The sequence below is a fragment of the Microscilla marina ATCC 23134 genome, from assembly GCF_000169175.1.
GTDB classification, from domain to species: domain Bacteria; phylum Bacteroidota; class Bacteroidia; order Cytophagales; family Microscillaceae; genus Microscilla; species Microscilla marina.
In genome coordinates this window covers 57,672-115,342 of the sequence record NZ_AAWS01000022.1, presented here as the reverse complement: position 1 = coordinate 115,342, position 57,671 = coordinate 57,672, and the positions used below count along the sequence as shown (strand labels likewise).

Genomic DNA, 57,671 nt, shown 5'->3' with positions numbered 1-57,671 from the left:
ATCTCGGCAAAGTCGCTGATAGGCTGCAAGATTTGCGAATCGGTCGTGGGAGAATATTCTTTTTCTTCTTGTGTTGGTTTATCCAGGTCTTTTGATAGCTCCTTCAGAAAGCTTTGCAACTCTTGGTTTTGGCTTGATGACGACGAAGTAGCAGTAGTTTTTGGGGCAGGTCTTCGTGGAGTAGGTTTGGGCTTGTTGCCTACGTTTTTCTTCTTTTTACCTGCATTGTTTGATTTATAAATCAGGTAAATGATTGCAATGACAATGTATGCAAATATTTGAAAGTTGTCCATAATAACAAATATAACAAAATTCAGTAAAAACCATCATATCGGATCAAAAACCTGCGCTAAACCTCTGCACTGGAACACCAAGTATGAGCTGTTAATTTACTTAAAATGTAGCAGTGGTGATTTACTTAGGTGTGATGATTGCAGGATGTTTTGCGGTTATTGCCTTGAATCTACTTTAAAAGCATGGCACGATTTTCACTAGTAGCCATGTTTAAGGTAGTTATACGAATTTTAATCGTGACACCCCCTCATTTACAAGGAGTTGATTAATCTATGATGGTACAACAAAAGCAGTGTTCTTTTATGCATACCCTCATCATATACGAACCTGAACCAGCACAATGCCTGACTTTTACCAAGTTTTGCTGGCAATTGTCAATGGTTATTAAGCTAAAGAAGTTGATTAAATGTCAAACATTTTAAGAAATATATTTTTATTGATATGGTTGGTTTTATGCACAATACCTGTAGCGCATGGGCAAGAAGATGACATTGTGCAGGTAACCTCATTTGATGAAACAACAGACGACTCGAGAGATTCTGTGGTTTTTCGTCAAAAATATGTGATCGGAATCAAAGAAGCTCCTCCCTTTGCCATTAAAAACCCTGATGGCTCCTGGACTGGCATTAGTGTAAACCTCTGGGAATCTATTTCGGCAAAACTCAAGATTAGTTTTAGATGGGAAGAACGCGGTATGTCAGGTTTGTTAAAAGGGGTACAAGACGGTTCGTTAGATGCTGCCATTGCTGCCATTAGTATTACCCGTGAGCGAGAAGAGCTGGTAGATTTTACGCATCCTTATTATGTTACAAGTTTAGGGATAGCAGTACGCCCCAAAGAAGGGAGTATTAAACTGCTCATCTCTCGTATTTTATCTCCTCGCTTTATCAGCACCATAGGAGCACTTATTGCCTTGTTTCTTATTTTTGGTGGGCTTATCTGGCTTTTCGAGCGTAAAAAAAACCCTGGGTTCGATGAATCTTTTAAAAAGGGGATCGGCTCCGGATTTTGGTGGGCTGCTGTTACTATGACTACAGTAGGCTACGGCGACAAAACGCCTATTACAGCTGGCGGAAGGTTTATTGCCATTATCTGGATGTTTTTCACCATTTTGTCGGTGTCTAGTTTGATCGCAGCCACCTCATCGGTGCTCAACTCAGACCCTCCCGAACACAAGGTGGAGAATGTACGTGACCTGGCAAAAATTAAAGTGGGTACGGTAAAAAAATCGAGCAGTTTACAGTATTTGCGTAGAAACCGGGTATTGCCCAAAATATACGCCACCCCACTTGAGGGTATGCAGGCAGTAAAAAACAAAGAAATAGATGCCATGTTGTACGATGAACCTTTGATGCGATACCTTATCAAACAAGGGCGAGTAAACAACCTCAAGCTCTTACCTTATAAATTTAAGTATCAATACTATAGTGTGTGCCTCCCTTCGGGCAGCGACCTTCGCGAGGGCATTAACCTTATATTGCTGGAAAAAACCACTGAACCCCACTGGAAAGACCTCTTGTTTAATTATTTGGGTAGGACAGAGTAGTTTGCACTTAAATTACTCTGGTTAGGTACTTTCCACTCCGCACCAAAATTTTCTGATAAATCGACAAAGTGCTAGGCAAGTTTGCCTTCTTTAAATTTCTTTCGTCGGGAAAAAAGCCAGTTATTTAACGATAAACGCTCTTTACCTGTGGGTATCATAAAATGGTCATGTGTTCTTTTGTATACACATAGCTCCTCATAAGACTTCATCCATACATCTTCTAAAAATGACCAAATAAAACCTGCCTTCTCTAAGTAATGGAACTGAATAATTTGATCTGGAGACAAAGCGAACTTTGACCATTTTGAATGCCTTGAATTACTTTATTACTTCACTAAACCTTATCTCCAACTCAATACTTGACTAAGCACCAAGAGCAACCACGATAAGCTCTGTTCATAGCCCCAAGTGGACCTGCCAACCGGCATTTTCAGGTTCATGGCTACATCAGTTGAACGAGGTCTCTACTTTGTTTTTTGTTAAAAAACCATCGAATAGTCTTAGTCAGATATTAAAAATCGAGGGAGTTTTATGAATTTAAAAACATACAAGCACATTTTTTTTGTAGGATTTGCATTGCCCATTCCCGTTTGTAAATTGTGAACAAATCCAACAATATTTGTGTGTTGTATGGGTAGAAAAGAAACCTAAGGTGGGTAAACACTTCCTTAATAACAAACTATCTGTAAAACACCATCCTTTCGATAAAGCCAGTTACCCAAAACAACGCATGGCTTTACCTAAATTGAACAATTAAAAATGAAAAAAAGAACCGATTGGCATATAATGACCGCCACAGAAGCAGTCAAAATGCTAAAAACCAACAGCAAAATCGGCCTTACCCAACAAGAAGCAGATAAAAGGCTACAAAGCCACGGCCCCAATGTGCTTACCCAAAAAAAAGGCGAAAGTTTATTAAAGATTTTTCTCAAAGAGTTTCATCAGCCCCTGGTATATATTCTGATCATTGCAGGAATCGGTGTAGGAATTTTGCAAGAATGGGTAGAGATGATCGTGATTTTTCTGGTGGTCATTATCAATTCAGTCATAGGCTTTGTCGAAGAGGTAAAAGCACTCAGGGCAATTCAATCTTTGTCAAAAGAGCTCAACGCTGAAAACACAGTCATTAGAAACCAGGAAAAGAAGATGGTTTCAGTAACAGATTTGGTACCAGGAGATATCGTTACCCTGCAATCTGGTGACCGGGTTCCTGCCGACTTACGTCTGATTCTGACCAAAGATTTACAAATAGATGAGTCTGCGCTCACGGGAGAATCTATCCCTTCAGATAAACAAGCCAATTCATTAGAAAAAAACGTGGTATTGGCCGACCGTACCAACATGGCGTATGCATCTACTTTGGTAACACATGGAGTAGCTACTGGTGTAGTGGTGAATACCAGCGACCAAACCGAAATTGGGAAGATTAATCAAATGATTGCCTCAGCAGATATATTGGCTACTCCCCTTACCCGAAAAATTGCCGGATTTAGTCGCTTTGTGCTTTCTATCATTTTAATTTTAGCTGGGCTTACCATCACAGCGGGCATTTTGAGAGGCAACGAATTGAGTGACGTGTTGCTGGAAGGGGTAGCGTTGGCGGTAGGTGCTATTCCAGAGGGCTTGCCTGCGGTAGTTACCATTACCCTCGCCATTGGTGTATCGCGCATGTCAAAAAGAAAAGTAATTATTAGAAAACTACCTGCGGTAGAAACCCTGGGCAGCACTACTGTGATTTGTTCTGACAAAACCGGCACACTTACTCAAAACGAAATGACAGTACAACGGGTGCTGGCAGGCGGCAAAACTTTTGGGGTAAGCGGAGAGGGGTACCGTCCTTTGGGTGAGTTTACCCTAGAAGCACCACCAACTCCGGAAAACAAACAACTCCCTATCTCTAAACCGCTTGAACAAGACGCCTCCTTTGCGTTGAATGAACTTCTTAAGGCGGGACTGCTTTGCAACGATTCACGGTTGTTACAACAAGACGAGTTATGGAAAATTGAAGGGGACCCTACCGAAGGTGCTTTGCTTACTTCTGCCCTCAAAGCAGGCCTTGACACAGATAAACAAAACAAACTGACCCCTCGTGTAGATGTCATTCCTTTTGAATCGGAATACCAATACATGGCTACTTTGCACCAAAAAGATGATGTACATGTAATGTATGTAAAAGGGTCTATCGAAAAAGTGCTGGCTGCCTGTAGCAATGCCTTGGACTGGAATCACGAAATTCACCCAATTGACCACCAGGAAATCCAACATAAAGTACAGGAGTTTGGTGAAAAAGGAATGAGAATATTGGCATTTGCCCGCAAAGAGTTTCCCAAGTCTACCAGCGACATAAAACACGGTGATGTACAAGAAGGGCTCACTTTTTTGGGTTTGCAAGCAATGGCTGATCCTCCCCGCCCCAACGCCATCAACGCAGTAGCTGCCTGTAAGTCGGCAGGCATTGAGGTAAAAATGATTACAGGAGATCATGTAGTCACTGCGGCAGCTATAGCCAAAAAATTAGGTTTACACGACGATAAAGCTGCCAACCAAGAGATTACGGGTGCAGTCATGAATGAATTGAGCGAAGAAGAATTTGTTCAGGCAGCCAAAGAAAAATCAGTATTTGCAAGGGTAAGCCCAGCTCAAAAGCTCGCTTTGGTAAAGGCACTGCAGCAAGAAGGGCACATAGTGGCCATGACTGGAGATGGGGTAAACGATGCTCCTGCCTTAAGGCAAGCCGATATTGGGGTAGCTATGGGCATTACAGGTACCGAAGTAGTAAAAGAAACTGCTGACATTATATTAACAGACGATAACTTTTCAAGCATCAAGGCTGCTGTAGAAGAAGGAAGAAGAGTATTGGATAATTTAGTCAAGTTTATTATCTGGACTTTGCCCACCAATATCACCGAAGGAGTAGTTATTTTGATTGCGTCTCTGCTGGGGTTGGCTTTGCCCATTACTCCTTTACAAATTTTGTGGATTAATATGACAACAGCGATTTTTTTAGGCTCTATGCTGGCTTTTGAGCCCCTGGAACCCGACGTGATGCAAAGACCTCCCCGCAACCCCAAAACACCTTTGATTACATCGCCTCTTATTTGGAGAATTTGCTGGGTAAGTGGTTTGTTAGTGGCAGGGGTATATGCAGTCTATCATCAGGCCATCAGAGCTGGTGCGCCTGCGCAGGAGGCGCAAACCATTTGTGTCAATATCATTGTTTTTGGCGAACTGTTTTATTTATTCAATACCCGCTCCCTTGAATTCTCTCAGTTCAAAATAGGCTTTTTCTCCAACCTCTGGCTTGTATTGGGCGTAATTATCATGACTAGTTTACAGCTTCTGCTGGTATACTCCCCTTTTATGAACAAGATATTTAATACCGCCCCTATGAGCCCAAAATCCTGGGTAGTAGTCTTGGCAATCAGCTCGTTGTTGTATGGCTTGGTAGAGTGTGAGAAAACCATCAAAAGATGGAAAAAACACGGCACTTTTACTTCTAATGTACACTTGCTTCGCAAACCAAAACAATGAGCCGCTTCAATCGACATTGGGTAGTTTACCCCAAGCGTAATAAAAAAGCCCATTTGCAAGGCAGGGTATAATAACTACCCTGCCTTTTCAAATGGGCTTTATACATTCTGTAATCCACTAAAATCAACAAAGCTTAATAATCTTCTTCTTCGTCTTCTTCATCAAAAGAAAAACTAGAGGGATTAAACATGCTACTGAGCAAGTCTTTGAACTGTAAGCCACGGCTGAGGGTATTTTTGCTCAGCATAGAATACTCTGCCAACCCGTGTAGGGCAAACTCCATCAAAAACAATTTAAGTTCGTAAGTTTCGCGGGCGTGGTACTCTTCTACCAAATCTTCCAGTCCGGCTACCTTTAGCAAAGTATCTTTATAATCGGCATGGCTCAGGTCATTCAACAAATCTATGGTATTGCCGTTGCCAAACCAATCAGTCACTGGTTTGTAAGGGTTTTTATCTTTTTGTTTTTTCATCTTTTCCGGATCAGGGAAAAAAGTCAAAAACATGGCTCTTACCGTTTTACCAATCAGGTTTTGCGCTACAATCAAAGGTCCCTCCTGCTCTCCTTCATACACCAGCTCTACCTTGCCGGTAATTGCCGGAATCACTCCCCATAAATCGCTCAGGCGCGCCTGAGTATGCGTTTCGCCATTGGTAAGTGCCCTTAACTCTGCCGCACTTACCAGGTTTTCGTAAGCCGAGATAGTCAAACGGGCTGACACTCCACTTTTAATATCTACATACTCGTTTTGACGCGCTTCTATGGCCAATTGCTCTATCATGTTCTGGAGCACATCATTTACTTCTACCGTTTCTTGCTGAGCTGGGGCAAGCTTTGCCTCTTGTTGAGTAATCTTACGCCCTATTTCTATAGAGTTAGGGTAGTGTGTAATAATTTGGCTGTCGATCCGGTCTTTGAGCGGAGTAACAATGCTGCCCCGATTGGTGTAATCTTCGGGGTTTGCGGTAAAAATAAACTGAATATCAAGCGGCAAACGCACATTAAACCCTCTAATCTGAATATCGCCTTCCTGCAATATATTAAAAAGTGCTACTTGAATACGTGCCTGAAGATCGGGTAGCTCGTTGATCACAAAAATGCAACGATGCGAGCGGGGTATCAAACCATAGTGAATGACGCGCTCGTCGGAGTAAGGTAGTTTGAGGCTGGCTGCTTTAATAGGGTCAACATCACCAATAAGGTCGGCTACCGACACATCAGGAGTAGCTAGTTTTTCGGTATAACGCTGACCACGGTGTAACCACGACACAGGGGTACCATCGCCGTGCTCGGCAATCAGGTCACGGGCATTTTTTGACAATGGTTGCATTGGGTCATCGTTTAGCTCAGACCCCGCCACTACTGGAACATACTCGTCCAACAGGTTTACCATCATACGTGCCATGCGGGTTTTGGCTTGCCCACGCAACCCTAACAAGTTGATGTGGTGTCGAGAGAGAATGGCACGCTCCATATCAGGTATCACAGTTTCTTCATACCCCCAAATTCCATTGAATACAGGCTCTTTTTGCTGAAGTTTTTGCACAAGATTGTAGCGAAGTTCCTCTTTGATAGATATAGGTTCATAGCCAGCTTTTTTTAGCTCGCCCAGTGTCAGTATAGAAATTGTATCTTTTTGGGTAAATTTTTTACGGCTCATTCAGATTGTTTTTTTTAAAGGAATTGATTCTGTTGTAATAGACAAAACAGTGGTTTGACTTAGTAAATGTATATTTTGTATGTGTAACTTGTTTTTCAACCGCTACATAGTTGTAATTTAATTAAATTAAATTATAAATTAAAAGCTTTTTACAAGCGCTGTAGTTACAGCATGATAATTAGCTTTGAATATTTGCTTGAAATTAATCATCTTTCATTTGCTGTACGTTTACACTTTTTTTTTCTAAGGAATGGACAAAAAATAACTTTTCCTTCTGGAGATGGTCTTTCTTCCTGATATTTCGTTACTTTTTTCGTCATAGCTAAGGCTATGCCTGCAAAAAGTGCCTCAGCTCAGAAAGAAATTCCTACCACCAGATAGGTAACTTATTTTTCAACCATTCCTAAAAGGTTAATTCACTATGACACAAAACTTAAAACTTTGGCTTGTTTGGACTATTATAACCTGTTCGACTATTTTTTTGTTAAAAGATTTTGCTTTAAAAAAAGATCTGCCAAAAATTATCACAAAAAAAACACCTTCCAGGCTTGACCTGCCTACAATAGGGGCGGTCAATGATATCAAGGAAAACCTGAAAGGGCGCTATGCGTATGAACTTGCCCGCCTGGCTGACCCACGTACCCAACAAGTGCCTGCCAATATAAGGCATAAAGAGCTCAGGTTTGCCCAAAGTATATCACAAAATACAGTCAGGCAACGTACCACCGAGCAACAATGGGTACAACGAGGACCTTTTAACATAGGAGGGCGTACCCGTGCCCTTGCAATAGATGTGAGCAACGAAAGCGTAATTATAGCCGGAGGAACATCAGGGGGAATGTGGCGCAGTGAAAACAGCGGAGCAAGTTGGCGCAAAACCAATGGCGAAACAGAGGTGCAAAGTGTCACTGCGATAGTACAAGATACCCGTGCTGGCAAAACCAATACCTGGTATTATGGTACGGGCGAACTCAGGGGCAACACAGCCGCCGGAGGAGGAGGTGCCTTGTACAGAGGCAACGGTATTTTTAAGTCCACCGATGGAGGCAATAGCTGGAACCCACTTGCCGCTACCACCAACCTCACCCCACAGGTATACGACAATGCCTTTGAATATGTATGGAACCTGGGCATCGACACATCTAACACCACCCAGGATGAAGTATACGCGGCGGTTTTTGGTACCATTGCCAAGTCTACCGATGGAGGCAATAGCTGGACCAAAACACTAGGGTATGACACCAACTTTGTGGCAAGGTATACCGATGTGGCTGTATCGCCTAAAGGAGTCGTGTTTGCGGCCTTAAGCAATACTTCTTTGGGAAGCCCGGTAGGTACTGTCAGTGGTTTTTATCGTTCGACAGATGGCTCTAACTGGGTCAACATTACTCCAGTGGGTTTTCCAACTATACACGACCGCACCGTGATGGCTATTTCGCCTACTGACGAAAACACTGTCTATTTTTTGAGCAACACGCCTACTCAAGGGTTCCCTTATAGTTTATGGAAGTATACTTACCTGGCAGGCGATGGCTCGGGGCTGGGTGGGCAATGGACAAATCTGTCGGGCAATGTTCCCCGCTTAGGAGGCAATCAGGGCGATTATAACTCACAAGAATCGTTTAATATGCTCATTGATATTAAACCAGACAACTCCAATATAATGTTTATTGGTGGTACCAACCTTTATCGTTCAACAAACGGGTTTACTACACCCGCTGCCAGCTGGATAGGTGGCTATGACCCAAGTGGAGGATTTGGTTTTTATCCTGGGCACCATCCCGACGTACACAAGGTGGTATTTTACCCCTCTAACCCTAACAAAATGCTATCGGCTACCGATGGGGGTGTTTACCTCACCAACAACAACATAGCAAATGCAGTAGAATGGATAAGTTTTAACCAAGGGTACTTTACTACTCAGTTTTATTCGGTAGCCATAGACCCTCAGGCAGAGTACATTGTAGGCGGTATGCAAGACAATGGCAGTTATAATACCAATACAACAGATGTAACCACCCCCTGGACAGCATTGCTGGGGGGCGATGGCTCTTATTGTGCAGTAGGTGCTCAATCGGTGTATGTGTCGGCACAAAATGGGCAAATCTATCGTTTGGCTTATAACAACCAGGGGGAGTATCAGGGTTTTGCCCGAATAGATCCTTCGGCAGGGAGGGGTTATGCATTTATCAACCCTTTCATTATAAGCCCCAACAACCAGTTTGAAATGTATTTGCCAGCAGCTGATACCTTGTGGTACAATGGCAATACTGCTGAGATCACACTAGGCAGTAATGATCCGCCTTCTACCAATTGGCAAAACATAGACCGTTTGCCCAACCCTGATGATTACATCACTGCTTTGAGTTTGTCAGAGGTCAATAAAAACACCCTTTATTATGGTACTGCCACTGGAAAGTTGTATAAAATGACCAACGCCAGCAACAACCAACGACAACGTACCGAGCTTACAGGTAGCAACTTCCCTGCGGGCTACATCAACTGCATAGCCACCAACCCCTTAAACGCCCAAGAATTGATAGTGGTGTTTTCTAATTACAACATTCAAAGCCTGTATCGCAGCATTGATGGTGGTACCAGTTGGGTGGCTATTGGTGGCAACCTGGAAGAAAATACAGATGGTACAGGGAATGGTCCTTCGATAAGGTGGGTCAGTATTTTACCGTTGGCTAACAATATTACCCAATACCTGGCAGGTACAAGTGTGGGGCTATTTGCTACTGACAATATCAACGGAGCCGCTATTACCTGGGAACAGCAAGGTAAAACTACTATAGGTAATGCAGTGGTAAATATGATACAGGCAAGGTTACAAGATGGCCTGGCTGTAGTGGCTACACACGGCAGAGGCATATTTAGTACCCGTTATGCCAATCCTTATGGGGTGGCTTCTACCGATGGCTTTGCCCTGGAACAAAACTTCCCTAATCCTTTCCGAACGCTTACCACTATTGGGTACAGGCTAGACAATGAGTCTAAAGTAACGTTGACTGTGTTTGACCAACAGGGCAAAAAAATCAATGTTTTGGTAGATGCAGTGCAAAGTGCAGGAAATCAAACCGTAGTTTGGAATGGTGAAACGGGTAGAAATCGCCCAGTAGTAAACGGGGTATATTTTTATGAGCTTAAGGTCAATGGTAAGAAGCGCACCAAACGAATGTTTTTGGTTAAGTAGGCACTTGTTGTATTGGCATATTTGAAAAAAAGCCTTCTGTATGAAGGCTTTGAACAACTAAAAGTTAAGCAATAAAAAATATTGGTTATTGATGGGTTCGTTCTTTCAAAAAGGTGCCATCTACCGCAAAGACTACTTCTAATTGGTGGGCAAATGCTACGGCAAACAAAGAGGCTCCTTCTTTTTTGGTAAGTTTGTATGCCTCAGCACTAACCTGGTCGGCATAGTTGGCGGCTATGTAGTCTTGAGCCGGTTGGGGCAAGTCAGTGGCAGCTATGCTTTCTTTGCTCATTTCACATCCTTTTTTGCCTTTCTTACCTTTTTTTTGTGCTGCTTTTTCTTCTAAAAAATTACCCGATGCATCAAAAGTCAGCGCTTTACGCGTATCCAAACGTACCATAATCTTTGTGGTACCATCAGGGGTGGTCATTTGAGCCGCCTTTACCACATTGGCTCCGGCATAGTGAGTGGCGATATAATCACTCATTGTTTGGGGTAAAGCAGTTAGTTCTATACCATTACACTTTCCTCCGTCTTCGCTATAATTGCCAGCATCGTGGCTTTCTACGGTTACTCCATACACCACACTGCCTTCGGTTCCAGTCATTTTGACTGCTTCGGTAATGCGCTGCCCGCCAAAATCCTGATGAGCGGCATTGAGTACCAGTACTGGTAAGTCTGTGGCAGCAATGCTTTCTACTGAGCCAGTAGTAATGCCAGGATTTACGGTTTCTTGTTGTTGGCAAGCAGTAAAAACACACATTGCCATTGTACAAACAATTCCTGTCAATAGTTTTTTCATTCTTTTGATGATTTTATTCAAATACACTGTGCCACTTTATTAGTTTTAAACTCAGGTGGCGGTTTACTTTAAGAAAGCACTTCTTTGGCAAGTTGTACTACCAGGCAAGCAGTATTTTTTATAAAATAAGCACCAACTTAGCTTTTAAAACACTGAAAATCAACAATATTATACTATACACTTTTATCAGTAAGGTAAGCATAGCAAAAACGAAAAGTGTACCAAGGAATGGAAAAAAACTGTAACTTTGTACCTACTCAAAAATTGATAATTTTATGACAAACACCTCTCAAACTCCCCCTTTTCATTTGGCAATACCAGTAGCTGACCTGGCAAAGAGTCGTCAATTTTATGGTGAAGTGTTGGGCTGCAAAGAAGGCAGAAGCGATGAACATTGGGTAGATTTCAACTTTTTTGGACACCAACTGGTCATTCACCAAAAACCAGTAGCTGAGATCAGCCACAAACCCGTAGCCAACCCTGTAGATGGACACGAGGTGCCCATCCCTCACTTTGGGGTGGTGCTTAGTTGGAACGATTGGGAAAAACTTGCTGAAGATTTGAAAACAAAAAATATTGAGTTTGTCATAGAACCTTACATCCGCTTTCAAGGAAAAATAGGCGAGCAGGCCACTATGTTTTTTCTCGATGTAGAAGGCAATGCACTGGAGTTTAAGGCTTTTAAAAATATTTCTCAGCTTTTTGCCAAGTAAATCCTTTGGCCTAAAAGGTACTAAAACTAAAAGTGCGAAGCCCAATAAGAACTTCGCACAAATTGTATATTTTGTTTAACTGCCTTTTACTTTTGAGGACACCAGTGTATGACTCATAATGATTAGCCCAAGTATTGTAACCTGGCTTTGAGGTAACGCTTAATTTCCTGATAATTGGCATAGTAAAAAGAAGGGATTTTTTGCACTTCCTGATCGTGTTTAATCAAATAAATCACGTCAGATACATTGCCATTGGTAAGTTTTGTTTGGGTGATAAAGCCGTCTAATTCGCTGAAGCGATAAGCTTGTTCAGTTTTAAGAAAAACATTATTGAACGAAATCACCTCGTTGTTAATGTCTACTTTGTTGAGGTTTTTGAAGAGATTGTATGCTAAGTAGGTGATAATTAACAAAAAAAAGAAAACATACAGACCTTGTTGAGTGGGAGGAATAGCCAATAGATAAGGAGTAAAAATAATGCCCAGAACGAAAAACAATGCAATTAAACTGGCTATGCCTAATATTCTAAATTTTGACTTCATGGTGGTTTATATAGGATAATGGATATATACTAATCCTTCTACTAACTTTTTAGTACAAAAGTTACATTTGTAAGAATATATTTGGCAGATATTCCCTATATTTTTTTTATTACCTGCGTTTCTTCTACCTAAATCTCCAGTTCAGTCATTGGGTTCCAAAATACTTTAGCCTTAAAATCTTTGATTTTATCGTTTTCTACTACAATTCCTTCAGCTTCGAGACGGGTTTGCATTGTATCGCCGCCAAAGTGATGTTTGCCCGTAAGCATTCCTTCACGGTTTACTACCCTATGTGCTGGTACATCTGTTTCGGTATGAGCGTTGTTCATTGCCCAACCTACCATGCGCGCTTTGCCCTTGGTACCCAAATACTCGGCAATGGCTCCATAACTGGTGGCTCTGCCTTCAGGAATCAGTTTCACTACCTCGTATACGTCTTTAAAAAAATTGGTCTTGTCCATAAAATTCAGTTGGTTAGATATAAATTGCAATTTACTATTTTTACCATAAGTAGCGTATAATGGCCAACAACTACTTTCAATTCAAACAATTTAAGATAGAACAGGGCAATACCGCCATGAAGGTATGTACCGACTCGTGTATTTTTGGGGCATCTGTTCAACCTGCCCCCCATACACAACAAGTGCTCGACATAGGTACTGGTACTGGACTGCTTAGCCTTATGCTTGCCCAACGAACCAGCAACCTTGACATTACAGCGGTAGAAATAGACGAAGCAGCTTATAACCAAGCCAAAGCAAATATTGAGGCTAGTCCCTGGGCTACTCGTATAGAGGTACACCACCAGGCTATTCAGCACTTTGCCCAGAAACATCCTGCACAATATGGACTCATTATGACTAACCCACCGTTTTTTGAAAACCACCTCAAAACCCAAAATTTAAGCCAAAACAGGGCGTTGCATAGTGAGGCTTTATCTTTTAATGATTTGCTGATAGCAATAGACAAGTTACTTGCTCCTGATGGCACACTTGCGGTACTGCTGCCCATGTATCAAATGGAGGTGTTTACTACCAAGGCTGGAGACTATGGCTTGCAGGTGTTTGAACAATTGCAGATACACAATCACCCTCAAAAGCGTAACTTCAGAAGGATTTGCTATTTTAGCCGAAAGGCTCTCCCAAATGAGCCAGTATCTGAAAATGAATTATTTATTCGAAACGAACAGAATGAATACACCCCTGAGTTTGTACAGTTATTAAAAGCTTATTATTTATATTTATAAGGTTCTGGGGACTTGGGGCTAGTGCATTAGAGATTAAATAAGTTGCTTATTAATTTGGATGAATTTTGTTTTCTGAAGAGTCGTTAAAATGGCGGATAGCCATAGCTATCTAACTTTTTTACGAGGAAGTCAGGGGGCAAAAGTCGCCAAATAATATGTAAGTAACTTAGTGCCTGATGCACTAGGTTCCAGGGACTCTCTACTAGCAATTAACAAGTTGATAAATCACTTATTTTTCAGTATTTATAATTTTGTTAGGCAAGAGCATTCAGACAACAGTCGATAGTCATTTGAATACTAACTTCTCTTATACAATTCTTTAAATTAATCAGTTGTATTCAAAATGCGCTCACGAAATTTCCATTTACGAGTTTTATAAACCGTTAAAAAGTAACAGGCTTTAAAATTCGTAACTGCTTGTAATACCGAGTCTGATTGAAAACCCATACAAACTCACTTTTAGTGGTCTTAACACAGCCGACCAAGTGCTTCGCTATCGTTACCCGCTCTCTTGGTCAGCTGCGCTTAAGACCAAGAGGAGGGGACAAGTTTGATGATGGCTTTTAGTTGATAAATCACTTATTTTTCAGTGTTTATAATTTTGTTAGGCAAGAGCATTCAGATAAGAGCCAATGACCAGTTTGAATAAGCACCCGCATTCAAAAGACGCTAAATAAACTTTCATCTACCTATTTTATAAATCATTAAAAATCAATGTGTTACAAATCGTAAAGTTGCTTATAGAGCAGCCTCAAACTTGCAGCTTGTTGCTAAAATCTTGAGGCTGTAGAGGCTTCCATTTACGAATTTTATAAATTGTTAAAAAGCAGTGTGTTGTAAAATTCTTAGCTGCTTGTAGCACAAGGCCCTTTACCAAAAGAAAATCCCTGTTCGGTGTTATGAACAGGGACTCAGTACATGATACGTTTTAAAAGCTTTTGTTAGGCACAAAATAATTATTCGCCAGGACTATAAGGTTGAGCCATCACTTTGCGCAAGTTTTTAGACTGTTGGTGTATTAACCGGTCGCGCAAAGGAGTTTGTTTATGCTCACGAAAAAATTGTCCTTTGGTAATGGGAGACGAGTGTTGCAACAAACGAATGACTTTGAAAATCACAATTTTTTGTCCCATATGAATCACGTTAGAATGTAGCTTGTTCCAAGCTTTGATGTCAACAACGCTTACACCGTACGCCTCGGCTATGCTTGTCAGCGACTGCCCTCTGATCACTACGTGTACATAGGTGCGGGTTTTGGTGGTGACAAACCTGCTACGGTTAAACTTAGGTGTGTTGCGCTCTACAGGAGTAAACTTTCTTTCATTGACTGCTGTACTGTTTTCTATAGTGGCTTTGGTAGGTTTTGGCGGCGAAACTACCAGTTTTTGCCCAGCATACACATCATTGTTGATGTAGTTCCATTTGCGCAGATCACTGACACTTATGTCATAGCGACGAGCTACATCAAATACAGTTTGCCCTTGTGCTACTACATGTATGCCCGACTGGGGCGTATTGGGACTAATAAACAGGTCGTTGCGGCGGGGCTTGATTCCTTCTGGGAAAAACTTGTCTGTGCTGCTGCTGTTATAGTCGTTGTTATTTACCGGAGGAGGCAACGGGTCATATTTTTCTACGGTTTTTTCTACAGTAGTATTATTTGTGTTATTAGTATAATGAGGGCGTTCTACTGCTTGAGGACGAACTTCGGTTATTTGAATGGTGGTAGATGGTTTTACCTTAATTTTGGGCATAGGGTTTTCATCTTCCCGATTACTGACTACTTGTATATTGTTGGTAATCGTTGATTCCTTATTAGGCTCATTTTTTTCCGGTTTTTTCTCTACCACATCTACAATGTTCGGGTATTTCTTCCGGTCATCTTTGATGCTTTGAATCACAATTTTGGGCTGGGGCAAAGGCGGAGTTACAACCATAGGCTTGTTTTTAGCCCGGTTATGAAACTCTGGCTCCAGACGCTTGTCTTGCTTCAACTCCTGTTCTTGAGTATTGGGGGTTGCAGGGGGTGGCTCAATGCTATTGATCACAATTTTACTTGTCACAACAGGCGTTGGCTTTTTATCCAGTGGAATGAGCACATCATAGGCCTTGTCTTTGGGAATGCGTTTTTTCTTTAACCACAGGTTATATTCTTTGAGCAAGTCAACAGATACCTTGAACTTACGCGCCACCTGAGCAAGGGTTTTGCCTGACACCTGGTAAGGCATTAAAGGCAATGGTACACTGGTGTCGAGGAGCATTTTTTCCTCAAATGCTATTTTATAAGCCAAAAACTTTTTGATAAAAGAGTGGGTTCGCTCTTCTATGTAGAGCTCTTGTACCCCTATTATTTCGCGTTGATTGTAGTTTTCTTTGATAAAATCTTTAGTATTATCAAGTCCCATGTGAAGGGTAAGAATGGTATAAATCCAGTTCTTGAAATACAAGTTATTTTTGTGTAGAAAACGGGCAGCTCCACGAGTAGAAGCTACGATATTCAAGCGTTCGTCTACTTTGTCGTTGACTTTGAGCCCTACTTTTTTTGCCAGGTCTTCTTTTAGTAACCAAAATCCGGCGCCTTCGTGCGAGTTAAGCGCATTGGCCATCAAGCTACTTTTCAGCAAAGGCAAATATTTGAAATCAGTCGGAAGATTTTCCTCTTTGAGAATGTCTTCCATCATGGGTGCGTAAGATTTCAAACGGGCAAGGTTTTCACTAAAATTTTGTGAACTCCTCAACAACTTATAAATTCTGGTTTGAATCTGGCGGCGTGCTCCTTTGGTAATAATTAATTTAAGATTCCCTATCTTTAGTTTTTGGGGTACTTCTACTGCTCTGTATGCTCCAAAGGTTGGGGGTATTGCAAGCAACACCCACATAAAAATACAGATGTAAGTTTTGTGGTGTAATAATATTTTTTTCATAAACCGTTAATATTCACAAACACCCGAAGAATATGTGGCTGGAATAAAGTGTTTAGTCATTTTTGTTTTTTGTCATTATCAATAAGTCAAAAATTGTGGTCATAAGCAAATAGGACTACGTAAATATTAATAAAAAGTTACAATACTATTTTTTTCTAAGAACCATCAAACCATCCCTCAAAGGAAAAAGTACGTTTTCTACGCGATCGTCTTCATGTACTTTTTTATTAAAATCAACAATTGCTAATGTATCCTTATCAAGATTGCTACTTTCGTTGAGCACTTTACCGCTCCAAAGCACATTATCGGCGATGATCAAGCCATTTTTACTTACTTTGCCAATTATTTGATCAAAATACTGTGGGTAATTTATTTTGTCAGCATCGATAAAAACCAAGTCAAAAGTAGCTTCAATGGTAGGAATAATGTCCAGGGCATTTCCCGCTCTGTAGTCCACCTGTGAGAGGATTCCTGCTTCATCAAAATAACGTTTTGCCATGTCCTCAAGCTCTTCGTTGATATCAATTGTGTACAATTTCCCCTCAGGAGCCAGGCCTTCGGCAAGGCATATTGCCGAGTATCCTGTGTAAGTACCTATTTCTAATATGCTCTTTGGCCGGATCATTTTAGAAAACATGGATAAAACTCTACCTTGTAAATGCCCGGATAGCATACGGGGTGCCAAAACTTTGGTATAAGTTTCGCGGGAGAGGCGCGCCAACAAATCACTTTCAGGTTGACTGTGGGCTTCGGCATAACTATTAATTTTTTCGTCTATAAAGTCCATATAGGTGTATTTTTTTTTCTAAATCGAAATGAGTGCTTCTTTGTTTTTTTATATACTTGTAGTATCGGTACCCAAGAACTTGCGGCTTGTTTAAAACTTGTCAATCGATGAATACTACCCGGGCAAATACCTGAAAATACTTAAATCGTCTTCGTTTAACATTTCATTGGCCACCTCCATGAGGTCACTTGCGGTAATCTTCCTTATATTTTCAAAAATCACCTCCAGACTTTCTACTTCGCTGCTGTCCAATATACTCTTACCCATCATGAGCATAAAGTTCAAATTATTTTCTTCTGCCATGGCAAGCTGCCCAAATAACTGTTCTTTGGCGCTGTGTAGCTGCATTTTACCCAAAGCCTGTACTTTCAACAACTTTAATTGTTTCATTACCAATGCTATGCTCCGCTCGAAATGTTTGCGCTCGGTAGCAAAATAAATAGCAAACAAGCCCGTGTCAGAAAAAGGGTGGTAGTTAGACTCGACAGAATATACCCAACCGTGTTTTTCGCGCAAGCTCAGGTTAAGGCGAGAGTTCATGCCTGGTCCTCCTAAAATATTGTTGAGCATAAAAAAAGGCAGCTTCTTTGAGTGCGACCGATGATAAGTGGGTCTGCCCAATGCACAATAGGCTTGTTGCGCAGTGTGGGTGAGCTTTATTTGGTGAGGGTGATAACTCTCAAAAGACTGACGACAAGGCTTAGACGATGCGGCTGGAACCTTGTCAAGGTATTTAGACACAATCTTTAACACTTTGCCAAAAGGCAGGTTACCCACCGACGAAAATACAATTCGGCTAGTATCAATATTTTCTTGAATAAACGCTTGAAAGTCTTGTCTGTGAAACGAACCTACACTCTCAGAAGTACCCAAAATATTATACCCCAAAGGGTGATTTCTAAATACGACTGCGTCAAACTCGTCCTGGAGTGCGTCTTCGGGCGAATCGCGGTACATGGCCATTTCTTCCAAAATCACATTGCGTTCCCGCTCTATTTGATTCTCTGGAAAAATAGAATCAAATGTAATGTCTGCCAATAACTCTACTGCCTTTTCGTAGTGTTTGTCTAACAATGATGCATAAAAACAAATTTGCTCTTTGGTAGTGTAAGCGTTCAACTCCCCTCCTACTGCCTCCAAACGGTTAATAATATGGTAGGCTTTGCGTTTATTGGTGCCCTTGAAAGCCATATGCTCCCAAAAATGGGCAATACCTAATTGATGTGGTTTTTCGTCGCGGCTGCCTATATCAAGCACAAAACCACAATGTGCTACCTTGGTATGTCCTACTTCACGATGAACAATTCTGATCCCATTGTCCAGGGTATGTATTTTACACTGCGTATCCATCTTTTCTTTTTTCTTTAGCCTTGCTTAATCGGCTATTTTAATCAACGGTGGCCTGTTCATCGTTGAGTGCTTTTTATTCAATCCAGTTTTTGTGCGTTCTTATAAGCATTTGAAAATGCGAAAACTTATGAGTTTATTGGGCTACCTATGAACCAAATCTATTTCTAAATCCCAATCATCGAGGCAGCTTTTTGTGGTGAACTCAACACAGTTAAATAGGGGCTTCTAGCTAAAATTTTATAATCTACTGAAAATGAATTCACTACAAGTTTATTAGTTGCCTGTGAACCGAACCCCCGATTCATCAGAGCAACTTGCTGTAATGAGCTCAACGGAGTTAAACAGGGCGCAACACCGATATTCATCGGTATCTAAGGACTTGCGACTTGTTGTTGCTTCTCGCTATAGAGGCAGACTATTTCAACACTTCAATTGCAACCTTGGCGGTTTTTATTTTTCTTGACGAAAGCACGTCCGCATGGCCAATGTCTTGACTAAAATCTCTTAGCTTGCCACGTTTGCGCAATAATAAATCATCTCGGTTAAAAATGCTTATATCGTGATCGTACACCGCAAAAGTCAAACGGTCTTTTTCGGTACAATAAAATGGCTTAGAGGTATGGTCACCTTTATACCTCAAACTGTTTTTGTCTCTTTGCGATCTAAATACAGGGTCACGCCCCACAAACACCTTCCAGTAGAGGTCAGGATAACCGCTGCCTATTTTTAATAAGGTAAAGTCAGACTCTCCGGCTTTGCCCTTTTTTTTGTCAAATTCTATATCGGCTACTCTCACCCTTACTTTTTTAAGGGGCGGAGTAGTGCATTTAAATCTACCATCGAACACAAAATCGGGGTTTTTACCCAGCTTGGCTATGCGTACAAACTTAGAGAGTTGTTCATCGGGCTTAAACTTTACAGGCAAAAATGCAATTTTAAATGAAAGGTTATGCCTGCCGGCAGGTAAGCCAAACTCTCTGAAAGCATACTTGTGCTTGAATTTAAAAGCGGTCGCCTCTGAGATATACTTTACTTCACGATTGCCTTCTTTTAAAAATGATTTCAAAAACTTTTCTTTCAATAAATCATTGAACTGTTGCCCAGCTGGTTTGCCTTCGGGCACCACGTACATATCTACAAGGTAACCATCGTATCCTTGTTGACGCAGTTTTTCAAATGATGTAGAATCTTGAAAATCAAAGTTCAAGCGTACCATTACTCCCCAGCTTCCACGGCGGGTATTGTTGGTATCTACTACAAACCGAGTAATATTCATCCCATCAAGTGGCTCGTGTTTCAGGGTGTCAAAAGTCAAGACAGCAAAAGGTTGGTTATCATCATTGTATTTGTCATCATGGCGGTTTTTTTTACCTTTACAAGCAGAAAAGCCCACTCCAATAATTAACAAAAGGTAGTAAAATAACTGTATTTTTTGTTTCATACCTAAGGGATTAGATTACATCACAGCCAAAAATAAAACATCAGCAGTTCAAATAATAATTTAACTCTGTAATTAATTGTAATTACAGGAAGCCAAACTAAGCCCCAAATACAAGTTCGCCCTTAAGAAACTCGTTAAAGCTCAGCTCCACTAGTGCTTTACGCGATTTTTAGCCTTATTATACTGTTACCTTTCAAGTGCTAAATAAACAGGCGCAATTCACCCTTTGTTAAGAGGTTACTAAAAAGTACCTGAACACCTTTAGCTTATTATCACTCAAACCAAATATAATTGTTAAAAAATTATTAACACCCAAATATTACCCACCTAATTTGTAAATTTATAGTACTCCACACCTTTTATCCAAACCCAAACATATGTTGCCATGAAAACACGCGCACTATTGTCATTATTATTACTCATTAACGGCTTTGCTTTTGCCCAAAAACATAAAGCAATACGCGTAAGTATTTATTTTGGTGGAGGAAGCTATTATATAGATGCCAAACAAAAGAGAAACATTGTAAAAGTGATTAAGCAAATCAAAGACTTGAGTAAATACCAAATCAGTATTACCAGTCATACCGATAATATTGGAGGCAAAGAATACAACGAATGGTTGTCGAAAATGCGGAGTAATGCAGTACTCAAGCAATTGATTGAACATCAGATAAAAAAAGGGAAGGTGTTGATTAAAGACTTTGGACAAGACAACCCAATGTATACCAATGATTCGCACAATGGACGGATCAGAAATCGTCGGGTAGACTTACTTTTTTCTCCTTTGAATATGTAATACAATACCACAGGGGCAAGCTTCAAACGACAAGTCGCAAGTACTTAGATACCAATGTATACCGGTGCTCAACAAAGTTAATCAGCAATCAACCTTGACTAAAATCATTCTGGAGTATTGGTAATACCAAGTACAAGAAAATGTTTGGAGCAGCACCAAAAAGGGGTTTAAACACCCACAAAAAAAGCCTTGTTTTCTCTGGTGAAAACAAGGCTAATATCATTTAATCCCTTCAAAATTATTTTCGGGGTTTTAATACCAATACTTTGCGCCTACGCATTTTTTGGATAGAGTCGCGGGAAATCATAGGCGTTTCGCGGAAACGCCCAGAGTTAAACAACTCGGTTTGGTCACTGTAATAAGGACTCATAAAATTGCCCGACTGTCCCGTAGGTAACATGCTCACAGATTTGTCTATGTTGCCAAAGTCTACAATCAAACGCATGGCTGGGCCACTTTTCACTTTCATTGCTTTGGCGGTGTGGTCAAGTTTAAAGGCTTGGTTGTTGATGACCTCTAACCCTCCCATGACAGCATAAGGCCCTACATCAAACATTCTGTTTAAAGGAAACCCACCCTTACCCAAAGGATGTTTGTGCTCTAGAGTATGCATTTTTTTCCAATGCCATTTGTCCACCTTTTTACCTAATTGCTGCTCCAACTCATTCATTGTTTGCACAAATGCTTCTCTAAAAATATCTGCCCTAGTTTCTTTGCTGGTCAATGTGGTGGCATTGTCCCACCAAAGCGAATTTTTATTTTGCATCAGGTAAGGAATCGTTCGCCTCATTACAAACAAACCCATAAAAGTATTAAAGTTAGTAGTCCCCATTTCGTCCTTCAGTGTTTTGTACAACACGTGCGACAACATTTTATAATAAATAGTAGGGGCTACACTCTCTAAGGTATGTTCGCCTTTCCAGCCTTTCAATTGGGCAATTGCTTCCTGGTATCTTTCTTGTTTTTTGGCGCTGGTCTTCAGTACTACATCTTTTTCCAGTACTTGAGCAAACTCACGGCTTATATGAGGGTAAGCCGCCGAAATACCATCAGTAATCATTACCTGCATTTTGCTCATATTCCAACGTTGGGTTCTGGTAAGCCAGCTCTTGATACGTTTGGCACGATGGTCGGGCACGTAATACCCTGGATAGTAGACGCCATCAGACATTTTTTCGGGTTGGTTATTTGCCGAAAACACAAAGCCACTGGGCGGATTGATTGAACGGGGGTTTTCTTCAAACTTATAAAAGCCCAACGGTTCGTCTTTGCCGCTGGCACCATCCATAAAAAACTTGGAATTGAGGCTATCACGGCGTTTAATCAACTTGGCCACCGCCCACCAGGCAATATTCCCTTGTTTGTCGCCATACATAAGGTTGAGCCCTGGCGCGTGAATCGTAGATACCGCACGCTCTACCTCACGCATACTTTTACTATGGCTTAGGTTAAACAAACCTTCCAACGACTTATTTTTAAACTTAGTAAATGTCCAGTATACCGATATAGGTGTCTCATAACGAGGCGCTGGTCTGGTAGCTTTTGTTGACTGGGCAGTAGTATCAGTTTTGTCTTCTTGCTTGTCTTCTTTTTTGTCTTTGTCTTTCTTCTTTTTGCCTATTTTCAGTTTAGGCGCCTTGAGCTTTGTCTTTTTCGCTTTTTTATCTTTCTCCTCTCCCTTTTTCTTTTCCTTTTTTGGCTTCACTGTGGCTACTGCTTCTTTTTCTGCTTTGTTGAGCAGCACATCGTTAATAATAGGTCCGTGACGGCTTGTTTTTACCCTGATTCGTATATTATCTCCTCCCTTTACCTTAATCACCTCATAACGTATTTTCAGGCTTTCCCACTTATTGGTTGCCCATACCTGGTTGCTATTCTGGGGGTTGAGTTTTTCGGTGTAAAAGTCAATGTCATCATTTTCAAGCATTGTAAGCCCCCAGGCATGGTTGCGGGTGTGCCCTACTATCCCAAAGGGAATACCTGCCAGGTGGTTGCCGTAAAAACTAAAGCCAGGGTATTCTATATGTGCCTCAAACCACACCGAAGGCTGGGCATACTTGATGTGGGTGTCATTGGCAAGCAATACTTTGCCGCTTTGGGTAAGTTTGCCACTTACTACCCAGCTATTGCTTCCAAACCAGGTAGCTACAGGCATTTGCTGTACAATGTCATGAATGGCTGAAGCTATGCCTCCCGTGTTTACATTGGGTAAACTGTCGTTGCCTGAAGGGTTATAAGTAGGAATTTTCAAGGAGTCGTCAGCAGTGTTTATTCTTAGGTCTTTCAAGTACTTTGCTCCCAGTTTTTTGTTTAACTCAGTCAGCAAAGGGTCAGTACGGTGTCCGGTAGCAAAGCTAAAGCCCATATAGCCCAGTATATGGTAAACATGCTCCAGGGTCAACTCTTCTCGTTCTACCCCCAAAATGGTATACTCTGCTGGTGCCTTTCCTTTCTTTATAAATTGATTTACTCCCGCAATGTATGCCATAGTAGCCTTGTAATGGGGTGTATCTGGATTTTTTCTAAACTCTGCTGCCGAGGCTTTAGCATTTTCGGAAATACCCAAAGCACGCATCAAACGATCCGTTTCAATGGTCTTTTTGCCAAAAAACTCCGACAAACGTCCACTCCCTATGCGTTTCATCAAATCCATCTGAAAGAGACGGTCTTGAGCATGGGCATAGCCCAAAGCAAAATAGGCATCTTCCATATTATCGGCACCTATATGAGGTACCCCATGCTTGTCATAGTGAATTTTGGCAGTTTTTTTCAACCCTTCAAGGGTAATTTTACCTGTATATTTGGGTTTAGTAGATTGCAGAAAGAAATATACTCCTCCTACGACTAACATTACAAGAATTAAAATAATTAACAGGCTTCTGACAAACCATTTCATATTTATTCGTTTTAGCTGTTTAGTTTTGGGTATTAGCTGATCATCAGAAGGTTATGCACCTCCTGCCTTATCATTGTTTTTTTGAAGGATGAAATCTACGGATTTATTTGTAAATAATCTAACCGTTGGGCAATTGATGCTTTCGCATACAAAAAAAGCCAGGAATTTCCCCTGGCTTTAATCTCTTTATAAATAGATCATCCTTATTTCACTTTTAGCAACAAAAGAGAACCCGAACGTTGGATTTCTTTTTTATTGGTTAACTGGCGACGCATTTTACCTTTATTATACATTTTGGCCTGATCTTGATAAAAAATGCTTCTAGGATGTCCTGAGTTACCCACAGGAAGTATACCCCAACTCCGTTTTTCTCTATCCGAAAAGTCAACCAACATTCGCTGTGAAGGTTGGTCAGAAATCTGATAAACAGCATTATTAGTAAGAGCAAAGCCAAACTTATTAATCACATCTATGCTTCCACTCATTTCAAAAGGTCCTACTGTAAACCGTTTATCCTGGGTAAAGTTAATATAAGTGACCTGATGTACTTTGCCCCAACGCCAATTATTCGTCTCAGGTAGTTGCTTAGTAAGCTCCTGAATAGTTTGGTCATAAGATTTGGCAAAGATGTCCTTCCGACTCTCGCTCCCTTCGTTTGTTGTTACATCATTCCACCATATCGATTTGTCTTTAAAAAACAATGTTGGGTAAGTACGACTAAGTACCTCATTCATAAAGCCAGGGTTAGGCATGAGTTCTTTGAACAATTGCTCGCCCAACTCGTCTTGCATGGTGTTTTTTATCAAATAATAAAGTAGCTTAGTAAATACTACCGGAGCTTGCGCCCTAAGTCCATGGCTACCATCCCACTTTCTAAGCAATTGGGCAGCATAACGATGATTGGCTGACTTACGGAGCACTGGGTCGCCCTTTAGTACGGCTAACACTTCTTTGCTTATTTTTACAAACAAAGGTGATGTGTCATCCATAAACAAGTCTTGTAGGTCTTGGTTTGACCATTTCTTTTTTGTGTTAAACAAATCCATGAACCTTTGTTGCCTTACACCTGCCACATAATACCCAGGAAACATTTGTCCATCTACTTTATCGGGTTGATTGTTAGCAGTAGCTACATAACCACTTTTTGGGTTGATTGACTGTGGGTTTTTCGAAAAGTCATAATACCCTAAAGGCTCATTGCGGGTACTGGTACCATCCAGCAAAAATTTAGAGTTAATGCCAGGTCGGCGTTTAATCAGACGAGCACTGGCAAACCAAGCAATGTTTCCGTTTTTATCGCCGTACATCATATTAAAACTGGGAGACACTAATTGACTGGCTGCTTTTTGGGCTTCCTGGGGTGTTTTGGCAAGGCTTAGATCATAGCTGCTCTTTAAAAGTGTATTAGGAAACTTATTGTATACCCAAAACATAGAAATGGGTTGATCTTCTTTAGTCAATGCAGGTAATACATCGTTGATAATAGGACCACGTTGTGTAGACTTTACCAATAGTTTTACATCTTCTCCTCCTTTCACTTTAATCGTTTCTTGTCGCAGGGTGAGGTTTATCCATTGATTGTCTTGTTTGATTTTATAGCGGCTTTGTGGTTGGTATTGCTCTTGGTAAAAATCCATATCATCTACCAATAGTGAGGTATTACCAAAACTTGCCTGGCTATTGTGCCCTAATATAAAGGTAGGATTCAATGCATGTACATAGCCATACAGGTTTTCTCCAGGGTAGTTGAGGTGTACTTCATACCAAAATCCTGGCTGTCCTACCCCCATATGCGCATCATTACAAAAAATCACCTGCCCTTTTTTAGTTTTCTGACCTGACAACACCCAGGCATTGCTCCCTAACCAAGTAGGCACCCCCGGAATCGCCTGAATACTGGCAGCCAACTCTTTTGTAATCGTATTTTTTCTCACACTTTTTAAGCCCTCATTTTTTATGGGTGCTTGCCCCCTGAACCCTTTAGGCTGGAGTGCTCCTTTTTGTAAGCCAGCTCTGGTAGCAGGAGTAATGGGTGTTCCGAAACGATAATTTAAATCTTTGAGGTACTTGTCTCCTAGCTTTTGGCGTATTTGATGAATGACCATCTCTGAGCGAAAACCTAAAGCCAGTTGAAAAGATAAAAACCCAGTGACAGCATAAATATCTTCTAAGGTGAACTTTTCTTTTTTGACTCCCATAATCTCAAACTCTAATGGAGGTTTTCCAGTGTCAACAAAAGTGTTAACTCCTGCCAGGTAAGCTTCCAACATAGTTCTAAAACGAGTTTGCCCTCCTTCACGAAGTATTTTTGCCGATCGCTTGGCATTTTCAGTAATCCCTACTGTTCGTACCATTTTATCGGTAACAATACCCGCTTTGCCTACCATTTCGGCAAAACGTCCAGTACCCAACCTTCGGTATAATTCTAACTGTGCCAGTCGCTCTTGAGCATGTATGTACCCTAAAGCAAAGTAGGCGTCTTTTTCGCTTTGAGCGTAGATGTGTGGGATACCATATTGATCAAAATATACTTTTACTTCTTGGGATAAACCTTGCAATGTCACTGAACCTGAATATTTTACCTGCGCCTGAATATCTGTGTAATTAGCTAAAGTAATAAGCATAATTACACATAAGATTGAAATTTTTGAAAAGACTTTCTTCATCTAGAGTATTTGAAGTTTGAATAATGAATATGCTGTGAAACCTCTGATTGTGTTGTTACCAAGTTACGCTCATCCCTGTCCATTGGTCGCGCTACCTATTTATAAAAACATCGATTACTTAAGGTTTATCAAGGCCAACACAGGGAAGTTGCGTGGGAGAAGGGTTGGGTATTTACTAATAGATTAGCATTGGTAAGTTATATTTACACTATAAAGTAAAAAAGGTTACAAACACTATGCAAGCATAGCATTTATAACCTATTTAACATTCACTCTAATATTCCTACTTGATGTTATATAGCTTCTTTAAACATACTTTTGTAATCACACTAGAATTAGTGCTTAATCACCTTGTACCTTACAACCTCGGCTCCTACCTGAATTTTAAAGATATACTTGCCGCTCACTAATGAGGTAGTAGGTACAGTGGCTACTCCATTGGTAAGTTTAGCAGACACTGTTTGTAGTTGTGAACCTCGCTCATCTATAATGGTGATATTAATATGAGAACCCTTTATATCACGTCCTTCTATTTTTATCTGAACAGGCTTCGTACCAGTTACCGGGTTAGGGTATACGGTTAAACTACCACTCGTAAGTTTTTCGGGCAGATTATTGGTAGTTCTGCTATTGGCACACTTAGCCACTGCAAGCGCACTTGTAGAGCCTGTACCTGCCACGTTACTCTTGCCAGCAACTGTAATATTACCACCATTAAAGTCTGCTCCAAAATCTACATTTATAGTCCCATCGGTAGTAGCAATGGTTCCGGTAGCTCCTGTACCGTTTTGAGTAACTCCTACAGGCAATGTCCAGATGTATTCATCGGCATTGTACACTGTCTCTACGGAATAATTCACAAATAAATCGCCAGCACAGGCAGATACAGGTCCTGAAATATCGCCCACATTGGGCGCAGGATAAGGTGGTTTTTCTAATAACAATACAGTACTTACCTTCTCGATATCTTCTCTGTCCATCAGCATAGCACGTAACAAGCCATTGTTATAGAGCTCTACCTGATCTTGATAGAAAGGGCTGTTTGGAACACCAGATTGTCCGGTAGGTAAAACGCCTTTTGAGTTTTTTCCAATATCAGAAAAATCTACTAAAGTTCGGTTTACCGGACCACTTGTTTTAGCCACACTATAGTTGCCAGAGGTAGCCACTGCTAACAAATCTAACTCTGTTTTATTCAATGTGTTGATTCCTCCTTTAAAAGGATAAGGTCCTAAGTTTCCTTCTGTCTGACCAGTAAAAGCCGCAGGCAAGTTAGCGTAAAACTGTTGGTGCACTTCTCCCCATACTTGTTCCATTGAGCCAAACTCAACCAAAGCGTTTACAGCTGCATCATAAGCCTTGGCAAAAATATCTCTGCGGGTTTCTTTCACATGAGTAGTAGATACATCATCAAACCAAATAGACGACCTATTAAGCAGTAGACCTTCAAAAGAGCGATCAAGTACATCATATAAAGGTGTAACTCCAGTAAAGAAAGATTGAAACAAATCTGACCCTACTTCATCTTCCATAGTATACTTTAGAAGCTGGTAAAACAACTGATAAAATACAATGGGTCCTTTGGTGTCAAGCGGATGATCTCCTTTCCAACTTTGCAGTATTTGGGCTGCCTTTGCATGATTGGCGGTTTTATTTAACACAGGGTGGCTAGCCAACGTTCTTAGAACTACTCTTGATATTTTCTTAAAAGTAGGAGATTTATCATCTTCAAACAATTTTCTTAAATCTTCTTGTGAGAATCGTTTTCCTGACCTTAGAATTTTTTTAATCCGTTTTGACCTTGTACCTGCCACATAATACCCTGGATACAGCAAGCCTTCCACTCTCCCTATTTGGTTATTGTTTGAGTATACAAAACCTGATGGAGGATTAATAGAACGTGGGTTGCTTTTGAAAGGATAATATCCTAAAGGTTCATCTTTACCACTGGCTCCATCCAAAATCACTTTAGAGTTGACATGTTCAGGTCGCCTTAAAAACCTTGCTGCTGTAAACCAGGCAATATTTCCTTTTTTATCAGCATATTGAATATTGGCACCTATACCAGTAAGCCCACGCACTGAACGTCTGAATGTTGCTAAGTTTTTAGAATTAGCTATATTAAAGAAGGTGCTCAAGTAAGATTCATTGAATTTGAAACCTGTAAAAAATAATGAAATAGGGTCTTCACCTTTGATATTACCATCTACATTGTTGATAATAGGACCGTGGCGAGTAATTTTCACCTCAAAAATAGAATCCTTCAATGTACCATCCGACTGAATAATTCTGATGGTCTCTGCTCTGGTTTTCATATCTTGCCAGTGATCATTTACCCATACTTGATTTGGGTTGGCTGGATTTAGCCTTTCGCGGTATAGGTCAGTATCATCGTGTAACATTGCCGTAGTTCCCCAAGCAATGTCACGATTGTGTCCAATCAAAGCAAACGGGGAAAAAGGGATCCAGTTACCGTATAAATCCTGTCCTGGATATACTAATTGCGCCTCATAAAAGGTATCAGGCTTGCTCAATGGCGTATGACCATCACTTGAGTGCATAGGCTTGCCAGTAGTAGTGAGTCTTCCAGACAACGCCCAGCCATTGCTATTTTTTGCTACAATTTTAAATTTGTCTTGAAAGTTGGCGAGGGTTTTTAGTAATTTCTTACCTATGCGTTTGCGTTTCTTGTACTTACCCTTAAAAAACTTACTCCCTGGGCGTGGAGGAAACGACCTGTTCACAGGAGTACCATTCTGAATATTTAAGTCTTTAAGATACGCAGGGTTATCCAATCTGCTTACCAGTTGATCAGTAATGGCATCTGATGAAACCTCAAGAGCTGCAAACCCATACAAAAAGTAGTTGATCCAAGAATAAATATCCTCTAAAGTATAAGCCGCAGGAGTAGGCAATAAGTCTTTAGGACGTGTTTCTGGGGTTAAACCAGCCAAATAAGCATTTACGCCTGCCAAGTAAGAATTCATTGACTTTTTAAAGGGTGTATTAGGTCCATCCCTTAAAGCTTTTGCTGATTTTTTGGCATTTTCTACTATGCCTACAGTGCGAGTTGGCACATCAAATGAGGCTCCAAACGCTCCTAAAACTTCTCCAAGAGTACCCGTTCCCAAGCGACGAAAAAGCTCAAACTGAGAGATACGTTCTTGGGCATGCACATAGCCCAAAGCATAGTAAGCATCTTCTAAGCTTTGGGCATAAATGTGCGGTATACCGTGATTATCAAATAAAACTTCTACTTTTTGATGGAGACCTTGGAGGGTTTTCTTGCCTGAGTATTGGGGTAGTTGTGCAAAGGAATAGTGCTGTGTGGTAAACAAAAACATGAGCATAGCAAGCCACACGATTGTTGGTTTTTTAAGTTTAAGCATTTTACGAAATAGTTAAGTTGAAATGATCAACTGGTTAAATAATTTTTCACTGTTTTTAGGTACGGGAAAATAAAAATTCGTTTTTGGTCACGTAATAAAATTGCCAAAAAAGAACAAAAACAGCATTTTAGATTAATTACTTACCTGGCACAACTTCGTCGCCTTCTCTATATCTTATGTTACTGATACAGATGGGTTTGCTTATTCTATAAAGAGCAAAGCCCTCTCAAAAAATGACTTATTTTTTGAGAGGGCTTTGTTGTGATACTTACAAAACCTTACTTACCAACCAATGATATGCCCAAAAAACATGGCATTTGCAAACAGCTTATTGGTACCATACCAAAACGCTCTAAAATTAGGGTTATCAAGCATAGATACAACCACCCCTCGGCCTCGTTTACTTATAATAACACTTGCGGTATTTTGTAAGTATTTAAGGTTAGGCTTAGAAATATAACCACTCAACAAAGGGGTTTTGGTATAATATACTGGGGTAGCATAAGGACTGATACTTTTATTAACAAATAACTCATGGTTACGAAAAACAGGTATTTTATCTCGTTCATAACCGTAGCCAATCGGATGGGTAATGTCAATGTTGGCCTCAAATATTGCCCCTCCTATGCGTTGGGCACCACGTCGGTTGCGGCGGGTTACATAAGGGTGTACTATAGGTTTAACAGGCTGTTTTTTCACATACTTCAAAGAAGCAAGTCCTACATTTTTTGCCCATCGATTAGCCCCTTTGATAGTAATAAGTGTTCCTCCTTTTCGTACCCAATTTTTTATTTTTTGGGTATCATCATCTATGTCGTTATAACGTCCGTTTACCATTACAATCACATTATACTTGGCTAGGTTTACGCGACTAAAACGATACTTGTCTACAATGGTTACGGGCATGTCATAACGGGTGTCTAACAAATGCCAAACCTCGCCCACATCATAACTGGTGACTCCTTGCCCGGCAAGCACCATTACTTTGGGCCGATGCAATGCGCGTATAGAACTGCTCCCCAGGTCACGTCCTTTGTCGGCAAGTCCTTTGTGCAACACATACACATCAACGCCGTCTTGCTGCGTAATGGCTTCCATTTCTTTAAAAAGTGCATTTTTGCTCATCTTCTGAACACCTACAGGTACCAGTATAGAGCCATAGCTAAAAGTTTCGCTGTTGCCCTCTACATTAAAGGTAAAGTTTTCGGTTACTACCTTAGTCTTTATTCCCTTCTTTTGCAAACGATAAAGGGCACGAGGTGCATAGTAATTACTCCAACGAAACACATAAGCTACTTCATTGTGTTGCCCACCTATTGCCCACTTCATTTTACCTGTTGGAAACTTAACTTCTTCAAGCTTAGCGCCTTTACTACCGCCTTCCTGAAAAGGTACCCCAAAGGCATAAGGTATAGTCCAGGCAGATACATCATAAAACAAGCTGTCTTTGTACTCCGTCTGCACCTGAAACATGCCCGAAATCAAACGACTCTGGGCTTGTCCGGCAGGCACTACATAAGCGTTTTCTTTCTTTATTTTCTGTCCTTGGATAGTCACGTCTGACGCTGCCTGATGAACCTCTATTTTGTGCTGTTGCATCATTTTTACCAACTGGTAAGTTCTGCCTTTATCGTTTGAGCCAAACACATAAGTTTTACCTTTGGGCGCATTTTTATGGAAGTTTTTCTGATAATCCAACAGTTTTTTACGCAAAGCATTGGCCGCTTCTACAGTAGACATCGCTGTGGTAAACTGATTGCGAATGGTAAATGGAAATCGCAAGACTCCATGAATACTTTGCTGCGCATGTCCACGTGAACTGGCTTGCTCAAACAAAATTCCTATGCTGCCTTGTATATCAGGGTAAGTAGACCCTTTGCCATAATAATAATCATCGAATCCCTCCTTGGTAAAATAAAGAGACCCGATTTTATCGAGTGCTTTGCCATGAAATTTGGCAATTTCAGCCGTCAAATCCTGGTTCATCTGAGGAGTCAAGGGGTTGGTGCGTGCCGGAATACCAGGCTGAAAAAAGTAAGAAGCATTCGTGCCCATCTCGTGATGATCTGTCAGGATATTGGGGCGCCATTCCTGAAACTTCTTGATACGCCCTTGACTTTCAGGGTGTTGCACAGGCAACCAGTCACGGTTTAGGTCAAACCAATAATGATTGGTACGCCCCCTTGGAAACACTTCGTTAAACTCTCGGCTGGCAGGGTCGGTTACCAGGTTTTTACTTTTGTGCATGTTTGCCCAAGTAGCAAAACGATGCAAACCATCGGGGTTAAAACAGGGGTCAAGCAAAATGACGGTATTATCAAGCACTTTGTTGACAGCGTCGCCTTGGGCAGCCGCCCAATAATAAGCCTCAAGAATGGCGGCATTACTTCCACTGGGCTCGTTGCCATGAATACTGTGCCCCGACCAGACCACCACTGGCATATCATCGGTGTTTACCCCTCCTGCTTTGGCTGGGTCGCAAAGCTCTAGATGCTTTTGCCTAATTTGCTCAAGGTTTTGGTGGTTTTCAGGCGATGTAATCTTTAAAATCAGTAAAGGGCGATTTTCATGACTACGGGCGTACTCTTCCAACACTACCCGGTCTGATGCTTGTGCGATTGCCCTCATATAATAGACCAACTGATCGTGCGACACGTGCCATTCGCCTACTTCATAACCCAATACTGATTTGGGAGTAGGTATTTTTGTATCATATTGAATGTTTTGGGGAAGATAATATTTTAAGTTAATTGTTGGTTGTGCCACCAAGGGTGCCAGCCAACTGATAGTCAGAAGTATTAGTAATGTTTTTTTCATGTACAATGAATCGGCATAAATGTATGTTTAAAAATTAGTGTGCTGCGAAGCTAAACATACGCTAAAATGAAACTTGAATGTTTATTGTTTGATAACAAAATGCAGCTAAATTAGTTAAAAAAATCTTAAACCTATTCTCAAATCAACTCATCAATCCAGCCTCTTCTCTTTTTGGACAACCTAAGCAATCAATCTGGCGCCTTTAGAGTCAATAGTAGGGTTTATTTTTGAAGGATTACAATACATTTTTGTATATTGAGGTATTGTCTTACTTTTTTCAAATTGTTTGCTATGAGTACCCACAAAAACAAAGACCATTATATAGAAATACCGCTTAACTTTGACGTTGATCACTTTTGGGAAATATATAATGAGCAATGGCAAGATGAAATTATTTTAATAGACAGGCGCCACTCCGATAGGTTTTATCTGGGACGCATACTTACTGCCTTATTCATTTTCGGTTTTATTATGGCGTTTATCAATGGAGTGTGGGCGTTTTTTATTGGGGTTGGCATCGTCTTGAGCGTAGGTTATCAGGTAAAAATGGCAAATGACCTACAGGCCATGCAACAAAAGCTAGACAACAAACGGGCTGACGTAGAAAAATGGCTCGATGACCTCAAAACAGCCCACTCATTCCGTCTATTACTCACTCCCGATTATTTTACGCTTTTTCAAGATGAAACACCTCACCAAATGCCTTGGGAAAAATGCCAAAGTTTTGCTGCCAACGAAAATTATCTGATGATTATAGGACAACCACAAGAGCCTAACTTTATCTTTCCCCGAAAATCAATGAAAGAAGCTGATTTCTTTACGTTGACCCGAACAGTAGAAGAAAAAATATTGTCGTAACCCTCACATTTACAGACAAAATCATATCGTTTACCGAAAAACTTGTCATTGCCCATAAATAAACCCTCCACAAGTATGTTATCATCCACATCTTTTCTGTAAATTGTTGGGAAAAGTACTCACAGATCTATCAAATACTTTAACACAAACTTCCTCAGTCGCCATTTGGCTTTTGCCTAAACAGACAGAGTGTATGAGCAATTATGTCACAGCCAACTTCAGAAAACGCTAAGCAACGGTCGTTGATAGACCGTGTGGCGTTTAACTACTTCATTAAAATGGTAAAAAAACAGTCTGTTCAGGCTGAAGACGACTACCATATACTCAATGACAAAGAGGTAAAGGCAATCCATCAAATCAGGCGCTGGGCACTTGCATGGTCAGCAGCCTTGGGGGTGTTGGGGGTGCTGGTGCTGTACTTGCCTATCCATTTTTTTCCAGCACTATTTCCCAGCATTAGTATGAATCTCCCTTGGTGGGGGCCTGCCAAAGTGCCTGTGGTGTCTACCATATATAGCATTGTACTGGTAGTAATAGAAGTCTACTTTCTTACCATTGTGAGTTTACAAGCAGTGCATAAAATGGCAAAGGTTTGCGGTTTTCCTAATATTGATGATCCTGACTACGAAAAACACCTCGAAGGGCTTTACTCTATAGGAATGGAACGCGAAAGTACCGAAATGGCTAATTATGGGATCAACCCTATGGCAGGGCTCAATAAATACTACCTGATGTTGGTGGTAGTGATTAACCGCCTAAAAGGTACCATTACCAACTTGTTGATCAAACTATTGCTTAAACATTTACTAGGGCGGGTGATGCTCCGGCTCTGGATCAATCTGGCAGGTATACCCGTGTATGCTTTCTGGAACGCCTGGGCAACCAATACTGTGCTCAAAGAGGCCAAAGTACGTATTATGGCACCCAATATGGTCATTCAACTTACCGATCAACTTTATGAATTATTGAAAGACGACGAAGAGTTCAAAGATTTTTTATTCGATGCGCTTCAGTTTATTGCAGTCATCAAACGAAAGTTTCATCACAACCACTATTTTCTGGTAGAAAAACTTATTCTTAAATTTGATATAGAGACCAAAGATCAGAAGGCACTTGGGCGGGCACAGTTGATTGACAGAGTAAATAGTATCAACCCGGAAGCACGCGAAGGCATCGCCAAACTTTTTCTATTTGGGATGATCATAGACGGTAAGTTATCATTGAAAGAGAAGAAAACCCTGCAAGAGTTGCAACAACAAGGACTTATTACCTTTGATTGGGCTACCCTCAAGAGCTGGGAACGTTCTTTTGTCAATGGACAAGGGTTGGAAGAGTTGCTGGCAAGCAAAGTTTTACAAAATGCCTAAAATGAAATAGTTTACATGAAATAGCTTACACTTGCATCCCAATCCATAAAATATCATCTCGTTGTTTAGTGCCCTCCATATGTTTGAGTAGCGCTTGCTCTAGCAGTTGTTTTTGTTGGTCCAATGCCAACAAATGATGATCCCTGATAAATTGCTTCAATCGTTTTTCGCCAAACTTCTTACGCTTTTTATTATTTTGGTCTGCCAAACCATCTGACCCAAAATAAAGATAACTTCCTTGGGGCAGGATTACCTGATGGGTTTCAAAAGCATCTGTATTTATTTGTACTCCTCCAATAGACCTCCGGGTACCTTTGAGCTCGAGTAAGTCAGGGGTGCCTGCTGGTATATAAATCAACGATCGTTTTGCTCCTGCAAACTCTACATTTACCTGATTTTGGGTATAGTTATGTAACCTTACCAAGGCTACATCCATTCCACTATTGTTGCCGGTTTGCTCTTGATTCAAGCCTTGTCTTATTTCTTCGTGTAGATTAGTCAAAATTTCGGCAGGATCAAACACCTTGTTTACCTTGATAATGTTGTCTAACAATGTATTGGCCACCATACTCATAAAAGCCCCAGGCACCCCATGCCCAGTACAATCTACTGCAATTAAAAATAGCTTATTATCCACTGACTCCAGCCAATAAAAGTCTCCAGACACAATGTCACGTGGTTTATAAAGTATAAAGTGATGTTGAATAAAGGTTTGGATGTATTGTTCGGAAGGCAAGGTGGCTTGCTGTATATTTTTGGCTGCAGTAATGCTTTGGGTAATCAGCTTGTGGTTCATTTCCAATTGGTCGCGTTGGGCTGCTATTTCTTCCTGGCTTTGCAACAACTCCTCATTGCTGGTAACCAATTCTTCGTTGGCGTTTTGTAACCCCTGCGTTTTTTCTTTTACTTTTTGTTCCAATACTTCATTTTGCTTCGCTATTAGTTGCATATTTCGCTCTTGCATGGCTTCTTTTTCTTGCTTGAGCATATTGTATTGGTGCCCCAGCGCAAGACCAAAAATCAACACTTCAGACGATACACCTACATAAATAATATTTTGGGTAAACCAATTTACAGGCAAAAAACCATTGATCGTGAAAATAAACAGGCAAATAGATATAATAAAAAACACCCAGGCAAGAGTATATAACCGCGCATTTTGGTTGCCCTTGACCCACAGGTAAATCCCACAAAACAACAAGCTAAACACAAAAATGAGTATGATGACTTGGCTAAGCTCAAGCAGTACTGGTAATGAAACCAAATTGAAAAGGTTGAGCACCCCTAAAACTCCAAAACCCAGAAAGGTTAGAAACCATAACCAATAGTAAAACCTACGTGCAGTAGTGGCAAGCTTGAGGTAATAAGTTGCAAACAAAGTACCTGTAACAAAGCCGATATTGTCCCAAACAATGAAGTTGTGCCAAAGCCAGTCACTATAAAACAAAGGGTAGCCATTCTCAAATGGCGTAGTCACCAAGAACATGACCAACATCAAGGTGTAAATAAGGTACACCCGCTCTTTGATCGCATAAAACAAAAAACCATTATAAATAATCATGCCTAACAGAAGCCCTGTAAAAATAGCTAATGCATACAAATAAACATTGCTATGGCGTGCCAGTGCCTGAACCGTTCCTACCCTCAATATGCGGGTATGAGGCATTTTGCCCGACACTTTCAAGTAATAAGTTTTGGCTGTAGAGTCGTTTTTTTCTACCAACAACACACAATAATAATTAGATGGGTATTCATTGTTTTCCTGGGGGCGTAAAGCTCCCAGCAGTTTGGGTGCAGGGTACACCCTGGCAGCAGTAGGCGCATAGAAATCGGCGTACCAGGTATCAAAAGGGCTGCCTATTTCCAGCCAGAGGTCTTTTTTTGTTTGGTTTTCTAATGTAAACTTAAACCAAAAAACTGCATTAGTCGCAGGATGGGTAAAAACATCTTGTTTAATTTGTTGGAACTTTTTCTGGTGCTGGGGCTTTAAAATATCACGAAGGCTCAGCTTGCCCCCTTCATCTTTCAAAAAGTAGGTTTTTTCTCCTATCAATGACATCTTACCCTTGTCTTGAATAGCCATTACATGACGCGTAGCCTGCCCATAGCCAACCAGCGAAGTCATTAACAATAAAAAAAAGGCAAGACAATTTTTCACACAATAGTTCATACAAATACTACAATTCGTTGTTAGATAGCAATCCAAAATGGTTGAATTATTTATATCCTTTTTAGTCAATGCAGCCATCATATTTAATTACTCAAGTTACGCAGGTTTCTGAAGGTCACAGGTTTCTATTGTTGAATAGCTATATTGTTGCACAATGCGTAGCCCAACCATTGAGCAATAAAACCATATAACCATCAAAATAAGTAGGTCTGCGTAACTTCAGTTAATCATATAAATACCTTTTACCTGTCACAAAGTGGTTCAAGCAAACAAACACATACAAGCACCAAGTAGTTTATGACAATATAGTATTTTTACCTTGTTTTAAGTCAAAAACAGCCCAAATTTACTGCCATCATACGGGGAAACTGATAATATCAGGCATACATAAAAAATAAAATCTCTTGCCAAACAAACCCATGGTTGGTGTAAACACTTCTTCTCCCCCAGGCTGCAAAGTAAACCTGAACTGTTTTGGCATAAAAAAGCGACAAGTAAATGTTTATTACTTGTCGCTTGCAACTGATCACTTATGGCTTAAAAAACGCTATTTCTTTTTCTTAGCTGTAAAGACACCATTGGGTTGATGAAAAGTAACCTCAGTTGCGGTGCCTTTTTTCACCGTAAAAACCATTTGATACCCCTTCAGTCTTTTGTCTTTAAAATCAAAAGTATGCGGCTTTTTCAATGACACCAACTCCCAATCGGGTTGCCCCGGCAAACTCACCATCAGTTGATTGTTGCGGCTCCATACCTTTACTGTAGTCCCATTCAACGAATACTTTCCAGTGTACAAACTAAGCGCAGCTTTGCTTAAGTTTACCTGGGCTTTGTGGCGTTCAAACACAATGGGGGCAATGCCTGCCTGCAGCTGAGCAGACACCTTGTCTATCTTACCTTTAGCATTGCTGTTAAACACTACCTTTACCCCTTTAAAAGCACTGCTTGCCAATTCAAAAACATCATAGTGGTAGTGTTTCAATGGCACATCAAAAGAGTGATACTTAACCCTTAACTGCTTGTCCTTCAATACAACTACCATATCGCCATAAGCCGCCTGGCGAAACTTGCCAGTGTAGTGTTGGAGCTTACGCGAAGGTTTGGTGCCTTTGATTTGGTCAGTTTTTTTGTTTTTCTTCGCTTTTTTCAAAGAGGCTTTTCTTTTGGCTAACCTATCCAATCCTTTTTTGCTCCAGTCTACCTCTTCTAACCCCGCCAAACGATCCAACACTTTGTTGCGAATAATCCGGGTAATAGGAGTGCCATTTTTGTTGGTCAAAATCACTATTCCGGTTTTCTTGCGGGGCATTAATGCCACTATTGCCGAAAAACCATCAATATTTCCACCGTGGTCTATCAACAATTGCCCTCTATAGGTACTTATAAACCACCCCAAGCCATAGCTAACGTGCGACGAATATTTACTGGCATTGCCAGGCACCAGGCTGGCTGGGCTGTGCATTTGCTTAAGCATACCAGCCGACACTACCTCTTTGCCTTTGTACTTTCCTTTACCTAGCTGCATAATCAACCACTTCGCCATATCGTTGGTGTTAGAGTTGATCGAACCAGCGGGTCCAACTGCATCGATGTTACGGTAAGGCAATACCTTAAGCTTTTCTTTTTCTTCGTCATAACCCAGGGCTACATCACTTGCTCCTTTCATTTTCTCTATCGAAAAATTAGAACTGGTCATTCCCAAGGGCTTAAAAATACGACGCGCTACTGCTTTCTCCCAGGTACTTCCCGACACTTGCCCTACCAAATATCCCGCTGTCATAAACATCAGATTTTGATACTGCCAACCTTCCCGAAAACCCATGGTAGGCTCAAGGTGGTGTAGGTTTTGGTACATTTTCTCTCTTGAATAATCACTGCCATACCATACCAGGTCGTGGCGAGGTAACCCTGAGCGGTGACAAAGCAAGTCGCGGGGTGTCATATGTGCGGTTACGTAGTCGTCATACATTTTAAAATCGGGCAAGTAATCTTTTACGGGCTTATCTAGTTCAAGCTTGCCATCGTCTACCAGTTGACATACACTGGCAGCGGTAAAAGCTTTGCTACTTGAACCTATAGCAAACATAGTTTGGTTGGTCACGGGCAACTTTTTTTCTACATTGCGGTAGCCGTACCCTTTCTGATATACCACTTTGCCATTCTGCACCACTACCATTGCTACACCAGGTACTTTCCAATCTTTCATTGCCTTGCGAATGTACTGATCTACTCCTTTCAGTTTTTTTGCTACAGCTTTGTCTTGTTGGGCAAACGACGCAACACTCAGTAGGCACGAGGTTACAAATAATAATAGAAATCGGTTGGTTTTAATCATTGTTATTTTAGTTTATAAATTAAATTCATCCAGGGTTTGTTTAAAAAGGTTAGTTACGACTCCTTGTTTTTTATTACAAGTCTTGTGATAATTTTTTATCCCTTCCTAATTTTCATTCAATTGTGAATCTTTAGAAGGATTTACTACGTTTTTATCATTACTTGCTATATTTGATTACCATATAATCCGATTGATTACTATCTAAAAAGTGGAATATGTTAAGTGAAAAATTTTTCAGAATATTAAAAGCTAACGTAAACGACCTGATGGACAGGTTGGACAATGTAAACCTGGGCAAAGTGGGCAAAGACCTGGATACTTTTTTAGACAAGGTTTTCCCTGATCCCGAAGAGCGAAGAGAGTTTGAACGCAAGTACCAATCTCAGAAACAAAAAGAGGAAGACGAATGGCGTAAAAAATATAACTATTACCAACAAAAAGCTAAAAGTCAACAAAACACTTATAACGACTATTTCCGCAACCAATACCAAGGCTTTCAAAATAACTTCACGGCGGGGCTAGACGGCAAATACTACGACGCACTGGAGATAAAACCTGGGGCTTCATTTGACGAAATAAAGTCGGCTTATAAAAAGGTAATGAAAAAATACCATCCCGATAAATATCACAGTGACCCCGAAAAATATAAATACGCCCAACAAATTTCTCAGAAAATAAATGAGGCTTACGCTCATTTTAAGAAGAAGTTTGGAAAATCATAAGCAAGTCATATTTACCAAGTCTAAAACCGCCTCCGCTTTTAGACTGAAAATCACCTGCCTAATAGGTCAATAAGCTGTATAGTGATATTATAACTCATAAAAAAACCGAAAGCCCTTCCATTTTACAATGGTTAGTTTTCGGTTTTTTGTAAATGATACTGCCAAAACGCCTTGCAAACTTTAACCGTACAACTTACGCCTTTGGGTTAAAACTGAGGATCTTATTCTGACAACAGTTTCAGGTTATATCAGGTCTGGAAACCCTGCCTGGTCGTGTTATTTTTTACTAGAGTATTTCATCACTTTAGCGCTATAGCTACCATATACTGCCCGTTGAGCTGCCCCTTTCTTTTCAGTTGTTTTTTTTTGAGCAGCAGGCATTGCTTGGGTAAACGCAAAGAGCGCCAACAAAACGCTCAAAAAAGCCAGGTTTACTATTTGTTTGTTCATTGTGCTAAAAAGTGTCAATCAATTGTTGGAATAAAGGTATTTTTTATAGGTGCTAAGGTAGTACTTTTTACTACTGCCCTTTCATTCCAAACTTCGTTTAACAGTGCTTTAACACTGGTTTACAGTTTATTAACATTTACCTTGATCTGACAACCCATGTCAATCATAAAAAAATGGCTCCCTGTGATACAAGTCGCCATTTTGTGATTGATTTTAGAAAATATACTGTGGCGTGTAGTTTACCACTTATCGCTATTTTTAGTCTTCATTATGGGTAGAAACCCAGTTCCAACTAGAGCCTTTTTTATCAATATCTACTCCACCCACCTCCAAAACAAACTGACGGTATTTTTTATACTGGGTTTTGTTCAATTTTTTACCGTTGATGACAATTTCGCCTTTTTTCATTTTTAAAGTATAATTTCTGGTATCCGCAGGAATAATCTTGTCTTTTTTCATTTCCTCAATTACCTTCTTCAGCACATTTCGGTGCTGGCTGGCTACGCGTCTATGTTGTTCGGCAGTGCGTCTATGTTGCTCTGCCTGCCTACGCAGTTCGCGCCTATGTTCACGCCTATGTTTGCGTAGTTCACGCTTATGTTCGTTTAAACCCCGGTGGTGCCTGCGTTGCTCTGTTCTTCTTCTGCGTTGCTCTTCCCGGTTTTTCTCAAAATTACGCTTACCCGCAGCAATGTCTTTCTGATACTTGGGATAATCTTTTGGGGCAACAGTTTTTCCGTTCACCACCAATTTGGTTACCTCCCAATGATCGCCATAATGTATACTTACATCCTTCCCATTTTGATTCTGTCTAAACCACCTATTACTATTGCCGTGGTCTATATGCACGGAGGAAGGAGGTGTAGGGGGCGAAGGGGGGGTGGGCAGGTCATAATCATAGCTATAGTTAGGCTTCCTTTCGGTAGGGTCAACTGCTATAATAATAGGCGACTTCCCTTGCTCGCCAATGCGTATTTTTTGGTCATTGATAGCAAAATCCTTGGTGTACTTGTCATAGTCTTCAGGCTGTAGCTTTTTCCCGTTTTTATATACCACTACTTTTTTGCCTGGCAAAGTCACAATCATAAACTTACCAAAACGAATGGTATCATTCGTTGGCTTGGGAGTAGGCAGAGGCAGCTTGGCAACTGCCGCTTGTAGAGTTGTTGTACCTGTTACAGAATGGCTTTGTGTTGCTTGTACCTTGGCTATAGTAGGCTCGGTACGTACATAAAACGAAGCAAGCGATAGAAAACCTACCATAAGCAAAGCTGCCACAAAACCTTCAGAAAAAGTGGCATTGGTGCGTGGCGAATTAATAATTCGTTGGATACGCCCTACCAAGCCTCCTTTTTTTCCGGCGAAAGCCACTGCATTTTGAGGTGCCCCTATGCGCATCTCTTCCAGTGTAGCGAGGGTTTTGACCAGGGTAAGGCGGTCGTTGGTCAATTGCAAAGCAATATCGTCACAGCAATTTTCGCGTTCTTCGCGTACCCTTGCCGAAATCCACCACATAGCAGGGTTAAAAAACAATACAATCTCAAATACCGACTGTAGAATATTTACCAAATAATCGTTGCGGGTAATATGGGCAATTTCATGCGCCAAAATACTCTCTACCTGTTGGGCACTTAAACCACCGATAGTACCCAAGGGCAACAGTATCATGGGCTTGAGGTGTCCAATCACCATAGGAGTTTTTGCCATTCCCGACTCTAGCAGCCTTACCACTTTTTTAATTTTGAGGTTATCTGCAATTTCCAGTACTTTTACCTGCCAATCATTGCTTACTGCCTTGGTTTGATGGTGACGCAAACGCTGCAAATAGGCAAAGCCACCCAAAAAACGAAGCATCAACACCAGTACCCCCAGCAGCCATGCCGTTACGATCAAAGGCAAATGTTGATTAAAATAATTACTAAAGAAAGTCAGGTTTTTGCCTGAAGCAACCGACACTTGTTGCACCAAAGGTAACTGCGCCTGTACCATTTTGGCAGGGATTGCCTTATCAACTACCGGAGCACCCGCTTGGTAAAGGCTAACAAAGGTAATGGTTGCCACCAAAGCTAAAGTAAACAAGGCACTGGTTGCCACAAAATAACGCAAACGAGAAGAATTTTTGCGCAAAAGTATCAACGCCACCACCAGTACAATGGCCAGCACTGCTCCTTGCCACAAACTATGAATCAAAGTCCAGCCAAGTGCATCTATCAAACGGGCAGGAATAAGGTTTTGAATCCATTGAGTCATGAGGTCTCCCCTCCTTTCTCTAAGTCATCAATCATTTTTTTGATTTCTTCCAACTCTTTCTTACTGGTTTTTTTGTTGCCCAAAGCCTGCATGACCAGCTTTTTTGCCGAGCCACCAAAAGCAGTATCCATCAATCGGTTGACCAGTGTTTTTTGGGTATCTTCCTGGGTAATCACCGCATGGTATATATGGGTGCGAGTAGAGGTATCGCGGTCGGTCAATCCTTTTTCGGTCATCAACTGCAACATTTTGAGCGTGGTAGTATAACCGGTTTCGGTGTCACGTAACTTATTGAGTTCATCGTTTACAAAGCGCACCGTAGAGGGTCCATGTTGCCACAATACCTGAAGAATCTCTAGTTCTACGTCAGTGGGTTTTTTCATTGATAATTAATGGTTATATGGTAAATAATATTTATTAGGTAGCCACAAGTACAGTTACCCCTTCATACATCATAGGGAAGCCATACCTTTCGGCTTATGATGTTTTACTATCAATAAGCACTTACGAATGGTTTCGTATTACAAAGTACTACGAATTATTTCGTAATAGCAAGTTTTACGCGAATTAAATACGAAGGTTGTCGTATTATAAGGCTATTTTGCTTCATTCAATCATTCAAAAGCAAAAGACCGGACATAAAAAAACCACCTTGGATTGCTCCAAAGCAGCTATACTATTTGTTTAGGTAGTTTTTATCAATCGTCAAATTGCTCATTCCTACAACACACACCCTTCCCTGACCGAAGCTCTTCTGGAGTTCATCGGAGCGCTATAAAACAGGGGGCTTAATACAGCAGAAGCAAACAGGTTTCATCAGCAAAGAACAGGAACTCCTTTGATGAAATTTAGGCAATGGATGAACACCAAACCACAGCTCAAGTCCAAAATAAAGCTTTACAAAACCATTAAATACATAGAAAAGCGCTGGAAAAAGCTGATTCGTTATCATTGGCATGGAGAAGTGCAGATTGATCATAACCTGATAGAAAACGCCATCCGCCCCGCCACCTTAGGGTGGAAGAACTACCTCTCCCGATGCATCGGATTCAAGCATTTGCTGGCTCACAAAATGCAGCAAAACACACCACGCTATTCTATTCGTTGATAGGCTCTTGCAAAATGGCATGAATAATACCCACTGCTCACAAATGTGATCAAAAATATCAACAAGTGCTCAATCTAAAAACTACACCTTTGGTTGCCAACCAACTGGAAAACTCAACAAGCGTAAAAACAAGACCCTCGTTGGATAAGGGGATACCTAATACCTTCAAAACCGCATTGAAAACCGAGCTTTTCGCGAGCTCAACAAAGTTAATGCTTGTAGAAAAAAGGCACGCATTAAAATGCGCGCTAGTGGAGTGCCAACTTTATGCTCTTCTCATCGTCGCTGCGCAATAGTTGTAATATTTTTGTGCCTTGTGAGGTTATGTTATCCATTGTTTTGGTAAGTTTTGTTTGGGCAACTCGCTGTGTGAAAGTATTTTATCCTTTTTTGCTCAAGTTGGCATTCTTTTGAGCCCTTTCCCAAAAAAAGGCATTGGCAACAGACAGGTAGGCAGAGTAATCTTCTATGAATTGTTTGTATTCTTCTGCTTCTTGCCAGCTTTGTTGTCTGCCGAGGCAATCGTAAAGAAATATTGCTGCTGAGAGTCTATCTTCAAGATTAAAACTGTTATCGGTAACCTCTTTAAGTAAGGGGTATGCTTTATTTAACTCTCCTTTTTCAATAAATATGGCGCCCCTAAGTATGTTCATCCCTTCATCGTTTTGGTTCAATAGGAAAGCTTGACGGGCATGTTGCTCTGCAAGGGCTGATTCTCCCAAACCCAGGTAATTCCAGGCAAGTTCCATATGCCATAGGAATGCCTGGGTACCAAATGCCCCTACAGAGATCATTCTCTCCAGACTTTCGTACATTTTGATAGACTTTTCGAACTTGGCTTCTCTTAAAAAAATAGTACCCAGGTTAAATCTGGAGTTGAACTTTCTGGTTTCGTCTTCATCATTTACCAGTTTTTTGTACAAACGAATGGCTTTAGGGTAGTTTTTCCTTTTGAAATAGTCGTGGGCATCGCGGTAATAAATTTCATTGAAATCGTCTGCAAGATTTTCTATGGGGGTTTTCCAAAGGTTAAATAGGGTTACTTGGTCGCTAGGGAAACCATCTTCGCCATAGTTTGGTCTGACTGGGGCAATGAAATCCCCCAGATAAATATAAGCACTGGCAAGAGCAAAGGTTTTCCATACCCACCAGGCAAGGGTGGCACTAGTCATGGAAGGGCTTATGGTGTAGTAGATGATTCGTTCTGATACAACGACAAGCAAAGCATTGAGCAAAAAGCCCCCAGAGAGGTACATGGCGTACCTGAACTTGAGGAAGGGTTTGTGCGCAAAAAAGGCTTTAGAAGCAGAGACTGTTAACTTTGTATTGATCCCTACCTTAGCCCCCAGCCACTCATACTCTCCCAAACCTTTTCCTCTTCCCAGAATAACATGGTGGGGCATACCTCCAAAAATTCGGGCAAATAGCATTTTACCTGTTTCTCTGATTGCGAGCGCCCAACGGATAAAGACAAACCACAACAAAAAGGAAATGATTATGCTAGTAATGAAGAGAACATTCTCGCTTCCATTGCCTTTCCACCTTGGCAGAAGCATAAGGAATATGCCTGCTATTGTTACAGGAGGAAAGAAGGTTAAAAATACTTTTAGCGGATATTTTTTCATTGGTTGAGTTTTCGTTTTTCTTATAACTTGTAAACAATTTGCTAAAAAAATAAATCATAGGCAATGGATTTATTAAGCTTTTTTGGGGTAGGAAGATTGACAACCTATTCTCTATCTAAGTTTTGGGGATGCAGCTATTTTGCTTACCTTAGGATAAAAACTATGGGTTTATCTAGCAAGAGTTATACAAAGGAAGAACTTGATTATGTTCAGGGGTTTTGGAAGAAACCTGAAGATGGTTTTTACATTGTAGAGCATGAGCAAAATACCCGAAAAGCTTTTGAGATACTCTCCTAGAAAGGGCTGCCACAAGAACTAAGGGAAATTGCCATTAGGGTGTTTCCCATGTATTGTTTAGAATATGAGTTGGTGGAGTTTGAGAACTATTGGGAGGAAGTAACAGAGATTCGCTGCTATTTTGGCTATGTAAGTGTCATGCCTAAAAACATTGGTAAACTCAAAAAGCTTGAGGGTTTGTTCCTGGGCAGAAACCAAATAAAGGAGGTTGCTCCACAAATAGCTGAAATAAAAAGCCTAAAATCTCTAGATGTATTTCAGTTATTTACCCTACACTGCCTAGAGCATGACCTCAAGGAGTACAGGAATGTTTGGAAAGATTTAAAAACCATCAAGCTTGACTTTACTTCTTTGAAAAAAATCCCTCCCCAGATTGAACAATTACAAAATCTGGAAACCTTTGATGTCAATAATAACCTGATACCTGAATTGCCGCCCGAAATAGGGGCACTCAAGCAACTTCAACGCATCAATATTGCAGGTAACAAACTTACCACATTGCCCAAAGAGATAGGGCAATTGACTCACTTGACAGAGTTAAATTTATCATGGAACTTCATCAGCTCATTTCCAGAGGAGTTTAAAAATTTAACAAGTTTGACATACCTTTCTATGAATGAAATGTATTTAAAACATTTTCCGCCTATAATTACCCACTTGGTGAACCTAAAAAAATTATACCTTTTGGATAATCAGATACAAGAATTGCCTTACAATATAAAAGAATTATATAACCTCGAAGAGCTTATGATATCTTATAATGAACTTGTATTGATATCAGATGAGATTAAATACTTGAAAAAACTAAAAATGATTGATATCAGTAATAACCCTAACGAAAAGCAGTTGAAACAAAAAATAAAGAGGCTTTTGCCCAATGTATATGTATAATCTCAAGTATATACCTAATTGTTTGCTTATAGCTTATTGATGACCCCTTTTTGATACTTATGAAAACCGATAGCCAAAAAATAAAACAATTGCTGGTACCCGAAAACGAGGTATACGATGAGAAACACCAACAAAATGTGGCGCTTGCTTTCCAGCTCATGAAAGGAACAGGAGTACCTGATGACCTACAAGAGCGTGTATTTCAGCTATTTACCTTGCATTGCTTAGAGCATGACCTCAAGGAGTACAGGAATGTTTGGAAAGATTTAAAAAGCATCAAGCTTAACTTTACTTCTTTGAAAAAGATCCCTCCTCAGATTGAACAATTGCAAAACTTGGAAAGTCTTTATGTGAATAATAACCCGATTCCTGAATTGCCCCCTGAAATAGGGGCACTCAAAAAACTTCAACAAATGAGCGTTGCAGATAATAAACTTATCTCGTTGCCCAAAGAGATAGGGCAATTGACTCACTTGACAGAGCTAGATTTGTCAGGAAATTTCATCAGCTCATTTCCAGAGGAGTTTAAAAATTTAACAAAATTGAAGTATCTCTCTATGAATCAAATGTCATTAAAACGTATTCCTCTTGTCGTTACCTACTTCACAAATTTAAAACAGTTAAGCTTTATGCGTAACCAAATAAGGCAGTTGCCCTCAGACATCAAAAAGCTTCAGAACCTTGAAGAGCTTATGATATCTAGTAATGATCTTACCTTCATTCCAGATGACATCAAACACTTAAAAAAACTCAAAATATTTGATGCGAGAAAAAACCCTAATGAAAAGCAGTTGAAACAAAAAATAAAGAAACTTTTGCCCAATGTGTATATATAGCCAAATTGCTTCAAGTGTATACTTGGTCGTTATAACTTATTGATGGCGTCAATTACCTTTTCTACCCAATCCCAGGTAGTTTCTCGCATCAAAAAGTTGATCCATTCGGCTTTTTTAGAGTACATATAAAATGCCGCCGTGGTGGGCACGGTCAACCCATAGACAAAAGCGCCTACCTTGCCTTTGACGGTTCTCACCACAAATGATTTGTTCCACCAGACATTTTCACGTTCTTGCACCAAAGCGCTTACAGGGTGTTCTTTCTCAGCAGGCGAGAGTTCGTCGTAGGTAAGGGTGTTCAACAAGATAATCTCGCTGTAGGTATCTATGGGGTCGTTTGGACGGCGTATGTATAACCCGGTGAGTTTTTTGGAATCATTTGTTAGGTATTTGTCTACATAGATTCGTTTGATGTAACCTTGGCGGTTGAACTTGACATGGGTACCATCGGGGTTGATGCCGTACACCTCCCAACCCTTGGCAATGCGGTACAAAGGGTAAGGGTCACCGGGTACCTCTACCTTGACAATGATTTGGTTGAGGCGGGCTTTTTTCCTGAATTCCACAATTTTTCTTTTCCAGCTTTCATACTCTTTTACCGAAGTAATTTTGTTGGATTGAAACGCCCCCACATTGTGGGCAATTTCTTCGGTAGTAGTAGAGTTTAAGCCCAAATCTTGACAAATAAGCTTAACCTTGGTCACATCAGTAATTTTCATTTGTACCAACCCTGCCACGAACACAATGCTGTGGTTGAACTGGGGGTATTTGGTACTGGCATCTCTAGTATAACTCCTAAATTTATCTCTTAGCCCAGTTTGTAATTCTCTGCTTTCATAGCGTACCAATCTTTCGGTTAGGTAGGTTTTTAGCAGAGTGCGTAGGGCTATCACCGTTTCTTCAGTCAACTTATTCCCTTTTTTAAAGGGGTTGTTTTCTTTAGGTATATTGGGGTGTTCGTCATAGTATATTTTCTGAAGCGCAAGCGCCTGTTCTTTGAATACGCTATTGGCTTGGATGGCTTTTTCTATGCCTATTTCTGGGTTGTATTTTTTTATATAAGCATTGGCAAGGTAGCCTTGGTTTTGTACCGATGATTGGAACTCGTTTAAAAAAGTGTCTCCTTCTAAGATACATTTAATTGGAAAAGCCTTTACTAGACATGTTGAAGGAGTCAATAACTCCATTCGGGCTTTTCTTAGAAGATCATTCCAAAAAACTTGAGTATCCCAAAACAGCTTTCAAGTTATTACTACAAAAACCAAGGTTTACTCATCATACATTGAATAGAACAACCCATATCTGATTATTTTAAAAAAATGATTCCCAGCTTTATGGCATTATCATAACTCTATAATATTTTTCATTTCTCTCAAAATCATGGCCTTGATTTCATCATCTGTGTGTCCTCTTATATAGTCAATGCACTTCTCAACAATTCTATCATTTTTATTATTAGCTTCCTCTGCAATGCTTTGGTATGATTTCTTTTCTATGTTCCTTTTATTGATAACTTTTACCAAATATGATAGCCCTCCACAAGCATCTGATCCGCTAATAACATCAATAAAGGGACTACCGTATTTTATACAAATATCCGCTGACTCAACCAGATAACAAGTTAAACCTTCTGGTATTTCCATCCCACTGGATTGAATAATCTCAAAAGCAATCAACTTATTTGCTTCATCTTCGCTTGATAACAGTTTTTTTAGCTTATCAAAGTTGATTTTCTGTATCATATTGTTTTGGTTGCTTTATGCTCATATTCCCTTGTTTATAATAAAGTTATGTTCCAATTTCACCTTTGGCTCAGTATCATAACTCTATGATATTTTTTATTTCCCTCAAAATCATGGCTTTAATTTCGTCTTCTGTATGCCCTCTTATATGGTCTGCACATTTATCAATCAAGGCATCATTATGTTCTATAGCTTGGGCAATAAGTTTTTTTGGATGATGACTTTGAAGGTTTTTGTCATTTACTTGATGGATAAGTATTTGCAAACCTTGAAATGCATATATGGCATGAATTAAATCAATAAAAGGTTTACCATATATAATAGTCAAATCTGAGTAGTCAATAAAGTACTCAATCCACTCATCTTGTATTTCTAATTGATTATCTTGGATCAATTCAAATGCCTTTCTATGGTTAGATTTACTGTCACTTGTAAACAAACGTTTTATTTTTTTTTGCTTATGTTTTTTATAGAACATTGTCAGTTATTTTTAAAAAATGATTCCCATTGTTTGTAATTTTGAATTCTGCCAACTTTAACTCCCATTCTGGTTTCATAGGATTTTAAATGAAAAGTTTTGAAATCTTTTACGGGTATAAAATTACCTAACACCCCATAATGAATGTCAATATACATAGCTCCATATATTTGATTTAACGGAATATGAAACTTAAAAGCAACCTCTCGTTGTTTAGGCAACCACTTTAATGTTTTACCTTGTGAATTTGTACGGGTAGGAGGACCTTGTTCACCATACTTATTTATAAAAGTACTATTAACATCAATGCCCTGCCCATCATTTTTGATAAAGTAGATAAATCCTTCTATACTACCTTGAGGCTGAGTTGTTGCAAATAACCTAGACGTGATTGTTTTATCATAGAACGGATGATTCTTTGATGTTCCTATAAATGCAGCGTCTTTAGGCATTTGTATAGCATAGCTTTCTAAATCAATATTTTGACCTCTAGAATGAAACCCATTTGCATCAAAGATTTGTTTGGGGTTTCTACTATCACCTCTGAATAATATTGCATTTTCACCAAAAGGTAAAGACATTAGGAAAAGCCTCGCAGAGAAAGTTACACGATCAGCCCCATATTTAACTTTTTTACCCTCCAAAACCAATACATATGGCAGATCAGAATTATTAAGTTTCATCTTTTTCAACAAACCTATAACCTCTTCATAACTAAAACCCATCAACCAAAGCTTGTAGGCAAAAAACTTTAGATTTTGGTTTGCATTAGATTTTATATCATCTTTTAATGGATTAGTTGCATCTGCTTTTTTCTTCTTTAGGGAAAAGATTTTTCTTTTAGGTTTGGTAAATTTTTCAAAGTCATATAAAGTTAAAAAGGCTTTGAATACCTTCAAGGCACATTTTTCAGAAATGTCCTTATCTTTTTTCATGCACTCACACTCCTCCTTTAATTCATCATTTGCTTTCCTCATCAACCTTTCAGCCTCTGGGGTTAACTTTAACTTATCTCTGTCAAAATCTCCATTCCAAGATTTTCGAGGTACGACATCTTGCTTAATGTAATGGTCTATTACACGAGCTGACACAGCATATATTAACTTTGCTTCCTCTTCTTCTAAACACTCATTATTATGCACCAACACCCCCACATTCCCCACATAATAGTTATGGTACTTGGCTACGGTAAAGTTATACACTGTAGCTACAGTGTCTTTGACTACAATGTTATTGATCAATACCTGAGCGGAGCGGGGCAAATGACGGGTTTTACGGGCAAGGAGCTGACGGTGGTTGAGTAGAGTCAGTTGGTCCCCTTTTTTGAGGCTGCCTGCGGGTATCCATCTTCCATTGACATAAAAAGGATGTTCAGGCGTTACCCACAAGGTATCGGCAACGGTGTATACCCCAATCAGGGTAGAGGATTGTTTGATGATGGTGTGGGTGACTCTGCCTAGTACTTCTTGCTGGGTGGTGGCATCAAAAGCTCTTACCGTGTCTTCGGGGAGTACGTCTTCAATGTTTTTCTGGCGATAATCGTACTATAAAATAAACTGTTTTGGTGAAATAGACCTGGATAATACAGGATTACTCAAGTATTAAATCAAAGGTAAGTTTTTGGATGCAAAACCATTGCTCAAGATTTTGATCGGGGAGTATGACAAAATTAATAGGTGCTTTAGTAATCATTTCAAGTTCAAAATATGTTAATGAATTTGCTACTGCTTTACTTAATGTCCTCTTTGCTAATCTTAAATCCATTCCTTGATTATTTTGAGCTTCAATAAAGGCATTTATATGCATTAATGCCTCAACTTTTGATTGTATGCCATCCCACAAAAGTGGCTCTTTGACCAAAATAAGGTACTGCAGACTTGCTTCATCTTGGTCAAATAAAAACTCAATTGATTCTGACAAATAACTTTGTAAAAAACGAAACAACCAAAACGAAAAAGTAATACTTGCATCTACAGACTTCATTTTTTGAGCTCTGGATTTAAATGATGTTTTTTGACGTTTTGTTTCTACTATTTCTACAACAGTTTTGTTAATAGTAGATATTGTCTCTTCTGAAATGACCCCTACATTTTTAAACAGTACGTTATTTGATAAATAACTGTATCCCATTTCTTCTTCAACTATTTGTTGAAGCATAGGAAGAACATTTTGTGTTTCTAATAATAATAATCCCAAGCTACGATTGCTTATTGTATTGCTCCTTAGCAACCTAAGGATATGTTTTGCTTCTTTGTAGTCAATCATATAAGTATACGCTAATCTAAATAATGTACTTCTTTAATTTAGTCCTAACCTGTAGCAATGAAAGTCATTATTTTATATTTAGTAGTAAAATTTTACCTCAACGACTTTATACATACCACTACTCACATCCTTCTTGGTATCCTTAATCTTAGCCTTATTGTAGCCCTTTGATTCAGCTTTTTTTCCAGTAAAAGTAGATAGTGCTGCGTCTTCCAATTGTTTTGGGGTAGGTGATTTAATGCCTTTTAAATATTTATTAAACTGTTCAAGGTTAGTTCCACTAACCCAAGTGCCCAAGATAGATTTGACATTCTTTTTACCTCCAAAAGCCTCAAATATTTTATCAAATACAACCCCTCCACTTCCATAATCTAAAAAACAATTACCATTACTTTTCTTGACATTAATTACAAGGTATAACTCTCCATTATCTAATTCCCCACTATTCGGTGGGAGACCTACAAAGAGTTTAGAAAAGGGTGAAGATAAGTCAGATGAAATTGTTACTTCACTTCCTGTTTTAGTCGCTGTAAATTGATTGTTTGGGTTTAGTTTAAAAATTCTAACAAATTTTAATTCTAAAAATTTGGTATCATAATCTACTATTATGTATTTAAAATCATCATCTAAATTTTTCTTCTTTAGCCATTTACCAACAGTCGATTCTTTTGCAGTTTTTCGTAAATATTGATCCTCTGGTTGTTTGATTCCTCCAATTTTTTTCTGAAAATAGATATAATCATCTTTTGTATCAGTTACTTTGTCATAGCTGTCATATTCTATTTCTACGCCATATATTTTGTCTTTTGTATATTTTTTTAACATTTCCTCATAGATAGTATCCATTACTTTTTCTCTGGCAACACCTTTCTGATTTCGTGTATCTGTTTCTATCTTTAATAATTGATTAAATGTATATTCGCCTTTTCCCAAAATAGCTCCTGTTTTGGCTAAAGTTACTGTCACAACATTGTCATTTTGAGTTATACACAAATCATTATTATGCACCAACACCCCCACATTCCCCACATAATAATTATGGTGCTTGGCTACAGTAAAGTTATACACTGTAGCCACCGTGTCTTTTACAACAATGCTATCGATCAATACCTGAGCAGAGCGGGGCAAATGACGGGTTTTACGGGCGAGGAGCTGGCTTTGATTAAGTAGGGTTAATTTATAGCCTTTTTTGAGGCTACCTGCGGGCATCCACTTTCCATTGACATAAAAGGGATGCTCAGGGGTGACCCACAAGGTATCGGCAACGGTGTATACCCCAATCAGGGTAGAGGATTGTTTGATGATCGTGTGGGTGACTCTGCCCAGCACTTCTTGCTGGGTAGTGGCATCAAAAGCCCTTACCGTGTCTTCAGGGAGTACGTCTTCGATGTTTTTCTGGCGGTAGTCATGCAGCCATACTTTGGTGCCTGCCACAAAGCAAGCGGTTTTAGCAAAGCGTACGTTGTTGTTGCGCACCAGGGTATACTTGTATTCCTGGGGCTTGCCTGCTAATTTGAGGTTTGCCGCCCAATTGCCCACCAGGGTTTTTTGTCCCGCCTTGTCTATCTCAGTTTGGGGTTTTTCTTTTAGAGCTTTGAAATCACTCATCTTAACGCCCGCTGCTGCCTCTGCTACAATTACGCTTACTGATCTTTTGGTAGGGCTGGCTTTGCCTTCTGAGGCTTTGTTTGCTACTACTGCCTTAAACAAAGCTGTCAGCCACTTTTGTTTGGCCACTTTGTTTTGCTCAGGCGATTGGATGGAGACAATCTTGAGGGCTTGTTTGTCTTCCTGGGCTTTGACGGTTACATATACTGCCTCAATGATGGGCTTCTTTTTTTGCGCTTGGTCGGCTTTGCTGGCATATAGTTTCCAGGTTTGTTTGTTGCCTGTACCTGCCTTGGTAATGAAGGCTTCGGGTGCCTTCACAAACTTCACCCCGCCTTTGATCTTTACTGCCTCATAGCCTTTGCTCTTTGCCCAAGTCCGGATGGCGGTTTTATAGGGAGGGGAGTCTGGACACTTAAGTTTAAAAGTTTTAGCCCTAATAATTTTTACATGTCATTTTTTCTGTTATATTTCTTAGAACCAATGATTACTCTATCTAGCCTTTTTAAAGCACCATCCCTGCCTTGATTGTGTGGCTTCACCAACTAATAAATCCCGTTATACGAAGGCCAGTTTTGGCTAGTTTGATTTGTGGAAAGATAGAGTAAACAATGATATAGACCTAAGGTTATAATAGAAAGTTATGAACGGCAAAGTATTAAAAAAGATAGCCACCCAACGTTATCTAGTAAGATTAGAAGATGGTAATGAAGTAGAAGCATTCATTGGCTTAAAACCACTAGTATTAACTTTTGGGGGACAATTTGATATTAATCAACTGATAAGAGTTAAGTTAACTTCTGAAAATAAGGCAATCATTTCACCAAGAGACCCAACTGGTTCATAACTGTTCCTAATCTAGAATATCAACAAATATTGTGAGAATTTTCTTCGCCTTATCAAGTTGATTTTTGGTGTAATTCTTAATTTATGTAATCATTAAATGAAATAGCATTAGGATTTACCATTTTACCATCAGTTGTTTTTTTATCATTTGTTATCCAGTCGTCTAAAAAATCGTGAGGTTTAAACCCTGTACCCTGAAGTCTCTTTTTAGTTGGCAACGGAAACTGTCTTAGAGCAATATTGGCAACCTTCATTCTTTTTCCTCGCATAATTAGTGCCTCTACTCATCTGAAAGTTGGGAAAATGGCTCTAAATCAATTACATTAATAAGTTTATTATTATTTATCTTAATTAGTAAAGCTTTGATATCAAAATAGTCTCCCTTAAAGATTATTTTCTTAAAATCAGTTATATTATTCACAATATTTACCTGACCAAATAAGGCCAATAGATTAGTGACTTGTACGACAACCCTTTGGCTCAAGACGAAGTTGAGAGACTTAACTTGGTTTTTGGAGATAAAATTATTTGTTAAAAAGACGTATTATACCTTTTTCACGTTAATAAAATCCATCAAACTACCCACCAAAAAAGCCACAATGACCAAAAATAAAGAATAATACCAGAGCCAAGGAAAGTTAAACATTTTAACAACACCCACCCCCCACAACAATGCCCCTATCCAAACACCACGGACTGTATAAAAACGTTTAAAAGCATGTCTAAAAACATAGTCTTTTTGGTCATGAAGATAGTCTACTACAGGGTTAATCAATTTTTTGTTCCAGTGCCTAATCTCTGCCCTGCTTACATATTCAGAATCTGGAGCTCCCATTAGCTTAAAGTACCTATCAAAGTTAGTTTTATAAGTATTGGCTACCTCATCTGTTTCTGCCTCGAACACCAATGCTCGCATTGAATTAATGAGAGTGGTTTCAATAAGGCGTAGACCCAGCCAATGCCTTTTTTTTACTGAGGACATCTTTTTCAATCGACGAACATTGCGTTTAAGCCATTTTCTATTTCTTTGACGGTTATGTTTAGCCCAATCTTCATTTTGCGTCATATAGCCCAGCCCTTTTTTATGTTTCTTTTATCTAGAGTGTACCCAATCAACCAAGAAATGGTTATCATAGGGAAAGATAGCAGCCAGTGCCAACCAAAGGCAATAAACCAATTAACAATGAGCAACATAATTGCAGAGAAGAATCCAATAAATACACAAGTAATTCTATTTTCTAAAACCCCTCTATAATGATGCTTTTTTTTTAAATGCCTGATCACACACAAACATTTCTTTTCCACCAAAGTATCAAGCTCATGCTTTCTTTTCGGGTCAAAAAACAAGTTATAATCAAGATACTGAAGTTCCATAATGTATTCAAGAAGAATTTCTTTCATTCTCTTACATTCCCCGCATTTTTTTGAATGCTTATCCAATTTTTCAGCAACAAGTTCCAGATTATCAAGGCATAAAATACCCTTTCTTTCAGCCACCAACTTCCTCTTCATTGTTTTTGCTAACTCTTGCTTAAAGTTTTGCAAATAGTTATTTTTTTGTTTCATATCAGTAAGATAAATTTTCTTATCTCAATGCTACTTTAAAATCTCAAGAATAAAACTATACATTTGCCCCATTTTCTCACCTGTAAGATGTAATATAGCAAGAAAAGGCTTTGTTGCAACCTCTGCATTCTGGGCGACATGCATCCATTGCCAAGCTTCTTTAGTTCTCTTCATTAGGGCATTCTCAACAGTTATTACTTTTTTTCTGCCTAAATTATCTGTTACCTCAACGGTCATGCTATGATCTGAAATTGATGATGGTTAAGTTCTTCATATTTGATAGTCTTGAAAAAGCTTTCAGCCACTGCATTGTCCCAAAAGTTTCCTTTCCTGGACATAGATTGCCTAGCTTTTTGATGATGGTCGAAGATTCCTCTGGTCTGTCCACAAGTATACTGAACGCCACGGTCCGAATGTAGAAGAAAACCTTCCTTGATGTCACGTTTTTTCCGGGCAGCTACCCAAGTCTTCTTGATCGTATTTTCGGTGGTCATATCTTCACTTACTGACCAACCTACTACGGCTCTATCAGCTAAATCAATGATTGTTGTCAAATAAGCCCAACTTTGTCCTACACGTATATAAGTGATGTCAGAAACCCACGCTTTGCCTGTTTCTGATACCTCAAATTGACGATCCAACAAATTGTCTGCAACAGGGTGGGTTTTCGCTCGTTGAGTGGTCACTACCCACTTTTTGCGTATTTTGCTTTGCAAACCCATCTCTTTCATCAGGCGTGCCACGTAAGGTACGTGTATTTTTTTTCTTTTGATAAGCCAGTTATAATACGCATTGCTGCTAACACCAAATACCTTACACATCTTCTCAACTGGAAATTCTTTCCGGTGCTCATTAATATACATGTAAATCCTCAGTCGTTCCTGGAGAAGATGCCTACTGCCTTTTTTAAAATATCTCGTTCTAACTTTACCTCGGCTAATTCCTTACGTAATACATGTAATTCTTTCTCTGAGTCACTTAGAGATGGATTACCTTTGCCAGTAAAACTTTCCTTATTGCTCCGTTGTTCGCGAAGCCAACGGCGTATCATATTGGCGTTGAGTTTATAGTCCTCAGATACCTGCTTCGCAGATTGACCTGATTCTAGCAAATCAACGATCATTAATTTAAATTCTTTATCGTATTGTTTCATAATAACTAAGATAACGGGCGCTTCTTACTCTCACAACAAATGTAGCAATTCCCCCCTCTCAAATCTACCTGAACTATGTTTCTATAAAAATCTATTTTTGAAATGTTTATATTTAAGTTTAAGGTAACTTTCAATCATAGATTTATCGCTCAATGCTTCTTGAAATCTATGATCTTTTAAGAATGTTTCTTTTAGTAATATCATAGGTTCTAGTGTAATTCCCATCCTCTTTTCCGTGTACCATTTTTGATCAACTCTTTCATGCTTAAACAATAAAGCAAAGTTTTGTGCATAATATGAAATAAGAAGTTCTCTATCATTTATTGGTAGGTGTTCACAATCTAAAGCAAGGTCAAATACATCTATTTCAACATATTTATAGAAAAACTCCACCATTGACATTAATGACACACTTCCCTTTAAGGATGCTATAATGGCGACTATATCTTTAAATATTATGTTTGCCCATAACTCTGGTAAACAAGTCATTAACCTTGTAAAAAAAGAT

General features: G+C 39.8%; 47 protein-coding genes and 1 pseudogene (2 of these 48 cut by a window edge). 15 read left to right on the top strand and 33 right to left on the bottom strand.

Translation table 11 applies throughout. From position 1 onward, the window contains the following. Positions 1-293 carry the 5' portion of a hypothetical protein gene (locus M23134_RS20285; protein ID WP_002699302.1) on the bottom strand. The gene continues 241 nt to the left of window position 1, outside the view, so 293 of the gene's 534 nt are visible here — the first part of the coding sequence; the start codon lies at positions 291-293; the stop codon falls past the left edge of the window. A gap of 407 nt (positions 294-700) precedes the next feature. On the opposite strand from M23134_RS20285, the gene M23134_RS20280 reads away from it, so the two are divergent. After that, positions 701-1,840 (top strand): transporter substrate-binding domain-containing protein, encoded by a 1,140-nt coding sequence (locus M23134_RS20280; RefSeq protein ID WP_002699300.1) that lies wholly within the window; start codon positions 701-703, stop codon positions 1,838-1,840. A gap of 71 nt (positions 1,841-1,911) precedes the next feature. Here the strand turns inward: M23134_RS20280 and M23134_RS20275 are convergent, their stop codons facing one another. Next, the gene (locus M23134_RS20275; protein WP_002699299.1) at positions 1,912-2,127 is read right to left on the bottom strand and encodes a helicase associated domain-containing protein; all 216 of its coding nucleotides are present in this window, start codon (positions 2,125-2,127) and stop codon (positions 1,912-1,914) included. Positions 2,128-2,599: 472 nt separating this feature from the next. Between M23134_RS20275 and M23134_RS20270 the strand changes: the two genes are divergently transcribed. Next, entirely contained in the window at positions 2,600-5,371 is a 2,772-nt protein-coding gene (locus M23134_RS20270; protein ID WP_002699296.1) for a cation-transporting P-type ATPase, read from the top strand. A 133-nt stretch (positions 5,372-5,504) separates the two neighbouring features. Here M23134_RS20270 and M23134_RS20265 read toward each other — a convergent pair whose 3' ends face one another. Beyond that, positions 5,505-7,031 (bottom strand): hypothetical protein, encoded by a 1,527-nt coding sequence (locus M23134_RS20265; protein ID WP_002699294.1) that lies wholly within the window; start codon positions 7,029-7,031, stop codon positions 5,505-5,507. A 421-nt stretch (positions 7,032-7,452) separates the two neighbouring features. Between M23134_RS20265 and M23134_RS20260 the strand changes: the two genes are divergently transcribed. Next, positions 7,453-10,227 carry a WD40/YVTN/BNR-like repeat-containing protein gene (locus tag M23134_RS20260; protein WP_053337337.1) on the top strand — a complete coding sequence of 925 codons (2,775 nt, stop codon included), beginning with the start codon at positions 7,453-7,455 and terminating at the stop codon, positions 10,225-10,227. An 85-nt stretch (positions 10,228-10,312) separates the two neighbouring features. Here M23134_RS20260 and M23134_RS20255 read toward each other — a convergent pair whose 3' ends face one another. After that, on the bottom strand, positions 10,313-11,029 hold the full coding sequence (locus M23134_RS20255) for a PepSY-like domain-containing protein (RefSeq protein ID WP_082226620.1): 717 nt from the start codon (positions 11,027-11,029) through the stop codon (positions 10,313-10,315). A 275-nt stretch (positions 11,030-11,304) separates the two neighbouring features. Here M23134_RS20255 and M23134_RS20250 point away from each other — a divergent pair, with 275 nt between their 5' ends. Continuing rightward, positions 11,305-11,742: a VOC family protein gene (locus M23134_RS20250; protein ID WP_002699284.1), complete on the top strand. Its 438-nt coding sequence runs from the start codon at positions 11,305-11,307 to the stop codon at positions 11,740-11,742. 122 nt (positions 11,743-11,864) lie between these two features. On the opposite strand, the gene M23134_RS20245 is transcribed toward M23134_RS20250, so the two are convergent. Continuing rightward, positions 11,865-12,284, bottom strand: a complete 420-nt coding sequence (locus M23134_RS20245; protein ID WP_002699282.1) for a hypothetical protein — start codon at positions 12,282-12,284, stop codon at positions 11,865-11,867. Positions 12,285-12,412: 128 nt separating this feature from the next. After that, entirely contained in the window at positions 12,413-12,745 is a 333-nt protein-coding gene (locus M23134_RS20240; protein WP_002699281.1) for an MGMT family protein, read from the bottom strand. A gap of 59 nt (positions 12,746-12,804) precedes the next feature. On the opposite strand from M23134_RS20240, the gene M23134_RS20235 reads away from it, so the two are divergent. Next, positions 12,805-13,530: a tRNA1(Val) (adenine(37)-N6)-methyltransferase gene (locus M23134_RS20235; protein ID WP_002699280.1), complete on the top strand. Its 726-nt coding sequence runs from the start codon at positions 12,805-12,807 to the stop codon at positions 13,528-13,530. 956 nt (positions 13,531-14,486) lie between these two features. Here M23134_RS20235 and M23134_RS20230 read toward each other — a convergent pair. From M23134_RS20230 to M23134_RS20215, 4 genes are all read right to left on the bottom strand, one after another. Then, on the bottom strand, positions 14,487-16,454 hold the full coding sequence (locus tag M23134_RS20230) for a LysM peptidoglycan-binding domain-containing protein (protein ID WP_002699279.1): 1,968 nt from the start codon (positions 16,452-16,454) through the stop codon (positions 14,487-14,489). A gap of 145 nt (positions 16,455-16,599) precedes the next feature. Next, positions 16,600-17,241, bottom strand: a complete 642-nt coding sequence (locus tag M23134_RS20225) for an O-methyltransferase (protein WP_002699278.1) — start codon at positions 17,239-17,241, stop codon at positions 16,600-16,602. Positions 17,242-17,355: 114 nt separating this feature from the next. After that, positions 17,356-18,591 (bottom strand): M16 family metallopeptidase, encoded by a 1,236-nt coding sequence (locus tag M23134_RS20220; protein WP_002699277.1) that lies wholly within the window; start codon positions 18,589-18,591, stop codon positions 17,356-17,358. Between the two features lie 415 nt (positions 18,592-19,006). Next, on the bottom strand, positions 19,007-20,032 hold the full coding sequence (locus M23134_RS20215) for a hypothetical protein (RefSeq protein ID WP_002699276.1): 1,026 nt from the start codon (positions 20,030-20,032) through the stop codon (positions 19,007-19,009). Positions 20,033-20,417: 385 nt separating this feature from the next. Between M23134_RS20215 and M23134_RS20210 the strand changes: the two genes are divergently transcribed. Beyond that, entirely contained in the window at positions 20,418-20,828 is a 411-nt protein-coding gene (locus M23134_RS20210; protein WP_045113965.1) for an OmpA family protein, read from the top strand. A gap of 238 nt (positions 20,829-21,066) precedes the next feature. Here the strand turns inward: M23134_RS20210 and M23134_RS38550 are convergent, their stop codons facing one another. The 4 genes from M23134_RS38550 to M23134_RS20185 all read right to left on the bottom strand — a co-directional run bounded on the left by M23134_RS38550 (position 21,067) and on the right by M23134_RS20185 (position 32,596). Continuing rightward, complete coding sequence (locus M23134_RS38550; RefSeq protein WP_002699273.1) at positions 21,067-23,724, bottom strand: penicillin acylase family protein; 2,658 nt, start codon at positions 23,722-23,724, stop codon at positions 21,067-21,069. A 203-nt stretch (positions 23,725-23,927) separates the two neighbouring features. Continuing rightward, on the bottom strand, positions 23,928-26,348 hold the full coding sequence (locus tag M23134_RS20195; RefSeq protein ID WP_002699272.1) for a penicillin acylase family protein: 2,421 nt from the start codon (positions 26,346-26,348) through the stop codon (positions 23,928-23,930). 377 nt (positions 26,349-26,725) lie between these two features. Continuing rightward, on the bottom strand, positions 26,726-29,779 hold the full coding sequence (locus tag M23134_RS20190; protein WP_002699270.1) for a penicillin acylase family protein: 3,054 nt from the start codon (positions 29,777-29,779) through the stop codon (positions 26,726-26,728). 282 nt (positions 29,780-30,061) lie between these two features. After that, the gene (locus M23134_RS20185; protein WP_002699268.1) at positions 30,062-32,596 is read right to left on the bottom strand and encodes a M14 family metallopeptidase; all 2,535 of its coding nucleotides are present in this window, start codon (positions 32,594-32,596) and stop codon (positions 30,062-30,064) included. Positions 32,597-32,887: 291 nt separating this feature from the next. Between M23134_RS20185 and M23134_RS20180 the strand changes: the two genes are divergently transcribed. Both M23134_RS20180 and M23134_RS20175 read left to right on the top strand, forming a co-directional pair. Next, positions 32,888-33,454: a hypothetical protein gene (locus tag M23134_RS20180; RefSeq protein WP_002699266.1), complete on the top strand. Its 567-nt coding sequence runs from the start codon at positions 32,888-32,890 to the stop codon at positions 33,452-33,454. Between the two features lie 203 nt (positions 33,455-33,657). Then, entirely contained in the window at positions 33,658-34,821 is a 1,164-nt protein-coding gene (locus M23134_RS20175; protein ID WP_045113963.1) for an LBF_2804 family protein, read from the top strand. 25 nt (positions 34,822-34,846) lie between these two features. Here M23134_RS20175 and M23134_RS20170 read toward each other — a convergent pair whose 3' ends face one another. Beyond that, the gene (locus M23134_RS20170) at positions 34,847-36,946 is read right to left on the bottom strand and encodes a 7TM diverse intracellular signaling domain-containing protein (protein WP_045113962.1); all 2,100 of its coding nucleotides are present in this window, start codon (positions 36,944-36,946) and stop codon (positions 34,847-34,849) included. Between the two features lie 592 nt (positions 36,947-37,538). After that, positions 37,539-39,326 (bottom strand): serine hydrolase, encoded by a 1,788-nt coding sequence (locus M23134_RS20165; protein ID WP_002699257.1) that lies wholly within the window; start codon positions 39,324-39,326, stop codon positions 37,539-37,541. A gap of 215 nt (positions 39,327-39,541) precedes the next feature. Here M23134_RS20165 and M23134_RS20160 point away from each other — a divergent pair, with 215 nt between their 5' ends. Continuing rightward, positions 39,542-40,048 (top strand): J domain-containing protein, encoded by a 507-nt coding sequence (locus M23134_RS20160; RefSeq protein WP_002699256.1) that lies wholly within the window; start codon positions 39,542-39,544, stop codon positions 40,046-40,048. A 276-nt stretch (positions 40,049-40,324) separates the two neighbouring features. On the opposite strand, the gene M23134_RS41270 is transcribed toward M23134_RS20160, so the two are convergent. The 3 genes from M23134_RS41270 to M23134_RS20150 all read right to left on the bottom strand — a co-directional run bounded on the left by M23134_RS41270 (position 40,325) and on the right by M23134_RS20150 (position 43,131). Next, entirely contained in the window at positions 40,325-40,498 is a 174-nt protein-coding gene (locus M23134_RS41270; RefSeq protein WP_002699254.1) for a hypothetical protein, read from the bottom strand. Positions 40,499-40,756: 258 nt separating this feature from the next. After that, the gene (locus M23134_RS38545; protein WP_002699251.1) at positions 40,757-42,748 is read right to left on the bottom strand and encodes a M56 family metallopeptidase; all 1,992 of its coding nucleotides are present in this window, start codon (positions 42,746-42,748) and stop codon (positions 40,757-40,759) included. Next, positions 42,745-43,131, bottom strand: a complete 387-nt coding sequence (locus M23134_RS20150) for a BlaI/MecI/CopY family transcriptional regulator (protein ID WP_002699250.1) — start codon at positions 43,129-43,131, stop codon at positions 42,745-42,747. Before M23134_RS20150 ends, M23134_RS38545 begins: the two co-directional genes overlap by 4 nt. Positions 43,132-43,556: 425 nt before the next feature. Between M23134_RS20150 and M23134_RS20145 the strand changes: the two are divergent. Continuing rightward, positions 43,557-43,856: pseudogene (locus tag M23134_RS20145) on the top strand (IS66 family transposase); the annotation flags it as partial. Between the two features lie 380 nt (positions 43,857-44,236). On the opposite strand, the gene M23134_RS20135 reads toward M23134_RS20145, so the two are convergent. Further along, on the bottom strand, positions 44,237-45,481 hold the full coding sequence (locus tag M23134_RS20135; protein WP_157558562.1) for a tetratricopeptide repeat protein: 1,245 nt from the start codon (positions 45,479-45,481) through the stop codon (positions 44,237-44,239). A gap of 63 nt (positions 45,482-45,544) precedes the next feature. Between M23134_RS20135 and M23134_RS20130 the strand changes: the two genes are divergently transcribed. Genes M23134_RS20130 through M23134_RS20120 form a run of 3 tightly spaced genes read left to right on the top strand, consistent with a single transcriptional unit; the run spans position 45,545 to position 47,505 of the window. Continuing rightward, the gene (locus M23134_RS20130; protein ID WP_045113960.1) at positions 45,545-45,778 is read left to right on the top strand and encodes a hypothetical protein; all 234 of its coding nucleotides are present in this window, start codon (positions 45,545-45,547) and stop codon (positions 45,776-45,778) included. Positions 45,779-45,826: 48 nt separating this feature from the next. Next, a complete protein-coding gene (locus tag M23134_RS38540) occupies positions 45,827-46,669 on the top strand; it encodes a leucine-rich repeat domain-containing protein (RefSeq protein ID WP_002699245.1) in 843 nt (280 codons plus the stop codon). A 59-nt stretch (positions 46,670-46,728) separates the two neighbouring features. Next, entirely contained in the window at positions 46,729-47,505 is a 777-nt protein-coding gene (locus tag M23134_RS20120; protein WP_002699244.1) for a leucine-rich repeat domain-containing protein, read from the top strand. A gap of 29 nt (positions 47,506-47,534) precedes the next feature. On the opposite strand, the gene M23134_RS20115 is transcribed toward M23134_RS20120, so the two are convergent. Next, positions 47,535-48,413: a hypothetical protein gene (locus M23134_RS20115; protein ID WP_075164052.1), complete on the bottom strand. Its 879-nt coding sequence runs from the start codon at positions 48,411-48,413 to the stop codon at positions 47,535-47,537. Positions 48,414-48,645: 232 nt separating this feature from the next. Between M23134_RS20115 and M23134_RS42765 the strand changes: the two genes are divergently transcribed. Further along, positions 48,646-48,729, top strand: a complete 84-nt coding sequence (locus M23134_RS42765) for a hypothetical protein (protein WP_394330665.1) — start codon at positions 48,646-48,648, stop codon at positions 48,727-48,729. A 119-nt stretch (positions 48,730-48,848) separates the two neighbouring features. On the opposite strand, the gene M23134_RS20110 is transcribed toward M23134_RS42765, so the two are convergent. From M23134_RS20110 to M23134_RS20090, 5 genes are all read right to left on the bottom strand, one after another. Next, on the bottom strand, positions 48,849-49,247 hold the full coding sequence (locus M23134_RS20110; RefSeq protein ID WP_002699241.1) for a hypothetical protein: 399 nt from the start codon (positions 49,245-49,247) through the stop codon (positions 48,849-48,851). A gap of 76 nt (positions 49,248-49,323) precedes the next feature. Then, the gene (locus tag M23134_RS20105; protein WP_002699240.1) at positions 49,324-49,725 is read right to left on the bottom strand and encodes a hypothetical protein; all 402 of its coding nucleotides are present in this window, start codon (positions 49,723-49,725) and stop codon (positions 49,324-49,326) included. A 2-nt stretch (positions 49,726-49,727) separates the two neighbouring features. Beyond that, positions 49,728-51,248, bottom strand: a complete 1,521-nt coding sequence (locus M23134_RS20100) for a polymorphic toxin-type HINT domain-containing protein (protein ID WP_082226614.1) — start codon at positions 51,246-51,248, stop codon at positions 49,728-49,730. Positions 51,249-51,315: 67 nt separating this feature from the next. Continuing rightward, the gene (locus M23134_RS20095; RefSeq protein WP_002699236.1) at positions 51,316-51,990 is read right to left on the bottom strand and encodes a hypothetical protein; all 675 of its coding nucleotides are present in this window, start codon (positions 51,988-51,990) and stop codon (positions 51,316-51,318) included. 78 nt (positions 51,991-52,068) lie between these two features. Further along, the gene (locus M23134_RS20090) at positions 52,069-53,928 is read right to left on the bottom strand and encodes an intein splicing domain-containing protein (RefSeq protein WP_002699234.1); all 1,860 of its coding nucleotides are present in this window, start codon (positions 53,926-53,928) and stop codon (positions 52,069-52,071) included. 313 nt (positions 53,929-54,241) lie between these two features. Here M23134_RS20090 and M23134_RS20085 point away from each other — a divergent pair, with 313 nt between their 5' ends. Beyond that, positions 54,242-54,445 (top strand): hypothetical protein, encoded by a 204-nt coding sequence (locus M23134_RS20085; RefSeq protein WP_002699232.1) that lies wholly within the window; start codon positions 54,242-54,244, stop codon positions 54,443-54,445. Between the two features lie 76 nt (positions 54,446-54,521). Here M23134_RS20085 and M23134_RS41265 read toward each other — a convergent pair whose 3' ends face one another. The 7 genes from M23134_RS41265 to M23134_RS20050 all read right to left on the bottom strand — a co-directional run. After that, positions 54,522-54,698 carry a hypothetical protein gene (locus M23134_RS41265; RefSeq protein ID WP_157558561.1) on the bottom strand — a complete coding sequence of 59 codons (177 nt, stop codon included), beginning with the start codon at positions 54,696-54,698 and terminating at the stop codon, positions 54,522-54,524. A 290-nt stretch (positions 54,699-54,988) separates the two neighbouring features. Then, on the bottom strand, positions 54,989-55,510 hold the full coding sequence (locus tag M23134_RS20075; protein ID WP_045113957.1) for a hypothetical protein: 522 nt from the start codon (positions 55,508-55,510) through the stop codon (positions 54,989-54,991). Then, positions 55,507-56,010: a hypothetical protein gene (locus tag M23134_RS20070; RefSeq protein ID WP_002699224.1), complete on the bottom strand. Its 504-nt coding sequence runs from the start codon at positions 56,008-56,010 to the stop codon at positions 55,507-55,509. Before M23134_RS20070 ends, M23134_RS20075 begins: the two co-directional genes overlap by 4 nt. A gap of 30 nt (positions 56,011-56,040) precedes the next feature. Then, positions 56,041-56,247 carry a hypothetical protein gene (locus M23134_RS20065; RefSeq protein ID WP_045113956.1) on the bottom strand — a complete coding sequence of 69 codons (207 nt, stop codon included), beginning with the start codon at positions 56,245-56,247 and terminating at the stop codon, positions 56,041-56,043. Continuing rightward, complete coding sequence (locus tag M23134_RS20060; protein WP_002699223.1) at positions 56,244-56,873, bottom strand: IS3 family transposase; 630 nt, start codon at positions 56,871-56,873, stop codon at positions 56,244-56,246. The genes M23134_RS20065 and M23134_RS20060 overlap by 4 nt, the downstream gene beginning before the upstream one ends. An 8-nt stretch (positions 56,874-56,881) precedes the next feature. Continuing rightward, positions 56,882-57,163, bottom strand: coding sequence for an IS3 family transposase (locus M23134_RS20055; RefSeq protein ID WP_045113955.1), 282 nt, complete (start codon positions 57,161-57,163; stop codon positions 56,882-56,884). An 81-nt stretch (positions 57,164-57,244) separates the two neighbouring features. Then, positions 57,245-57,671: the 3' portion of a hypothetical protein gene (locus tag M23134_RS20050; RefSeq protein WP_002699221.1), read on the bottom strand. The gene runs 173 nt beyond the window's last position; the window shows 427 of its 600 coding nt (coding positions 174-600); its start codon lies beyond the right edge, outside the window; its stop codon occupies positions 57,245-57,247.

Coding starts and splice junctions, on each gene's coding strand:
- M23134_RS20105 (WP_002699240.1), bottom strand. CDS start 49,725: ATGTTCTATAAAAAACATAAGCAAAAAAAAATAAAACGTTTGTTTACA.
- M23134_RS20215 (WP_002699276.1), bottom strand. CDS start 20,032: ATGAAACAAAAAATACAGTTATTTTACTACCTTTTGTTAATTATTGGA.
- M23134_RS41270 (WP_002699254.1), bottom strand. CDS start 40,498: ATGAACAAACAAATAGTAAACCTGGCTTTTTTGAGCGTTTTGTTGGCG.
- M23134_RS38540 (WP_002699245.1), top strand. CDS start 45,827: ATGTATTGTTTAGAATATGAGTTGGTGGAGTTTGAGAACTATTGGGAG.
- M23134_RS20280 (WP_002699300.1), top strand. CDS start 701: ATGTCAAACATTTTAAGAAATATATTTTTATTGATATGGTTGGTTTTA.
- M23134_RS20160 (WP_002699256.1), top strand. CDS start 39,542: ATGTTAAGTGAAAAATTTTTCAGAATATTAAAAGCTAACGTAAACGAC.
- M23134_RS20120 (WP_002699244.1), top strand. CDS start 46,729: ATGAAAACCGATAGCCAAAAAATAAAACAATTGCTGGTACCCGAAAAC.
- M23134_RS20150 (WP_002699250.1), bottom strand. CDS start 43,131: ATGAAAAAACCCACTGACGTAGAACTAGAGATTCTTCAGGTATTGTGG.
- M23134_RS20230 (WP_002699279.1), bottom strand. CDS start 16,454: ATGAAAAAAATATTATTACACCACAAAACTTACATCTGTATTTTTATG.
- M23134_RS20185 (WP_002699268.1), bottom strand. CDS start 32,596: ATGAAAAAAACATTACTAATACTTCTGACTATCAGTTGGCTGGCACCC.
- M23134_RS20270 (WP_002699296.1), top strand. CDS start 2,600: ATGAAAAAAAGAACCGATTGGCATATAATGACCGCCACAGAAGCAGTC.
- M23134_RS20195 (WP_002699272.1), bottom strand. CDS start 26,348: ATGCTTATTACTTTAGCTAATTACACAGATATTCAGGCGCAGGTAAAA.
- M23134_RS20060 (WP_002699223.1), bottom strand. CDS start 56,873: ATGTATATTAATGAGCACCGGAAAGAATTTCCAGTTGAGAAGATGTGT.
- M23134_RS20245 (WP_002699282.1), bottom strand. CDS start 12,284: ATGAAGTCAAAATTTAGAATATTAGGCATAGCCAGTTTAATTGCATTG.
- M23134_RS20135 (WP_157558562.1), bottom strand. CDS start 45,481: ATGAAAAAATATCCGCTAAAAGTATTTTTAACCTTCTTTCCTCCTGTA.
- M23134_RS20260 (WP_053337337.1), top strand. CDS start 7,453: ATGACACAAAACTTAAAACTTTGGCTTGTTTGGACTATTATAACCTGT.
- M23134_RS20175 (WP_045113963.1), top strand. CDS start 33,658: ATGTCACAGCCAACTTCAGAAAACGCTAAGCAACGGTCGTTGATAGAC.
- M23134_RS20180 (WP_002699266.1), top strand. CDS start 32,888: ATGAGTACCCACAAAAACAAAGACCATTATATAGAAATACCGCTTAAC.
- M23134_RS20065 (WP_045113956.1), bottom strand. CDS start 56,247: ATGACCGTTGAGGTAACAGATAATTTAGGCAGAAAAAAAGTAATAACT.
- M23134_RS20265 (WP_002699294.1), bottom strand. CDS start 7,031: ATGAGCCGTAAAAAATTTACCCAAAAAGATACAATTTCTATACTGACA.
- M23134_RS20110 (WP_002699241.1), bottom strand. CDS start 49,247: ATGATACAGAAAATCAACTTTGATAAGCTAAAAAAACTGTTATCAAGC.
- M23134_RS20165 (WP_002699257.1), bottom strand. CDS start 39,326: ATGATTAAAACCAACCGATTTCTATTATTATTTGTAACCTCGTGCCTA.
- M23134_RS20055 (WP_045113955.1), bottom strand. CDS start 57,163: ATGAAACAATACGATAAAGAATTTAAATTAATGATCGTTGATTTGCTA.
- M23134_RS20240 (WP_002699281.1), bottom strand. CDS start 12,745: ATGGACAAGACCAATTTTTTTAAAGACGTATACGAGGTAGTGAAACTG.
- M23134_RS20070 (WP_002699224.1), bottom strand. CDS start 56,010: ATGAAACAAAAAAATAACTATTTGCAAAACTTTAAGCAAGAGTTAGCA.
- M23134_RS20235 (WP_002699280.1), top strand. CDS start 12,805: ATGGCCAACAACTACTTTCAATTCAAACAATTTAAGATAGAACAGGGC.
- M23134_RS41265 (WP_157558561.1), bottom strand. CDS start 54,698: ATGAAGGTTGCCAATATTGCTCTAAGACAGTTTCCGTTGCCAACTAAA.
- M23134_RS20075 (WP_045113957.1), bottom strand. CDS start 55,510: ATGACGCAAAATGAAGATTGGGCTAAACATAACCGTCAAAGAAATAGA.
- M23134_RS20085 (WP_002699232.1), top strand. CDS start 54,242: ATGAACGGCAAAGTATTAAAAAAGATAGCCACCCAACGTTATCTAGTA.
- M23134_RS20130 (WP_045113960.1), top strand. CDS start 45,545: ATGGATTTATTAAGCTTTTTTGGGGTAGGAAGATTGACAACCTATTCT.
- M23134_RS20190 (WP_002699270.1), bottom strand. CDS start 29,779: ATGCTTAAACTTAAAAAACCAACAATCGTGTGGCTTGCTATGCTCATG.
- M23134_RS38550 (WP_002699273.1), bottom strand. CDS start 23,724: ATGAAATGGTTTGTCAGAAGCCTGTTAATTATTTTAATTCTTGTAATG.
- M23134_RS20225 (WP_002699278.1), bottom strand. CDS start 17,241: ATGGACTTTATAGACGAAAAAATTAATAGTTATGCCGAAGCCCACAGT.
- M23134_RS20220 (WP_002699277.1), bottom strand. CDS start 18,591: ATGGATACGCAGTGTAAAATACATACCCTGGACAATGGGATCAGAATT.
- M23134_RS20210 (WP_045113965.1), top strand. CDS start 20,418: ATGAAAACACGCGCACTATTGTCATTATTATTACTCATTAACGGCTTT.
- M23134_RS38545 (WP_002699251.1), bottom strand. CDS start 42,748: ATGACTCAATGGATTCAAAACCTTATTCCTGCCCGTTTGATAGATGCA.
- M23134_RS20095 (WP_002699236.1), bottom strand. CDS start 51,990: ATGATTGACTACAAAGAAGCAAAACATATCCTTAGGTTGCTAAGGAGC.
- M23134_RS20255 (WP_082226620.1), bottom strand. CDS start 11,029: ATGAAAAAACTATTGACAGGAATTGTTTGTACAATGGCAATGTGTGTT.
- M23134_RS20170 (WP_045113962.1), bottom strand. CDS start 36,946: ATGACTTCGCTGGTTGGCTATGGGCAGGCTACGCGTCATGTAATGGCT.
- M23134_RS20250 (WP_002699284.1), top strand. CDS start 11,305: ATGACAAACACCTCTCAAACTCCCCCTTTTCATTTGGCAATACCAGTA.